The organism is Pseudoalteromonas sp. SR44-2 (assembly GCF_014163745.1).
GTDB lineage: Bacteria > Pseudomonadota > Gammaproteobacteria > Enterobacterales > Alteromonadaceae > Pseudoalteromonas > Pseudoalteromonas distincta.
The window spans coordinates 115,344-161,957 of sequence record NZ_JACJDW010000006.1; the positions used below are offsets into that span (position 1 = coordinate 115,344).

Genomic DNA, 46,614 nt, shown 5'->3' on the forward strand with positions numbered 1-46,614 from the left:
CATATTAAAACGTGTGCGCAGCATTATAAAACGTCCACATGGCATGGTTTTAGTTACCGGGCCAACAGGTTCGGGTAAAACAACCACACTATACGGTGCACTAAGTGAGCTGAATCAACAAGAAAGTAAAATTATTACAGTAGAGGATCCTGTTGAGTATCGTATCGGTCGTATTAACCAGGTACAAATAAATAATAAAATAGGGCTGAGCTTTGCCAGTATTCTACGAACCGCTTTAAGGCAAGATCCTGACATTATAATGGTTGGCGAAATGCGGGACCAAGAAACCGTAGATATCGGGTTAAGAGCCGCTTTAACAGGTCATCTTGTGTTATCAACGCTACATACTAATGATGCAATCACTAGTGCTATGCGGCTAATTGATATGGGGGCACCGGCTTACTTAGTGGCAAGTTCACTGCGCGCTATTATTGCCCAACGATTAGTAAGACGAATATGTAATGACTGTAGAGTACCGTACTTGCCAGATCATCAAGAAATAAGCTGGCTAAAATATTTAGGCGAAGATGTTACTGAAGCTCAATTCTCTAAAGGGCAAGGTTGCACAGCATGTAACCATAGTGGTTATAAAGGGCGTGTAGGTATTTTTGAGTTGCTCGAAATGGATGATGCAATGATGGATGCATTACGAGTTAACGACACGCAAGGTTTTGCAAAAGCCGCTAAAAATAGCGCGAATTTTTCGCCGCTCTCAACAATGGCATTAAACTATGCCAAGCAAGGTGTTACCTCTTTAGATGAAGTATTTAAAGTGGCTGAATATATCCCAGAAATAGTAGGGGATATTGATGCAACTATATAGCTACAAAGCTAAAGACAGCAAAGGTATGTTGGTTAAAGGCCAATTGGAAGCGAGTAACCAAGCTGGCGTAGCTGATAGTTTAATGAAGCGTCAATTTATACCAATATCAATCTCTTTAGTTGAAACAAAAAATAACATCAAAATTTTTGATAATTTATTTGTCGAAAAAATAACGCTAGACGACATGATTATGTTTTCTAGGCAAATGTATTCGCTATTAAAAGCAGGTATACCAATTATACGAGCAATGGTTGGGTTGGCAGATACAACACAAAATAAAAAATTTAAAAATGTACTAATAGAAGTTACCAAGCAGCTCGAACAAGGCCGCGACTTATCCAGTGCAATGGCGATACATAACGAGGTATTTAGCCGTTTAACAGTATCAATGGTAATGGTTGGTGAAGGCTCTGGACGATTAGAAGATGCGTTTTATCAACTCGCTATTTATTTTGAGAAAGAACAAGAAACCCGAAAGCGTATAAAAGCAGCTATGCGCTACCCTACTTTTGTTATTTTGGCTCTAGTAGCGGCTATGATTATTTTGAATATTTTTGTTATTCCTACCTTTGCCAGTATGTTCGAAAAATTTGATGCCGAATTGCCATTAATGACGCAAATATTAATTGGCACTAGCAGCTTTTTTGTTAACTACTGGTGGTTATTGTTGGTAATGGGTATTGGTTCTGTTTTTGCTTGGAGGCGTTATTTAAATACAGAGCCTGGACGCTTTAAGTGGGATCAATATAAATTAAAAATTCCATTTATTGGGGATATTTTAAAACGGACATTGCTTGCGCGCTACAGTCAAAGTTTAGCTATGGTATTGCGCTCCGGTGTGCCTATGACCACTGGTTTATCACTAACAGCGCATGCCGTAGATAACAGCTATATGGAAAAAGCGATTATTACTATGCGCCAAGATATAGAAAAGGGCGATAGTTTGCTTAGGGCCTCAAAAAGTTCTCAGCTGTTTTCTCAGCTTGTATTACAGATGGTAGCGGTAGGTGAAGAAACGGGCCGGGTTGATGAGCTACTTCAAGAAGCTGCTGATTATTATGAGCGTGAAGTTGATTATGACTTACGAAGTTTAACCGCAAAAATAGAACCTATTTTAACTGTGTTTGTTGCCATTATGGTGCTGATTTTAGCATTGGGTATTTTTATGCCTATGTGGAACATGATGTCGGCAATCAAAGGGAATTAAAGTGAACACAACAATAACTTTCTCAAAAGGTTTCTCATTATTTGAGTTAGTTATTGTTGTTATTTTACTGGCAGTCATTTTGAGCTTTGCTATACCTCAATATATAGGTATTAAAAATCAAGCGCATAATGCAAGCGTTGACGCTATAGCAGGTAGTTTTTCATCAGCTGTTGGCATGGTTAGAGGACAATGGGAGTTAGAAGGTAGGCCAAACAGCAGGTCAAACAAAACATTTGTTAACTATGCAGGGGTAATAGTTGGTGTTGATGGGACGTTAGGTACACCAACAAGCGATGAAACAGAAAAAAAAGATACTCGTGCAGAAGTTATAAATGCGAATAAATGCCGCCAAGTTTTAAATATAATTTTACAAGATGCACCCAGTAGTACGTTAAGTAATGAATTATCGATAATAAAAAGTGTAAGTTTTTTAGTTAGGTACAATGCAGAAAATACGCAATGCGTCTATTATTTAACTCACACCATTGATGTTAAAAGTATACCTACCAATACGGGGGAAATATCAGGTCTAACAGGTTTTTCATACTTTGCTAAAACAGGCAAAGTAAAAATATTTAAAAACTAAGTAATTAAAAAGAGGCTTATTTATGAAAACGCAATCGTTAAAAAGTTTACCAATAAATAAACAAGCAGGTTTTACACTTGTTGAATTGATCATCGTAATTGTTATTTTAGGCATTTTAGCTGTTACCGCAGCACCTCGATTTTTAAACTTGCAAGGTGATGCCAATGCTTCAACACTTGAAGGCCTACAGGGCTCTATTCGCAGTGGTATGAATATTGTGAATGGTAAATCTATTATTGCTAGTGATCACAAAAAGGCAACAGCTACAGTTGTTTTAGGTACTGATACTGACGCTAGTGGTGGTGAGATTGATGTTGGTGTGCCTACCGTTTATGGGTACCCTGCAGCAACCGAAGAAGCCTTTGAAGCATTTTTAGATGTTAGTTTCGCTACTGATGATTCTGCGGATTTTAATCTAGATGATTCAGCAGCCGATGGTACTTTAATCATTTACCCTAACAGTTATGTAAAAGGAGATGATTGCCGTATTGATTATAAGCAAGCTACTGCGACGACAGGCCCTGTAGTTGTAACTCCTCCAGTGATTACACTTGTTACTACGGGCTGTTAATTACATAAATGATAAGCAGTAGTAGGCAACGATTGCGTGGCTTCACACTCATTGAGTTAATTATTACTCTAGTGATATTGGGAATACTGTCGGTAACGGCAGTTCCCAAATTTCTGGGCAGCTCAACAGAAGACGCCTATTCGTATCGAGACCGTACTTTAAATGCACTTAGGACAGTGCAGCTACGTGCAATGCAAAATACAGCAACAACAAGTTGCCATACCCTTTATATAACCTCCACACTTATTGCTCCCCCCACACCTGATACATGTAACGGTGGCGCTGATGTAAACAACACCGATCATTTAGTGGTGCAAATAGACACACAAAGAAGTGATATAACATTTAGTGCTTTAGATAGTAACGCGAATATTTTTACCCAAATTAGTTTTGATCCTTTAGGCAAATCAAATCAAACCTGCACTACGCAATGCCGAATCGATGTTGGATTAGCTGGCGTATGCATAAGTGGAGAAGGGCTAATATATGCGTGCCCTTAAAGTAAAAGGTTTTACTTTAATTGAGCTTATTATTGGCATAGTCATGTTTGCGATTGCATTGAGTATTATTACAGCTTTAATTGCCCCACAAGCCAAAAAAAGTGCAGAGCCGATTGTGGCTTTAAGAGCCTCTGAATTTGGTCAATCACTAATGAACGAAATTCAAAGTAAATCATTTGATGAACACAGCGACAGAAGCTCTCCTTTTAAGCGGTGTGACGAAATATCTATAGGTGCTGAGGCTTGTACCGCACCTGCTGACTTAGGAGTAGATAACTCAGAAACCAGAACCAGTTATAACGATGTAGATGACTATATTGCACTGTCTAACCAGCCTATTACTAATAGCCTAGGTGAGGTGTTAAGCCAATACAGTGACTTTAACTTAGTTATTACAGTCCAGTACGATAGCGACTTTAACGAATTGACCATTAACGATGGCACAACCTTTAAGCGTATTACTATAGAAGTAACATCACCCTTAGGCGAAGTTTACGGATTTAGTGCATATAAAGGGAATTACTAATGCAAAGAGCCAAATATCAAAATGCATTTACCCTTATAGAGCTATTACTTGTTATGGTTATTATTGGTATTTTAGCCGTAAGTGCATTTTCGTTTATTGGTGCTGGAGTCAGTATTTATTCGCAAGGGGCTGAACGCCAAGAAGCTGTAGCCCAGGCCCGCTTTTTAATAACGCGACTTAGTAAAGAGTTACGCCACGCCACACCAAATTCATTAAGGCTTTCTTGCGATAACAGTACTAGCGGAGCATGTGGTGCTCAGCAGTGCTTAGAATTTACGCCGTTTTTATCGGCCACTCACTATACAAATTACTTACCAACCGTAGCACCTTTTAATGTTAGCGCTGTTGATTTTGAACTTAATAATTTAACGCAGCCGCAAGTTGGAGATTGGGCAACAACTTACCCGTTAAGCAGCGCTGATATATACGATGAGAATAATAATAAGCGTTTAAAACTATCAGCATTTAATAGCTCCACCACTAGTGCAATTGATGAGTGGCAATTTAGTAAAGCGTTTGCCCAAGAGTCGCCAAGTAAGCGCCTTTATTTACTCTCTCAACCTGTAAGTTTTTGCGTTGAAGGGCAGTATTTATATAGATATACCGATTACGGTTTTACAGTTAATCAATTAGATGCCGTGAGCTTACAAATAAGCAGTGGTGTTAAACGTGATTTATTAGGTATTTATATTGCTAACAATTTAGCGAGCGATTCATTTTTTACTCTTGATGCACTCTCCTTACAAAGAAACGCAGTGCTTAATGTGAATGCGCAAATGCAATTTAACAATACTGAAGTAATGAGCTTTAACCATGAGGTACATATTCCTAATGTACCTTAAAAAAAACCTTCACGGAAAAGCCTTACCCAGTAAGCAAAAAGGAAACTTAATAATAGTTTCTTTAGTCATTATTGTTGCTTTATTAGCACTAGGATTAGCATTAGTTAAAGTGCTTTCTGGTGCATCTCAACAAAATACCATTGAGTATTACGGCGCTCGCGCTTTTATGGCGGCGCAAAGTGGATTAGAAAGTAGCTTAACACAACTATTTCCAATAAATAGCTCAGTTAAAAGCTGTACATCAGTTACTACTGATTTAACCTTCCAAACTGCATATTTAGCTAATTGTAAAGTAGTGGTAAGTTGCAATGAATATATAGACCTACCAGATAGCAGTACAACAAACGGGCTTGTAAATATATATTACTTACAAAGCAGTGCAACGTGCGCCGCAATTGATTGCCCTGCAGGGAGTAGCTGCAGAAAAGATTATTGGCAAACACAAAGAACGCTCAGTGTGGAGGCTAAAACCTTACCATGATGAAAAATGTATTGGTCATTATATTTTTTAGCTGCGTGTTACTTTGTAATTACGCAAATGCAGTGCCTCCAAAAATCGAAGGGCGTTATATAGAGCTGCAAGATACATATACATCGCCTGTTTGGACAAAAGTTAATTTTCAACAGCAATACATAACGCCTCCTGCTGTTTTTATGCTCTCAACAAACCAAGGCGGAAACCCTGCAATAATAAGAATACGTAATATAACCACAACTAGCTTTGAGGCCTTACCGCTTGAACCTTCAGGAGAGGACGGCGGACATATTAGTATGGGTGCGCACTACTTAGCCGTTGAATATGGCGTGCATGAGTTTCCTGATGGAACAATTATGGAGGTTGGCAGTACAGACTTATTACTCGAATTACAGTACGGCTCTAAATCTGGCTTTGCTCCACTAACACCTAAGGGATATAAATCACTGACATTTGCTCAGCCATTTACTCAAAGGCCAAATTTCTTTCACTCCTTACAAACACTCAATAGCTTAGACAGCAATCCACCTTCGCAGGCGTTAATCCCGTTTTTAACCGTTGCAGTAGAAAGTGGTTCTCTATCTGCCAGCAGCGTTAATATTGCTTTAGAAGCATCTGAAACAGCACTTGGGCTAATAGAAACCGAAACTGTTGCTTATATGGCTGTAGAGCCTGGAAGTAATCGCATATTTTCTGACGATAATGGCGTTGAGGTATCGTGGGAAACTTTTTTCACAGGCTTTGAAGTCGACGGCTGGAGCAATGGCTGTAATTACTTTAGTTTTACTAATAATTTTAGTGTGGCTCCGCTAGTTGTAGCAAGTAAAAACTCACGCCAAGAAGATGATGGTGGGTGGTTACGCAGCTGTAATCTAAGGACCGACAGGCTAGGGCTTGTTGTTGACGAAGATCGTGATGGCGATAACGAGCGCCGTCACGTAAACGAGGAAGCATCAATACTCGCCATGACCAGTACCTTTGTATTTAATGGTGATATTTTAGATTGTGATACGTTATTCCCGGGCGCTATTTCTACTTATAACAATGGTGAAGTGCAGTTAGTTCAGGGGGTAGAAATAACCGATGGTAATGCGCAGTTTGTCACCACCACAAACTTAATTTCTACAGCGCTGACAAGCCCTCCTTTGTGTAATGGTCAGGCGTGTGTTGCTGGTGGCTATAACTCTTTAGAGCCAAATCAAGCGGCACAGGTGCCAACGGTTACAAACGATGGCAGCTCAATAGGGCCCGTACCTACTTCTTTAGCTGGCGACTATTATTACGATGAGTTGCAGTTAAGTATGCTGGAAACACAGTACAGAGTAACAGCGCCTACACGTATTTTTTTAAAAGACACAACCTCACTTCTATCAACTTCATTTTTGAATATAGGTAAAACAAATATAGTAGTAGAAACTGGCGCGTACTTGGCTATTTATGTGGATGGTGCGGTTGCTATTGCAGCTGATGCAAATATTGCGGGCTATATTGTTGCCACTGGTGAGGTAAGAATCGCTCAAAATGTAACGTATCAGGGATCAATTACATCGGCTACTCAAATTATTACCGAAGGGAGCTCAACGTTTGACGCTCTACCAGTACCCGAAAGTATCCCTGGTTTTTGTGGTATTTATACACCAGAAACACTGGATCATTATCGTTTAACAATCAGCGATAACAATGCTCTAACGTGTGAAGCTAAAGAGATGACACTCACAGCCTGCGCTAATGATGCCTGCGATTTATTATTTGCAGAGCCGTCTAGTTTAAATCTTTCTCCAGATAATAGTGGGCAACAAAGCTGGGTTACGGGGGAGAATATTAATTTTACAGGCTCAACAACTGTTGAGTTTGCGAAACGCACCACAGGCAGTGTTACATTTGGATATAACACTGCAGAGCCTTCCGCACCTCTTCGTTGTTATATCGGTGGTAACAATGTTGGTTTGAGTGGCTGTAAAGTTACGTTTTCTGATGCTGGATTTATTTTTAATAATGATACAGATGGAAATACTACAATTCCTACTCAGTTATCAGCAAAGCCTTCAAATACTGGATTTAATGCAAAAGCGCTATCTATTCAAGCGGTAAAAACAAATACCACTACGGGCGTATGCGAAGCTGCATTTCCTGCTGGTGGCGATGTAAGCTTAGATTTATCCTATACATGCAGTGCGGGTGCAAGTTGCTCTGATACGGTTTCACTTAGTAACAACAATAATACCTTTGCGGTCGAGCAAGCAGCTAAATCGTTCACGCTAAACTTTGATAGTGAGTCTAAAGCTCCGATTGTTATAAATTATCCCGATGCAGGAAAGTTGAGTTTAAATGTAAAAACCAACTTAATCTTAGACCCAATTACTAATTTATCAGTCAATTTAACGGGTAGTTCAAATGAATATGTTGTAAAGCCATTTGGATTAGCGATGGAAGTTGCAAGTGATGGTTATGCAGCAGACGCTGATGGAAGTTTATTTAGATTAACTGGCGAAGCATTTGATTTAAAAATGAATGCGGTGCAATGGCAAACAGGACAAGACACTAACAACGATGGTTACCCAGACAACTACAGCAATATAACAAATAACACCATTGCCAAGCACTTTATTGCAGAGCAACCTCTTTTAGAGGCATTACTTAAAGCGCCTACGCCAGGCGTTCAAGGTACGCTTGAAGCGATGAGCACTGTTGCCTTTAGTGATACAGGCAGTTTGAGTGAATCTATATCGCAGTATAATTACGACCAAGTTGGCATAATTGATTTAACAGCAGGTCTTCAAGATGCTGATTACTTTGGTGCGGGGGATGTTAAAGGTGAATTATATAACATTGGCCGTTTTGCACCTTCACAGTTTCAAATATTAGGTGTTCAAGCTGCCGCGCAATGCATGCAATACGGCAGTAATTTAACTTACCTCGATCAACCTTTTGAACTTGGCTTTACAGTACAGGCACAAAATCAAAATGGTGAGCTAATGGCTAATTATAAAAAGGGCTATGATAAGTCCAGTGTAGCCATTAATGCTGAAAATAATGAAGTAGGTAACTATGTACCCGCAACTAATTTTGCTAGCCGTTTAGTAAACCTAGGGAATAATAACTGGGGAGATATAAGCGACGGCCAATGGCAAATGAGTCAAATAAACACCACACTTCAAAGATTAGGTGTAGGGCAAGCAGACGGACCGTTCGCTATGGTCAGTTTAATGGCAACGCTTTCTAACATAGAAGGAGCAACGCTCATTGATGCAAATGATAAACCAAACACACAAACAGCATGTTCGGGTGGCTGTAATAGTGTACGACTAAATACATTGCCAATAGAGTTTAGGTTTGGACGTTTAGTACTTGGTAATAACGCAGGCTCCGATCTCGACCCTTTACTTATTCCTATGCAGGCTCAGTATTACAACGGCAGTGGATTTGTAAATAACGCTGAAGATAACTGTAGTGTATTTGATCATACCCAAATCACTCAAATATCACCTAGCAGCCCGCAATTAGCCTATGAATATGGAACGGGTGTATCTGGCCAGTTAGAGGCGGGAGTGTATCCTGCAAACAATGGTATTTATGCACAGCCAAATGGTTTGGGTGAATTTATCCTAGAATATAATACTTATGATTGGTTACAGTGGGATTGGCAGGGGGATGAAACACAGCTTGATCCTCGTACTATTTTACAATTTGGACGCTTTAGAGGAAATGATCGGGTTATTTACTGGCGTGAAACACGCGAATAGTTGTAAACTAAGATAATAATTGAACAAAGCTTGTGTTTTGTGCTGCAAGTACATAGCATAAGGCTTTAATTATAATAAATAATAACGACCAAATAATTGCCGCTTTTTGGGACTGGAATATATGCGAATTACTCCTTTATCTCTGTTAATTTCAGCTAGTTTGTTAGCTAGTAGTGCATTTGCACAAGACACAGCTACAGTAACTGGAATTGAGTCAGAGATTAGTGTTAAACAGACAGAATACGATAACTCGACAAGAATACTTGAAAAACATCTTAAAGAAGAAAGTCAGTTACAAAATCAACTAGAGCTACTTCGTTCTCGTTCTACAGAGCTAGATAAAGAAAAAAACCAAGCGCTCGATGCGATGAACGAAATGTACCGTCGTTTAATTGACGATCCCACTATTAATATTAGTGCGGCTCAATCACGCTATCAAAAAGCGGTGACTGATCATAAGCAAAACAAAGATGATATTTCTATGCAGTTGGCGGCAATTGCATCCCACCGTAAAGATATAGAGCAAATTCGTGTTGCTAAGCATACGCTCTTAAATACTTTAGAAAGTTTAAAAGAGCAGTTAACTACAGCCAGAGTAGAGCGTTTACGTAACGAGTTTACACGTGAAGGCACGCTTGAAGTTAACCATACTATTAACTGTAAGCGAACAGAAACGCTAGCAGCGTGTGAGCAACGCGGTCAACAAATGGGTCTACAAAAAGCAACTAAACGCTTTGTAGATCAAATATTTGCAAACTTAACAGAAGAGCGCATTGTTGAGCCAAAACGTAATTTGGCGGGCGCTCAAGTACAAATATTAAGTAGCCATGTAGTTAACAGTGCATTTAGCGGCCAAGGTAACTACAACGTCAACTTAAGCGTAACCATGCGCGGCGAAGTAAACAGTAGCCGTTTATGTAGCTTATTAAGCATTGATAACCGTTATTGTTCTGAGTACGGCACGCCACTTACGGCTGCTTATCAACCAGCGTATAACAATACATTTACTGATAGTCAGTTAACATTCAGTAATAGCGCGGATAATAGCAACACGGTGTCGGTTTCTCGTTTAGAAAAGCAGCCAGTACGTGATTATTCAGTTAAACCTGCATCGGTGAAAAAAGATTACCCTTCTATCCTTAATAAGAAGAAGGATCAATCAATAGAGCTAACATTACGATCAAACGTATACGACGATGAAGTGTTTATCGATGGTGTAAGCTTTGGCTCAACACGCTTGATCACACGTTTACCGCCGGGTATTCACAACATTGAAATACGTAAACTTGGCTATAAGCCTTATCAAGTTCGTGTTGATTTAAATAAAGCACAAACAATTAATGCAAATTTGGTAAAAAAGCCTAAGTCGATTGCTGCACCGACCTATACTCGAGAGCAACCAGAAGTAACAACACGCCAGGTTAGTGAAAACGTTAATGTATTAAATGCAAACGTTGAAACGCCGGTTGTCGTTATTCCTGCAGGCAAATTTAAAATGGGCGATATCAATGGCAATGGTTTAGCTAATGAACGTCCAGTAATTGAAAAAGTAATAGCAAATTCTTTCGCTATGCAAAGTAAAGAAGTAACCGTAGGTGCCTACGAAAAATTTGTAGCAAATACAGGTTATAAAACTCAAGCGGAAAAAAATAAAGGGTGTGCGTATTATTTAAATGGCGAACCAGTATGGGAAGCAAATTTAAATTGGCGTAATCCTGGTTTTGAGCAAGGCAGTGACTTTCCTGCTGTATGTTTAACTTATAACGATGCAAAAGCTTACGCTGAGTGGTTATCGGGTCAAACAGGGCAGCAATTTCGTTTACCTAACGAAGTTGAGTGGGAATACGCAGCACGTGCAGGAACCGAAACAGAATACCCTTGGGGTAACGAAATTGGTAAAAACCTAGCTAACTGTGGTTGGTGTGGTAGTGAATGGTCAAATAGACGTGCATCACCAGTAGGTTCTTTTTCTCCAAATGCATTTGGATTATACGATACCGTAGGCAATGTATGGGAATGGACCGATAAAGAATCAGGTGAGTCTGATGTAGCAGTAAGAGGCGGAGCGTGGAATTTTGCACCAAGCCTTGCTCGTGCATCTACGCGTTTAATTTTAGCGCCTGATTTTAGATCTAACTACATTGGTTTTCGCTTAGTTCGCGAACGATAAACTCAATTAAGGAAGCTTTGCTTCCTTTTTTCACAAATTCACAAAGGCGCTGCGCTTTATATTGCTCATATAGTTGAGCATGTTAAAGTGAGGCAGCTAATATAAGAACGTATTTCAAAGGTCATCCAGCCTCATGTTTAAAAAACTCCGTGGTATTTTTTCTAACGATCTATCGATCGACTTGGGTACAGCCAATACCCTAATTTATGTAAAAGAAGAAGGTATAGTATTAAACGAACCTTCTGTTGTTGCTATTCGCCAAGAACGCGCTGGTGGACCTAAAAGTGTTGCATCTGTAGGTACAGAAGCAAAACAAATGCTAGGTCGTACACCGGGAAATATTAAAGCAATCCGTCCAATGAAAGACGGTGTAATTGCTGATTTTTATGTAACTGAAAAAATGTTACAACACTTCATCAAGCAAGTGCATAACAATAACTTTATGCGCCCAAGCCCGCGTGTACTAATTTGTGTACCGTGTGGTGCTACTCAAGTAGAAAAACGTGCAATACGTGAATCTGCAATGGGTGCTGGTGCTCGTGAAGTATACTTAATTGAAGAACCAATGGCAGCAGCTATTGGCGCAGGTTTACCAGTATCAGAAGCAACAGGTTCTATGGTTGTTGATATTGGTGGTGGTACAACTGAAGTGGCTATTATTTCACTTAACGGTGTTGTTTACTCATCATCTGTTCGTATTGGTGGTGATAAGTTTGACGAAGCTATTATTAATTATGTACGCCGTAACTTTGGTAGCTTAATTGGTGAAGCGACAGCTGAAAATATTAAACATCAAATTGGCTCTGCGTTCAAAACTGATGAGCCAATCGAAATTGAAGTGCGCGGTCGTAACCTTGCCGAAGGTGTTCCGCGTTCATTCACGCTTAACTCACACGAAATCCTAGAAGCTCTACAAGAGCCGTTAATGGGTATTGTGAGTGCAGTAATGGTTGCACTTGAGCAATCACCACCAGAGCTGGCATCAGATATATCTGCGCACGGCATGGTACTTACTGGCGGTGGTGCATTGTTAAAAGATTTAGACCGTTTATTAATGGAAGAAACGGGTATTCCGGTTGTTGTAGCTGATGATCCACTTACGTGTGTTGCGCGTGGTGGTGGTAAAGCATTAGAAATGATCGATGTTCATGGTGGTGACGTTTTTAGCTACGACTAATGAAATTAATGTTTGGACGCACAGTCTCTTTGCAACTGCGACTTTTTGTCGCAGTGCTTTTGAGTATCGTACTCATAGTTGGAGACAGATATACGCAAGGTGGTACCGTTGTTCGTACCAGCCTTAATACTCTAGTTAGCCCACTAATCTATGTTGCTAATTTACCCTACGAATTATTTAGCTTAAGTGCTAAAAGCCTGCATACGCGGGATCAACTTCTTACTGAAAACGAAGCGCTGAAAAAAAAGCAAATGCTACAAAGCGAGCAACTTCAGCAGTATCAATTTCTAGCCAGAGAAAATCAAAAATTGCGCGCCTTATTAGGCTCATCTGCAAAGCAATCAAATCGTAAAATTATTGCTCAAGTACTTTCTGTACATTCAAACCCGTATAGTCATCAGGTTGTTATTAACCGTGGTACTACTGACGGGCTTAGTGAAGGCCAAGCTGTAATTGATGAAATGGGTGTAGTAGGGCAGCTTACAAAGGTTGGTTCAACAACTTCACGCGTGCTACTAATGACCGACACCACACATGCCACACCTGTGCGTATACTTCGTAACGATGTACGAACGGTTGTTGAAGGCATAGGTAAAATTAACGTCGTTAAGCTCTCTCACGTTCCACACAGTTTAGATGTGCGAATTGGCGATGTACTTGTTACATCGGGTTTAGGGGGCACATTCCCTGAAGGATACCCGGTGGCAGTAGTAACTGAAATAAATCGTGATGAAGGGCGACCGTTTGCACAAGTTTTTGCAGAACCTATTGCGCAATTAGATCGCATTCGCTTACTGGTTATTTTATGGCGTAATCAACAGGAGCAAATCAGCGATGATTAACCGTTATTCATTGTTAATTGCGCTAAGCATCTTTTTTGCGTTAATAATGGCACTAATGCCACTTCCATTTTCGTTTGAGCCATTTAGACCTGACTGGGTTTTACTTGTACTTATGTATTGGTCGCTAGCAGTACCGCATCGTTTAAATATTGGTACTGCTTGGGTTGTTGGTTTATTAATCGATTTAGCGTCTGGCTCACCGCTGGGCGTGAACTCGCTTACATTCTCGGTATGTATTTTTGTAACCGCGAGCAACTTTCAAAAAATTCGTAACTTTTCGCTTTGGCAACAAAGCCTACTAATTGGTTTATTTTTAACGCTGTATCACTTAATGCAGTTTTGGCTAAATCACTTTTTGTTAGGGGTTTATTTTAATCCACAGTACTTATGGCCAGTGGCAACCGGAATGGTTAGCTGGTTTTGGGTCTTTTTACTACTTCGTAAATATCGCAGACATTTTAGGATCAGGTAATGACTACCGCAGTATATTTGGCATCAGCCTCTCCCCGTCGTAAAGAGTTATTAAGCCAATTAGGTGTCGAATTTACACAGTTTAGTGTCGATGCAGATGAAAGCCCACTTCCAAACGAGCAACCTAGAGCACTTGTTGAGCGTTTAGCGCGCTTGAAAGCCCAAAGCGGTGTAGAGCTTGGATATACCGATCGCCCTGTACTTGGTAGTGATACCGTGGTTGTTATAGATAACGAGTCATTGGGTAAACCTCGCGATAAAAACGATTTTACACACACGTTAAAACGCCTATCGGGTAACACGCATCAAGTTCTTACCGCAGTTGCATTTGCGACGCAAAATGATGTGCTTAGCTGTGTTGTAAGCACAGATGTTACTTTTAAAACCTTAACAGATGAAGAAATTAATGCTTATTGGGAGTCAGGTGAGCCACAAGATAAAGCCGGTGGCTACGGTATCCAAGGTTTAGGCGGCCGCTTTGTAACTCACATTGCGGGTAGCTATTTTTCTGTTGTAGGCTTACCTTTATATGAAACCGAACAATTATTAAAAACATTCTTAAGAAGGTAACATGAGTACAGAATTACTGATCAATGTCACACCGAGCGAAAGTCGCGTTGCCCTAATAGAAAACGGTGTACTGCAAGAAATACAGCTAGAGCGAATCGGTAATCTAGGTATTGTAGGCAATATTTACTTAGGAAAAATAAGCCGTGTACTTCCGGGGATGCAGGCTGCTTTTGTTGATATCGGCCTTGAAAAGGCTGCATTTTTGCATGCATCCGATATTGTAAATAGTGCTTCTATTGTTGAAGGCGTAGACGACGTACCAATAAAAAAAGTACAAGATATTAGAGAGTTAGTTCGTCAAGGCCAATACATTATGGTGCAAGTGGTAAAAGATCCGCTAGGCACTAAAGGCGCAAGGCTCACCACTGATATAACTATCCCTTCTCGCTATTTAGTGTTTATGCCTGATGCGACCCATGTAGGGGTTAGTCAGCGTATAGAAACTGAAGAAGAGCGCTCACGTCTTAAAAAAATAGTCGCAGAATATGGCGATGAAAATGGCAGCTTTATTGTACGTACAGCAGCCGAAGGCGCTAGCGAAGCTGAATTACGACACGATGCCGGCTTTTTAAGAAAATTATGGGAAAAAATAACATCACGTCGTAGAAAAACGAGTAAAGCCAGTATCCTACACGAAGATTTAACGCTTGCCTTTAGAACCCTGCGTGACTACGTAGGCGAAGATATGGAGCGCATTCGCGTTGACTCTAAACTCAGCTATGAAGAACTAAAGTTATTTACTGAAGAGTTTGTTCCACAGCTTTCTCAAGTACTTGAATACTACCCAGGCGAGCGACCTATATTTGATTTGTTTGATGTTGAAAACGAAATTCAAAAAGCACTACATCGTAAAGTTACGCTAAAATCGGGTGGTTATATAATTATTGACCAAACAGAAGCAATGACGACTGTTGATGTTAATACTGGTGCATTTGTAGGGCATCGTAATTTAGAAGAAACAATTTTTAATACCAACGTAGAAGCAACTTCTGCAATTGCCCGCCAGCTTAGGTTGCGTAACTTAGGCGGTATTATCATTATCGACTTTATCGATATGGTAAGTGAGGATCATAAGCGCCGAGTATTACATTCACTTGAATCAGCCCTTGCAAAAGATCGCACTAAAATAAATATTAATGGGCTTTCAGCGCTTGGTCTTGTTGAAATGACGCGTAAACGGACACGCGAAAGCTTAGAGCATATTTTATGTGATGTATGCCCTGCATGTTCCGGTCGTGGTTCACAAAAAACAGTTGAAACGGTTTGCTACGAAATACTACGTGAAATAGTGCGTGTTAACCGAGCATACGCAGCGGACAAGTTTATGGTGTATGCAGCGCCTGCTGTAAGTGAGGCCCTACTAAACGATGAGTATCATAACCTTGCTGAGCTTGAACTATTTATTGGTAAGCAAGTCAATATTCAAACAGAGAGCTTATACAGCCAAGAACAGTTTGATGTGGTAATGATGTAATGAAAGCAAAAGCGGTCTGTTTTTTTTGTTTTAGAAAGTTATGGCAGACCTGCGCCATAATTTTGGTATTACTGGCCGTTATTGTTTCAATTTTAAAATATACCCTCCCGTATGCAAACGAATACAAAGGTGACATAGAAAGCTATTTACACGAAAAGTTTGAAATAAGCTTATCTATCGGCGAAATATCAGCTAGTTGGCAGGGCAGTGGTCCTGCATTAGTGCTAGAAAATTTATCGTTTAAAGATAACGAAACCGCACCAATATCACTCACCATTGCTAAAACCAGCTTAGAGCTAAACCTATGGGAAAGCTTAAAAGCACTGCAACTTAGATCTAATTATTTTGTTATTAATGGTTTTCATACCAGTGTAAATATCACCAACTTATTTAAAACCGGTGACAACGACGAAGTTTCTTTTGAGCAAAAAGAGCTAATTGAAGAACTGTTTTTGGGTAAAACGGGTCATTTTGCAATAGAAAATTCCAGTATTAACTTTATTTTAGAAGATGGTAAAGAACGTAAATTACTACTTCAAAACATTGTTTGGCAAAATGAAGATGAGCAGCACCTTGGTAGTGGAAGCCTGGCACTGCCGGGTATTTCGGTCGGAGACTTTGACGCGCGCATAGCACTTACCGGGGATACTCTAGAGCAGGTTGCGGGCGACATTTATGTGCAGGCTAATAAGGTCGATGTATCTAACTGGTTAGCGCAATATATAAATACGCAAAAACAACAACTGCATAGCGATATTAATTTACAAGCATGGCTAAAACTAGATAAAGGTTTTGTAAGCGATGTGAAAATGCAGTGGTTACCAAGCTTTGTACGCTGGCAGCGAGAAGAGCAAAGCCACCAAGTTAGTTTGAGTGAAGGTGGATTCCATCTATATCCAGAACAAAATAGCTGGCACTTAAAAAGCACCGGTTTAACATTTAATAGTAACGATAAAGCATGGCCAAGTTTAGAGTTTGAAGCCCAACTAGGGCTGCAAAATAAAGTGTGGCTGCATCAAGTTGATTTTGAATTACTGAGTAACCTAGCCGGGCTAAGTAATTTTAATGCACTTGAACCATTTTTAGAACGCCAACCTAGTGGGCAAATAGATCAAGCTTATTTAAGTTTTTCTAATGCACAGCAATGGCAATTATGGTTTGAGGCTAACAATATTGGCTGGCAAGAATTAAGATCTGTACCAGCAGCGCAAGGACTTAGAGTAAATGGTTTACTTACCCAAAGTAGTGGTCGAATAAATTTATTTGGTGAAAATGGCACATTAGTTACAGGCGAAAGCTTTAGTAACGACATAAATTATAATCAGCTAAATGTAGAGCTAGATTTAGCTAAGCGAGATGATGGCTGGCATATAAGTAGTGACAATATCTGGTTTGATAATGATGAAGTTACTCTTGCTGCAGAATTACAAATTAGTCTAACAGATGATCCTCGATTAGATCTTTACGCAGAAGCATTCGCTCCAGATGCCAATATTGCAGGCCATTACTTCCCATTAAAAGCGATGAGCCCTGAACTTGTTAGCTATTTAAATGGTGCAATTAAAGGCGGAGAAGTATCTAAAGCACAGGTCTTATTTGCAGGGCCCTTGTCTGGTTTCCCATTTACTGATGGTAGTGGTCAGTTTGATGTATTAGCACAAATAGACAATGCAACCTATGAGTTTGACCCTAGTTGGCCTGCGGTCACTAATGCTGATGTACAGCTACATTTTGCTAATGAGCGGATGGACATATATAGCCAGCAAGGCAAGTTGGTTAATTTAGATATTGGTAATAGTGTACAGGTGAGCATTGCAGATTTAATGAATGCTGATGAACTTATTGTGCAAATTGATAAAAAAGCAGAGATGGAAAAGTTACATGACTTTTTTGCAGCGACACCTATTGCCAAACCTCTTGCTGAAATTTTTAAAGTTGTACAGGGCAAAGGCGAAGCCGATGCCAGTATTGAGCTTTTAGTAGGCTCTAAGTTTAAAGGCGGAGCCAGTGTTAGCGGCAAAGTTAATTTAAATGACTTGCCAGTATTTATAGCAACGCCAGGTATTGAGCTTAAAAACTTAACTGGCGAGCTTAATTTTAAAAACGACAACATCACACTTAAAAATGCGACTGCGAAGTGGTTGGGCATGTCGCTAAATATTAATTACAGCAGCAAAAGTGATGCTAAAAATTACCAAGCAAACATAGATATAAACGCTAAAATTGACGCCGATACATTAATTGACAGTGGACAAGGTATATTAAAAAATTATTTAAGCGGGCAAAGCGATGTTGATATTGGTTTAGTACTTAATTTTACCGAACAAGGCTTTAATTACCGTGCACAGGTAAACTCAGAACTACTTGGCTTAACGAGTAACTTACCCGCACCTTATAATAAAAATAGCGAACAAATGTGGGCGCTTGATGCAGTAGTTCAAGGTGATGATATTTCTAATCTCATTACAGCAAACGCTAATCAACAGTTTTACTTTAATGCTATTTTAGAAAATGGAAAATCACAGTTTAGTAATGTCCATTTTGTGCTCGGAAAACAAGACTTAGGATTAAACCAAAAAGACTTAAGCGTAAATATAAATCTTGAGCAGAGTGAATTAGTGCCTTGGTTTGATCTGATAGATCAAATAATTAAAGCAGGTAAATCAAACCCAGATAAAAAATCAAAAGGGATTATGCCACCGCTTAATGAGGTGGTCGCAAATATAGGTATGCTTGATGCGAGTAACATCATCTTTAATGATTTTGAAATGCGTTTAGCACCATCAAAAGACGATTTATACCTAAAGCTAAATGCTAAAGAACTTAGAGCTGGGGTTTTTATTCCTACATCACAGCCTAGCCAGCCTATACGAATTAATGCCGATTACTTAAGGCTTAATTTTGCACAGCCTAGCGAGCAATTAATTGAAATAACAGATGTACTTCCTGAGGAAGACTTGAGCTGGCTTACTAAAATACCTGCCATTGAGTTTGAATGTAGTGACTGCAAAATTGATCGCTACCAGCTTGATAAAGTGAGTGCGTCATTATTAGGTGATGGCGAGCGCTTATCGATATCAGAACTTGTAATCGATAAAGGAGATCATGTACTGCGCACTAAAGGGCAGTGGCAAAATGGTTTAACAACGCTAAGTGGTGAGCTTAAAAGTGATGATATAGGCGCATTGTTTGGCGAGTTTGATATTACCTCTGCAATTAAAGATTCTAAAGCTGATCTAAATTATGATCTTACTTGGCAAGCAGCACCTTATGATTTTGATGTGAAAACTTTAAGTGGTGAGGTTACTTGGGATTTAGGGGAAGGTCACTTAACTGAAATAAGTGATGGTGGTGCACGCGTATTTTCGCTGTTGAGCCTTGATTCACTCGTACGCAAACTGAAACTTGATTTTAGAGATGTATTTTCAAAGGGCTTTTTTTATAACAGCATGCAAGGCTCTATGCAGTTAGAAAACGGTATCGCTTACACTAAAGATACTAAAATGGATGGTGTGCCTGCCGATTTAACTATTAAAGGCTACGCAAATTTAAATACGCTAGATATAGATTACGACCTTGCTGTAGCGCCACAAGTAACCTCAAGCATTCCGGTTATAGTGGCATGGATGGTTAATCCAGTAACAGGGCTTGCAGCGCTTGCACTTGATAAAGTTATTCATTCTGCGCGCGTCATCTCAGAGATCAATTTTAAAGTAACGGGTAAAATGAACGATCCTATTGTTCAAGAACTAGACAGAAAAAGTCGTGAAGTTACACTACCTCAAGCTGCGCAAAATCAGCCACAAGCATCAGTCGATTTAAAACTTAAAGATGCACAAGTAACAGTAACGCAATGAACAAAACAGCAAGCATAAGCACACCCACAATAGTTGCCCTACAAATGTGTTCAGGGCTAAACCCTGATGACAATATAGCAAGCTTAAAGCGCGCACTTAAAACTCTGCCAGCCACAAGGCCATTACTTGTTTGCTTGCCTGAGGCTTTTTTAGTGTTTAGTAAAACTGGTAACGATACGTTACGTGTTGCTAAGCAAGTTGAGCAATACAAATTACAACTTAGTGAATTGTGCCAACACCATAATATTTGGTTAAATGCAGGCACAATGCCTGAGCCATTTAACGAACATAAGTATTACGCAGCATCGCACTTATATAATAATCAAGGCGAGCTGGTTGCAACGTATAACAAAATACATTTATTTGATGTAACCGTAGATGATAAAACAGGTAGCTATCGAGAGTCAGATTTTACCCAAGCAGGTCGCGATGTAGTGGTTGTTGATTCTCCCTTTGGTAAAATTGGTTTAACAGTATGTTATGATCTGCGCTTTAGTGGCTTATTTAACGAACTAGTACGCCAAGGCGCCGATATTATTTTAGTACCCAGTGCTTTTACAGTCGTCACAGGGCAAGCGCATTGGCAACCACTATTAGCAGCTCGCGCAATAGAAACACAATGTTATGTAGTTGCAGCAGCTCAGTACGGTACACATGAAAATGGCCGACAAACATATGGCCACAGTATTATTATTTCGCCTTGGGGCAATACCCTGAGTGAATTGCCAACAGGCACCGGTTTTATAAGCTGCAACGCAGATTTAGACCAATTACAAAAAATTAGACGAGATATGCCCGTGCAATCTCATCAACGATTTAGAGAGCATTTATTATGAATTCGGTTGAAGAGCATTTACTACAAGACAGCCAGCTAAATAGAGAAGAGCTCGAAAAAACGCTCGCTTACATACATCAGCATAAAGTGGATTACGCCGATTTATATTTTCAATCAAGCCACCACGAATCATGGGTGCTTGAAGACGGCTTAGTTAAAGAAGGCTCTTATAACGTTGAACGTGGCGTTGGTGTACGTGCTGTAAGCGGCGAAAAAACAGGTTTTTCTTACTCTGATGCAATAAATCTTGAAGCACTTAATAAAGCGGCTACAGCGGCTCGTAGTATCGCAGATGCTGGCGAAGATAGAGCGATTAAAGTATTTAGTGATGTTAAAGCTAAAGAGCAGTTTGCACCGCACCAGCCAATTTCGAGTATGAGTGATACCGACAAGGTGAGCTTATTACGCGAACTTGAAAACTATATTCGTGAGCTAGCACCCGATGCAGAGCAAGTAATTAGTTCAATGTCAGCGGTTTACGAAGAAGTATTAATCGCAGCAAGTGATGGTACGTTTGCCACCGATATTCGCCCGCTTATTCGTTTAAACTGCTCAGTACTGCTTGAAAAAAATGGTCGCCGTGAACGCGGTGGCGCAGGTGGTGGTGCACGTTTAGATTATGGTTACTTTAAAGAGCTTGTTGATGGTAAACCACGTTGGATGGAATTTGCAGAAGAAGCGGTACGCCAAGCTAAAGTAAATCTTGAGGCTATTGATGCACCTGCAGGCACGATGGAAGTGGTACTTGGTAATGGTTGGCCTGGCGTGCTTTTACACGAAGCGGTAGGGCACGGACTTGAAGGCGACTTTAACCGCAAAGGCGCGTCTGCGTTTAGTGGTAAAGTGGGCCAAAAAGTAGCATCTGAGCTGTGTACTGTTGTTGATGATGGCACCATGGCTGATCGCCGTGGGTCACTTAATGTTGATGATGAAGGCACACCAGCCGCTTACAACGTACTTATCGAAAACGGTATTTTAAAAGGCTATATGCAAGATAAGCTAAACGCGCGTTTAATGGGTGTAAATCCTACCGGAAACGCACGTCGTGAGTCTTACGCACATTTACCAATGCCTCGCATGACTAATACCTACATGTTAGGTGGTGAGCACAGCCAAGCCGATATTATCAGTAGTGTTAAAAAAGGGGTATTCGCGCCTAACTTTGGCGGCGGGCAAGTTGATATAACCTCAGGTAAGTTTGTATTTAGCGCATCAGAAGCGTATTTAATCGAAAACGGTAAAATTACCCAACCAATTAAAGGCGCAACGCTTATTGGTAATGGACCAGAAGTAATGCAGCAAATATCTATGGTTGGTAACGACTTAGCACTTGATAAAGGTGTTGGTGTTTGTGGTAAAAATGGTCAAAGCGTACCGGTAGGCGTAGGCCAACCAAGCCTTAAAATTGATCAGTTAACGGTCGGTGGTACAGCTTAAATATTACTCAAGCGCGAAGTGAATTCGCACCTACGTGCTTGATGTTTATTGTAGGTGAGGTTTTATACCTCGCTTTTTAAATATAGGCTCAGAAATAGAGCGCGAAATAAATTCGCACCTACGATTTGTATTTTTACTTTGTGTAGGCGAGGTTTATGCCTCTCCTTCACCTTCTTTATTTTTTTCAGCCTCTTTGTACCATAACGCAAAAAAGCACTCTGTTAATTTGTGCTCTATCTCAAGCGCTTTTTCTGTCGGGCAAAACAAGGTAAAGCTTGCTTTAAATTCACCTAAATCGGTTGTACCAAAGTGAATTACTGGTTCTGGGCCAGATATTTTTGCATCAAGTTTACGCTCAATCATCGAATTATAACGGCTTGCTACTTCTTGAAACTCTTCGCAGTATAGCTTAGCTTGCTCAGTAAGTGTGTCGTGAATAGGGTACGGGTTAAAGCTCTCTCTTCGGACAATAATAAAATGATGTGTAACAAAGCGTTTTACAAAGTTTAAGTTTTTAATAGAGCTGGTAATCAGCTTATTATTAGGTATGTATATGGTTTTTCTAGAAAATTGATAAGTATGTATATCAATTTCATGCATGGTTGTTTTTATCCAATCCGTTTCAGCTACTTCACCAAAGTAATCACCTACTTGTATCCAATCACCCACTCTAAACGGGCGAGTTGTTACGAGGTAAAAAAAGCCTATTACACACTGAATAAACTCACGCGTTGCAAGTACAATCGCCACGGCAAAAGCAGCAATAGAAAGTGCAAAGTTTTGAATTTCAGTAGACCACACAAATAGCAGCGATATCATCATTACAAAATTAACAAAGTGCTTAATATTGTGTGCGATGTAACGGATGTCTTTTTCTTTTTTTTCTGCGCGACTTTTAGCAAGCTTATCAACAAGCACTTTTAGTACAAATGCAATTGTGATCATTACAATTGAAAGAAGAAACGGATGCAGCAATATATCTTTAGTCATGGTATCCAATTAAATGTGAGTTGATAAAAACAGGCTCAGTATATTGATTTATTAAACCAATTAGCAAATTTAGTGTAAAAAAGTAACCAATAAAAAATGTAGCTACGTTATTGAGTTACTTGATCAGTGCAATGCTTGTGATTTTTAGCCATTCTTTTTCGGCATATGAGTACAAGCTCAATGGCTGAAATAAAAATCAAAGTATAGCCAAGCGTTTCTATACCTTCTTCAACAATGTTTTTTACCGCACGTACATAGTCATTACCCATTACTGAATGCCAAAATGCGCCTTTGCCCATCATTCGCGAAAATGCGAGTAAAGTAACCATGCCTGATAAGCAAATTCCATAACTAGGAGTGAAGCTATAGGCTTTTAAAGCGTTAAAAATACTTCCTCTGTTTGTTATTAAATAAACAAACACGCCAGCTAAAATTGAATAGACGATACTTTGCCAAGCGCCATCAAAAAAGTATAAGTCGAGGTAGGTATCAAACTCTCTCACAAACATCATTGCCGATAACGCAGCTAGTAATACAGCCGGTATTTTGAGTTGAAAGTTAATTCGCGAAGCGTAAAAAAATAAAATACAGCTTAAAAAAGTTAAAACATCTTGCATATGTTCGGTAAGAGTTTCTTCACTGTAAAGTGCATCCTGTTTTAATTCAAACCCTTCAAGTTGAATTAAATGAGCAACACCCGCTAGGCATAATAAATAAATAAAAGATCGCAGTAAAAACATAACTAACCAAGAGAAACTATAAATGCGCGGGATTCTAATCGTTAAAATGCTTTAAAGCCAAAACAAAATTTAAACTTTTAACCTTTTTTTCGGTCTAAAATTTTTGCTGTTAAAATAATGGCTTAGTTGTTTTTTTAATGTTGAATGGATGTTTTTAATGTGACGTTTTAAGTGGTTTATTGTGCAAAATATAACAAGCATTAAAAAGCCCTTACTAATTACTTAACAAGGGCTTTTTATAATTGAGCGCTTAGAGTTTAGCGCCTAGCGCATAGTAACAAACTCTTCAGAACCTGTTGGGTGAATCGCAACAACGGCATCAAAATCAGCTTTAGTAGCGCCCATTTTCATGGCAACTGCAAAACCTTGAATCATTTCATCAACCGCAAAACCAATACCATGTAGGCCAACTACTTTTTCGTCTGGGCCGGCACATACAAGCTTCATTTTACAAGGCTGGCGATGTTTAGTTACCGCTGTGTACATAGCCGTAAAGCCAGATTGGTAAATCTTAACGTTTTCTTCGCCATATTGAGAAATAGCTTCTTGTTCAGTAAGGCCAATAGTACCAATTGGTGGGTGACTAAATACAACAGTAGGAACTAGGCTGTAATCCATTTTTAAATCATCAGGTAGTTCTTTATTAAATAAACGCTCTGATAAAGTACGCCCTGCTTTCACTGCTACAGGCGTAAGTTCAATACCGTTTTCGATAATATCGCCAACCGCGTATACATTTTTAGCTGTGGTATTTTGAAACTCATCAACTTTAACAAAACCATCGCTGTTAACTTCTACGCCGGCAGCGGCAACATTAATTGCATCTGTTGTTGGCTGGCGGCCAATGGCCCAAATTACTTGGTCAACGTTATGAGTTTTGCCATTATCTAAATGTAGCGTTACAGAGCCATCATCTTCTTTAACTAATTTATGAGGTACAGATTCTGTATGAAGAGTAGGGCCTTCAGCAGCCATAACATCAACAAGTGTTTCAACTATGTATGGGTCAAAGTTACGAAGTGGAGAATGCTTACGAACAAATAAATGTGTTTCAGTACCTAAACCATGTAATACACCAGCAAGCTCAACGGCTATGTAGCCTGCGCCTATTACTGCAACGCGTTTAGGTTGCTCTTTTAATTCAAAAAAGCCATTTGAATCGATACCGTGTTCAGCACCTTCAATATGCGGAATGCTTGGGCGTCCACCTACTGCAATTAATATATGATCGGCTGTGTAGTGCTCGCCGTTTACTTCAACTGTTTTATTATCTACAAATTTAGCAAAGCCTTTAATTACAGTAACGCCATTGCTAGCAAGGCCACTGTCGTAACCTTTATGAATTCGACCTATGTAGGCTTCACGGCTTTCTACTAACTTGCTCCAATCAAAGCCTTTAACTTCAACATTAAAGCCGTAATCTGGGGCATATAAATTAATTGCTTCAGCAACCTGAGCACCGTGCCACATTACTTTTTTAGGTACGCAGCCCACGTTTACACACGTGCCGCCCATGTGTTTTGCTTCTATAAGTGCTACTTTAGCGCCACGCATTGCCGCTCTATTTGCAGAGGCAATACCACCACTGCCACCACCGATTGCAATATAATCAAAGTGTTGTGTCATTTTATGTCCTTAGGCGTTGAGTTTTATGCGCATTAGCATAACATTAAGTTTTAAAAATAAAGAGTGTTTAGGTGACCTATGTTTAGTAAAAAAACATTCGAATTTCTTGCTCAGCTTGATCAAAACAATAATAGAGACTGGTTTAACGACCATAAATCACAGTATGAGGAATACGTAAGAGAGCCCGCTTTAGATTTCATTAGGCAAATGCAAGCACCACTTGCTGAGGTTTCTAGCCATTTTGTCGCATCAGATAAAAAAGTCGGCGGTAGTTTAATGAGAATCCATAAAGACGCGCGTTTTAGTAAAGATAAAACCCCATATAAAATTAATGTAGGGATTCAATTTCGCCATTTTATGGGAAAAGACGTACACGCCCCTGGTTTTTATTTTCACTTAGCAAATGACGAATGTTTTGTAGGTGCTGGTATTTGGCGACCAGAATCAAAGGCGCTTAATGCAATTAGAACCTGCATAGACGAAAACCCAAATAGCTATAAAAAAGCAATTTATGATGAGCAATTTAAATCTATTTTTGAAATGTCAGGAGAGTCGCTAAAACGCCCACCAAGGGGTTTTGAAAAAGAGCATCCCTTAATAGATGAGCTCAAGCGAAAAGACTTTATAGCCATTAGCTCGCTTACTCAAAAACAAGTATGTAGCAATAATTTAGTTGATACGGTGTTAGAACGTTATAAAGTGGCCGACTCATTAATGGGTTATTTGTGTTTTGCTTTAGAGCAACCTTATTAAAATTAAACAACTTAGAAGCGGCTGAGTTGTTTTTTTACTTTTAGACCCAATTTAAAACGTAATGCATTAACGCAAAGAGAGTATTTATGAGCAACCCACTAATTGGCCTTGAAGGCTTACCACCATTTTCAAAAATAAAGCCTGAGTACATAGTACCAGCACTAAAAGACGGTATTGAGCTTTGTCGTAAAGCCATTGATGACGTGCTAGCGAAAGGCTCGTACACGTGGGATGACTTAGTATTACCCCTTGAAGAAGCGGACGACAAATTATCGCGTATGTTCTCCCCTGTATCGCATTTAAATTCAGTAATGAATAACGACGAATTACGTGAAGCTTACGAGCAGTGCTTACCGTTAATATCTGAATATTCAACATTCGTAGGTCAACACCAAGGTTTATACAACGCGTATAATACGCTTTATAACAGCGACGAATTTAAAACGCTGACTACAGCACAGCAAAAAACAATTACTAATGCGCTTCGTGACTTTAAATTATCGGGTATTGCATTAGCACCGAAGCAGCAAAAACGCTACGGCGAAATTAGCGCGCGTTTATCAGAACTTGCCTCAAAATTTGGCAACAACGTAATGGATGCCACACTTGCTTGGCACAAACATATTACTGATAAAAGCGACTTAGCTGGCTTGCCAGAATCGGCTCTTGCACTTGCAGCCGATACGGCAAAAAGTAAAGAGTTAGACGGTTGGGTATTTACCCTTGATTTCCCATCGTATTTACCAATTATGACTTATGCAGATAACCGCGAACTCCGCAGAGAAACTTACACCGCGTTTTCTACGCGCGCGTCAGATCAGGGCCCTAACGCTGGTGAATTTGATAACTCTGGTATTATGAGCGAGGAGCTTGCGCTTCGCCATGAACTTGCACAGTTACTAGGATTTAACAGCTACGCTGAAAAATCACTGGCAACTAAAATGGCCGAAACACCGGCGCAAGTATTCTCGTTTTTAGAAGACCTAGCGGCTAAATCAAAACCACAAGCAGAGCAAGAAGTGGCCGAGCTAAAAGCGTATGCTGAGCAAAAACACGGTATTTCTGAATTACAGGCATGGGATTTTGGTTACTACAGCGAAAAACTTAAGCAAGAAAAGTACGCTATTTCAGATGAAGTACTACGTCCTTACTTCCCAGCAAATAAAGTATTAAGTGGCTTATTCGAAACCGTTAACCGCTTATTTGGTATCAACGTAAAAGAAGTTACTGACTTTGATACTTATCACAAAGATGTACGTTTTTTTGAAATTGTAGATAGTAGCAATACTCTACGCGGACGTTTTTATCTCGATTTATATGCACGCGACCGTAAACGCGGCGGGGCGTGGATGGACGACTGTATGGGTCGTAAAGTACGTGCTAACGGCGAACTACAAACTCCAGTGGCTTATTTAGTGTGTAATTTTAATAAAGCGGTTGGCGATAAACCTGCATTATTTACTCATGACGAGGTGACAACCTTATTCCACGAGTTTGGTCATGGTATTCACCATATGCTTACACAAGTTGATGCTGCTCCTGTTGCGGGTATTAATGGTGTAGCGTGGGATGCGGTAGAGCTTCCTAGTCAGTTTTTAGAAAACTGGTGTTATGAAGAAGAAGCATTGAGCTTTATTTCAGGCCATTATGAAACGGGCGAGCCGTTACCTAAAGAGCTACTTGATAAGCTACTAGCGGCTAAAAACTATAACTCAGGCATGCAAATGCTACGTCAAATTGAGTTCTCGTTATTCGACTTTAAAATCCACAATGATTATAAAGCGGGTGAAGAGTGTCAAATTCAAGCCGTACTAAACGACGTGCGCAGCCGCACCTCAGTCGTTAATCCACCTGAATTTAACCGTTTTCAGCATGGCTTTAGCCACATTTTTGCAGGCGGTTACAGCGCTGGTTATTACTCATATAAATGGGCTGAAGTTCTCTCTGCTGATGCTTATTCTAAATTTGAAGAAGAAGGTATTTTTAACCCGCAAACCGGTCAATCCTTCATGCAAAATATTTTAGAAAAAGGCGGCAGTGAAGAGCCAATGGAATTATTTAAAAAGTTCCGTGGTCGTGAGCCTAACGTTGACGCGTTATTACGCCACAGCGGTATTGCAGCTTAAAAAGCTAATATTTAGCACAAACCAAATTAAAGCGCCTAAATGGCGCTTTTTTATTGTTTGTAAATTATTATCTAATAATTTTTAGTAATTTCATCCTACCGTACTATGCTTTTAGCACACCTATTAAAATGGATTAAGGCATGGCAAAGTTGGTATTGGCAATTGATGACGACAAGTATGTTCATCATATAATTGAAGAGTCTTTAGCAGGGTTTTGTAAAATAATTCATGCAAAAGATGGCGATGAAGGATTAAGGCTAACCAATAAATATAACCCTGATATTATTTTACTCGATATTGAAATGCCAGGTATGTCAGGCTATGACGTGTGTAAAACGATAAAGCACAGTGAAAGCACTCAAGATATTCCCGTTATGTTTCTCTCATCTAAAATAGAGCTAAGCGATCGTGTAAAAGGTTATAGCGTTGGCGCATCTGATTACATTACAAAACCTTTTAATGCAGAAGAGTTAATAGCGCGAATAAAGGTACTTTACGAATATAGGCAAAAATGCACAAAACTAAAACTGGATATAGCAAAAGCGAATAAAACAGCGGAAATAGCGATGACAGAGTCGGGCGATATGGGCCGTATAATGCGCTACGTTGGACAAAGTTATCATGCTAATAACTTTCAATCGTTGAGTGAACACTTTTTTACCTTTTTTGCTCCTTTAAATTTAGATGTTGTGGTCGTGTTTTGGTATCAAGGAACAGGTGTTTTTTACAGCCAGCAAAGCGGTGTTTGCCCGTTAGAGCAAGAGCTGCTGGAGCAACACAGACAAGCTCAACGATTTGTTGATATTGGTAGTAGTACTATAATTAATTACCCCAAAGTATCCCTTTTAATAAAAAATATGCCAGTTGATAACGATGCTTTGTACGGGCGCTATAAAGATCTGTTCCCGCATATATTAGAAGTAACTAACGAGAAGGTTATTACCATGGAAAGAAGCGAAAGCAGTTATGAGCAGGCAGCTCAAATAAGTACAGCCCTTCAAGATATTGTTAAGCAGTTAACTACACAAAATATAGAGCAAAACAAAAGTACTAAAGTGTTTATAGAGCAGCTACATGAGCTGGACTGCGCTATTAAGCTACAACAAACACAAGCAAATCCTGCCGATCTCACCTTATATATATCTCAATTAGATCAAACAATGCAGTTATTTGTATCGGCTAATAGCGATTTAGCCTTTATCAAATATCAGCTAAAACAAGTTGCCGAAAGCCGCAATGAACTTATATCTAATTTACGCACTAAAGCGGAAGCCGCAAATGTCAATACGAATCATCACAGTGATATAGAGCTATTTTAGTGCTTTAAAGTAAAGCGGTTGATATACTACAGGCGTATTTTATCGTCGGAGTTTATTGTGGTTATTCAGTGTGCTTTTAAAGAGTTACGTCCTTATTTAAATGAATTAGAAACACGCTTTGGTTTAGCCCAATGGGCGCAAAATTGCAGTGGCTTTAGCTTACATTATGACGATAAAGGGTTAAGCCTATTTAAAACCGACGAGCCTAAACTAGGTGCAATTAATGTTGATTTTGTAACCGGTGCTGCTGCCCATAGGCGTAAGTTTGGCGGTGGTAAAGGGCAAGCAATTGCCAAAGCAGTTGGCTTAAATAAAGGTGCAACGCCTGTTGTGCTTGATGCTACCGCAGGCCTTGGGCGAGACGGCTTTGTACTTGCCTCGCTAGGGTGCAAAGTCATATTACATGAACGTCATCCGGTTGTTGCAGCCCTTTTATACGATGGGTTAAAGCGAGCCTATAGCGATATTGAAATTGGTGTGTGGATGAAAGAAAACATGAGCCTAATATTTGGCTCAAGCCATACCTTGCTCTCTCAGTGCGAAAGCATGCCCGATGTTGTTTATTTAGATCCTATGTTTCCGCATCGCGAAAAATCAGCATTAGTTAAAAAAGAAATGCGCGTATTTCAAGAGCTAGTTGGTGCAGACAACGACGCAGACGACCTACTTGATTTTGCCTATCCACTTGCCAGTAAGCGTGTCGTTGTAAAACGCCCCGATTATGCGCCATTCTTAAACGAAAAAACCCCAAGTATGCAAATTAAAACCAAAAAGAACCGTTTTGATGTTTATGTAAAGGCGGCAATGGTTTAAACATCAAAACAAATTGGTGGTATAGATATATACTATGATTTCAGCGACATTTGATTTCAGCGACAATTTACCCATGTAAGAATCGTTATATTGGCTTGGATCTTAGGATCTAGCCTTTTGAATCTAGGATCTTATTACATTTTCATGTTAGAATTTGCGCAATTTTTTGGCATAGCAAAGTAGCACAGTAATGATCTTAGATGATATTCGCATTGTTTTAGTTAACACGTCACATTCGGGCAATATTGGTTCGGCGGCTCGCGCCATGAAAACCATGGGTTTATCAAAGCTTTATTTAGTTGATCCTGCTTGTGAAATAGACAGCCAAGCAAGTGCTTTAGCTGCAGGCGCAACTGATGTTTTAGGCAATGCAGTTATTGTAGGTACTGTTGAAGAAGCTATCGCTGACTGTACATTAACAATTGGCACAAGTGCGCGTTCTCGTACGCTTTCGTGGCCAATGGTTGAACCACGTGAATGTGGTGAAAAACTCGTTGCTGAAGCTGTAAATGGTCCTGTAGCGCTAGTATTTGGTCGTGAAAACAGCGGCTTAACTAATGAAGAATTACAGCTTTGTAATTACCACGTATGTATTCCTGCTAATCCAGAGTACAGCTCGCTTAATTTAGCTATGGCCGTACAAACACTTAGTTACGAAACACGTATGGCATTTTTAAATCAACAACCTAAAAAGGTTGAAGAAGACGATGCTGTTTACCCAAGCTCAAAACAAACAGAGCTGTTCTATGAGCACCTTGAAGAGACGCTTTTCAAAACAGGCTTTATTATCAAACAGCACCCTGGTTTAGTTATGACTAAATTACGTCGTTTATTTAACCGAGCTCACCCAGAAGATGCCGAAATGAATATTTTACGCGGTATTCTCACCTCAATTAATAAGTCTATCCCTAAGTAACTTAGGTATAGCTATTAGTTATAAAAACCAATGGGTAAATAACTAGCTAATACTTGACTAAAATACTCAGGTAATTACAATGGCTGTAATACTTGACCAAAGAGGTCAAGTATTGAAAGTTTGTTAACTCTACAATTTAAAAAGTAAGAGTTTATAAATCAAATTTTTATCAAGTGATAATACTTGACTAATTTACTCTGGTAATTAAAATTTGCACTCTTTTGTGCAGGGGGCGTTATGAAGTTAACATCAAAAGGCAGATATGCCGTTACAGCTATGCTGGATGTTGCACTACACACAGGTGTAGGTCCTGTAGCCCTTGCTGATATTTCACAAAGACAAGAAATTTCTTTGTCTTACCTTGAACAATTATTTGCTCGTTTACGTAAAAATGGCCTAGTAAGTTCTGTTCGTGGACCTGGTGGTGGTTATTTACTAGGACGTGAAGCGGGCGTTATCTCTGTTGGCGATATTATTAGCGCCGTAGACGAATCGGTCGATGCAACACGTTGCCAAGGTGCCGATACCGGCTGTCAGAGTGGTATGCGTTGTTTAACACATAATTTGTGGTCAGACTTAAGCGCACGCATAGAAGAATTTTTGAATAATATTACCCTTGCTGAATTGGTGGAAAAATCAGATGTGAAAGAAATAGCATCGCGCCAAGATAACAGTATCAATAATGCAATTAAGCAGTTGGAAAACATTCAAGTAAGCTGTCAACTTTAAGGTTGACCTGCAGCGGAGAGAGAAATGAAGTTACCGATTTATTTAGATTACGCAGCGACCACGCCTGTTGATGAACGTGTTGCTAAAGAAATGATGCAGTGCCTGACAATGGACGGTAAGTTTGGTAATCCTGCGTCACGCTCACACCGTTTTGGTTGGCAAGCAGAAGAAGCTGTTGACCAAGCGCGTACAGATATTGCTGATTTAATTAATGCAGACCCACGTGAAATTGTTTTCACATCGGGTGCAACAGAATCAAATAACCTTGCTATTAAAGGTGCAGCACAGTTTTACAAGAAAAAAGGTAAGCACGTTATTACCGCTAAAACTGAGCATAAAGCTGTAATCGACACATGTCGTGAGCTTGAGCGCCAAGGTTTTGAAGTAACTTACATGGACGTTGAAGAAAACGGCCTACTTGATTTACAAAAACTTGCCGACACAATGCGTGACGACACAGTACTTGTAAGCATCATGCACGTTAATAACGAGCTAGGTGTAATTCAAGATATCGCGACTATTGGCGAAATGTGTCGCGAACGTAAAATTATGTTCCACGTAGATGCAGCGCAAAGCGCGGGCAAAGTATTAATCGACGTGCAACAGCTTAAAGTTGATTTTATGTCGTTCTCTGCACATAAAGTGTATGGCCCTAAAGGTATTGGTGCACTTTACGTTCGTCGTAAACCACGCGCTCGCCTTGAAGCGCAAATGCACGGTGGCGGACATGAACGCGGTATGCGCTCTGGTACACTAGCAACTCACCAATTAGTGGGTATGGGTACTGCGTTTAAAATTGCTAAGCAAGATTTCGAAAAAGATCACGCACACATCAGCGCCTTACGTAATCGTTTAATCGACGGCATTATGGCTGATATGGACGAAGTATACTTTAACGGCACACAAGACCAATCAGTACCGGGTATTGTAAACATCAGCTTTAACTTTGTTGAAGGTGAGTCGTTACTTATGGCAGTAAAAGACATTGCAGTATCGTCAGGTTCAGCCTGTACATCTGCAAGCTTAGAGCCTTCTTATGTATTACGTGCACTTGGCCGTAACGACGAATTAGCACATAGCTCAATTCGTTTTAGTATTGGTCGCTTTACTACCGAAGAAGAGATTGATTATACCGTCGAATTAATGAAAAACTCTATCGGTCGCCTACGTGAGATGTCTCCACTTTGGGAGATGCATCAAGAAGGTATTGATTTAGATTCAGTTGAATGGGCTCACCACTAATAGTGTGAGCACATACCCTAGCAGGTAATGAGGATAGAATAATGGCTTATAGTGATAAAGTAATCGACCACGTAGAAAACCCACGTAACGTAGGTACTCTAGATAAGAACGATCCGTCAGTGGCAACGGGTATGGTAGGCGCACCAGCATGTGGTGACGTAATGAAACTGCAAATTAAAGTATCTGCCACTGGCGTTATTGAAGATGCAAAATTCAAAACCTACGGTTGTGGTAGCGCAATTGCTTCATCTTCACTTGTAACAGAGTGGGTTAAAGGCAAAACGCTAGACGAAGCAGCGACAATTAAAAACACTGATATCAGTGCAGAGCTTGAGTTGCCACCAGTGAAAATTCACTGTTCAATTTTAGCCGAAGACGCAATTCAAGCAGCAATTGCAGACTACAAAAGCAAACAAGCGAAGTAAGAAGAGAAACTCATGGCAGTGACATTGACAGATGCGGCAGCAAACCGCGTACAATCATTTTTAGCAAACCGCGGTAAAGGTTTAGGCCTGCGCGTTGGCATTAAAACGACGGGCTGTTCAGGTCTTGCTTATGTACTTGAGTTTGTTGACGATTTAAACGAAGACGATGAAACTTTTGCGGCTAAAGGTGTTACATTAATTGTTGACGCTAAAAGCTTAGTTTACATTGACGGCACAGAGCTCGACTACACTAAAGAAGGCTTAAATGAAGGGTTTAAATTTAATAACCCGAATCAAGCAGATGAGTGTGGTTGTGGCGAAAGCTTTACCGTTTAAGCTTTAAATATCTTTGTAGTATAAATAAGCCCTGCCAGTTAATGTAGGGCTTTGTTATATCTGAATATTATTGGTTGAAGTTATGCGTTACTTTGAATTATTTGCAGTCCCCGTTGATTACAATATTGATTTAGCAACGGTTAACAAGCACTACTTGGAATTACAGCGTACTGTACATCCCGATCGCCACGCGAATGCGAGCAGCCGCGATAAGTTAATGGCTGTGCAAAGCACTGCCGAAATTAACGATGCGCTACAAACATTAAAGCACCCAGTAAAACGTGCTGAATATATGTTGAGCGAGCTAGGCGTTGATATTCGTGCAGAGCAGCAAACTTTGCAAGATCCAATGTTTTTAATGCAGCAAATGGAACTTCGCGAAGAACTTGAAGAGCTAACATCAGCTAGCGATCCTGATACCGCCATTGCAAATTTTGAAAAACAAATTAAGCAATTAAACGCGCAATACAGTGCACAACTTGCTGAGCAATTAGCAAGTAATGATGAGCAGCAATATCAACTTGCCGCAGATAATATTCGTAAACTGAAGTTTGTTTATAAGTTACGTGAAGAACTAGAGCGTATCGAAGACAGTTTATTTGACGATTAATTACTTGCTGCAAAGCGAGCAACACGAGTTTAAAGAGCATTATGGCATTATTGCAAATTGCTGAGCCGGGGCAAAGCGCGGCACCACACGAACATAAACTAGCAATTGGTATTGACCTTGGTACAACTAATTCATTAGTTGCAACAGTGCAAAGCGGCGAAGCCCGCACGTTAACTGATGATCTTGGCGCGGCTATGTTACCGTCGGTTGTTCGTTATCAAGCAGGCGGTATTACTGTTGGCGCAGAAGCTGCACAAGCAGCAACGCAAGACCCTGCTAACACACTTATTTCGGTTAAGCGTTTTTTAGGTAAAACTCAGGCAGAAATAGAGCAAAGTTATGGGCAACTACCGTATGAATTTTGTGAGCACAATGGTGCGCTAGCAATAGAAACTGCGGCAGGTAAAATTAGTCCAATTAAAGCATCAAGCCATATTTTAGCTGCATTAAAAGCACGAGCTGAGCAAAGTTTTGGCAACCAAGAAATTTTAGGGGCTGTAATCACAGTACCAGCGTACTTTGATGACGCACAGCGCCAAAGTACTAAAGATGCCGCAGAGCTTGCTGGTATTAACGTACTACGTTTATTAAATGAACCAACAGCAGCAGCAGTCGCTTATGGTTTAGACTCTGGCCAAGAAGGTATTATTGCTGTTTATGATTTAGGCGGTGGTACGTTTGATATATCAGTACTTAGATTACACCAAGGTGTGTTTGAAGTAATGGCAACCGGTGGCGACTCTAGCCTCGGCGGCGATGACTTTGATTCGCTCCTTGTTGATTACTTTAAGCAGCAAACAGGTGTGTCAGCATTATCACCTTCAGTTTTACGTTTATTTATCAATAAAGCAAAAGCGTGTAAAGAAGCATTAAGCCAATACGCTAAAGTAAACGTGGGCCTTGAGTTTGACGATCAAAAATACACCGTTGAAGTAACGCGCGAAACGTTTGATGAAATGGCTATGCCACTAATTAAAAAAACGCTGCGCTCGTGTCGTCGTGCTGTAAAAGATGCTGGCATTGAAAATGAAGAAGTGCTGCAAGTTATTATGGTAGGCGGTTCAACCCGTATGCCATTGGTACGTAGCCAAGTACAAAGCTTTTTTGATAAAGAGCCGCTAACTTCAATCGATCCTGATCGTGTTGTAGCCTTAGGTGCCGCGCTTCAAGCCGACGTGTTAATTGGCAATAAGCCCGATTCTGACATGTTATTGCTTGATGTATTACCGTTATCGCTAGGCCTTGAAACGATGGGTGGTTTGGTTGAAAAAATCATTCCGCGTAATACAACGATTCCGGTAGCACGCGCACAAGAATTTACAACGTTTAAAGACGGTCAAACAGCCATGTCATTACATGTGCTGCAAGGTGAGCGTGAGCTTGTTGATGATTGTCGACCGCTTGCTAAGTTTAGCTTAAAAGGTATTCCACCAATGGCGGCAGGCGCTGCGCATATTCGTGTAACCTTTAAAGTTGATGCTGATGGCCTATTAAGTGTTTCAGCTATGGAAAAATCAACAGGTGTACAAGCTGAGATTCAAGTTAAGCCTTCGTTTGGTTTATCTGATGACCAAGTAGCTAACATGCTAAAAGAGTCGATGAGCAACGCTAAAGGCGACATGCAAGCGCGTATGCTTAAAGAGCAACAAGTAGAAGCGTTGCGCGTAATAGAAGCGCTTAACGCATCACTTGAAGCCGATGGTGCATTACTTGACGATATGCAACTAGCTAACTTACGCGCTGAAATTGCAGAACTGGTAAAAGTGCGCGAAAATGCACAAGAGCCTGGCGAAATTAAAGCAGCTATCGAAAAAGTCGATAATGCGAGTAGCGACTTTGCATCGCGTAGAATGGATGCATCAATTAAAAAGGCCCTTACAGGGCAGTCAGTAGACAACATTTAAGAGAGATTAGAATGCCACAAATTGTTTTTCTTCCACATCCTGAATTATGTCCTGACGGCGCTGCAATTGAAGCTCCTACAGGTCAAACGGTACTCGACGCTGCGCTTAAAAATGGTATTAGCATTGCGCATGCTTGTGAAAAGTCTTGTGCATGTACTACGTGTCACTTAGTGATTCGTGAAGGATTTGACTCACTTGAAGAAAGTGATGAGCTAGAAGACGACATGCTAGATAAAGCATGGGGCTTAGAGCCTGAGTCACGCCTTGGTTGCCAAGCAATTATAAGAGATGAAGACCTAGTGGTTGAAATACCTAAGTACAATCTCAATATCGTTAATGAAGAGCACTAGTTTTTAACGATGTATATATTAAAAGCCGCTGTTTGATACAGCGGCTTTTTTGTTTGTGAATTGTAGGCGTGACAAGCAAAGCTCGTAAGTTATTTTGCAGGCAAGCAAAGCTTGCTGGCGTTATGTGTTTTAACTCTAGGTTATAAATATAGAAGCTGCGCTTCTCACGTGAGCAAAGATCCTAAAATGTTAGCCTTGGCTCTATGCCACGCATTAAAAGCTAACACCTGAAAACGTAATTTTGGAGGTTTATTTTGAGTAATCTTATTTTTTCTGACTCATTTATTAACGGCGAATTTTATAAAACCGATACGCGCTTTAGTGTTAACGATCCCGCTACCGAAAAAAGTATTGTTGAAGTAAGTGATATTGACGAGCAGGGTGTAAATAGCGCAATAAACGCAGCTCAAGGGGCTTTTGTTAAGTTAAAAACGACAAATGCCACTGAGCGAAGCGAAACCTTGATGCGCTGGTATGAGCTAGTAATAAAACACAAGCAAACACTTGCAGAGCTAATGACCAAAGAGCAAGGCAAGCCACTCAAAGAATCTCTTGGTGAGATTGATTACGGTGCAGGTTTTATCAAATGGTTTGCAGAAGAAGCCAAACGTAGTTACGGAGATGTAATTCCGCCAACAGATGACTCGCATCGTTTAACTAGCTTTAAGCAGCCTGTCGGTGTTGTAGCTGGTATAACGCCGTGGAACTTTCCTATTGCTATGGTTACTCGTAAAGTAGCGCCAGCTTACGCTGCGGGCTGTAGCTTTATACTTAAACCTTCTGAACACACGCCACTTTGTGCTATCGCACTTGCTTACTTAGCTGATCAAGCCGGTTTTGTTAAAGGTGCATTTAATGTACTGGTTTCTCAAGATGCCAAAACAGTAGGTAAAATGCTGACTGACTCAGAAGTCGTGCGTAAGTTTACATTTACCGGTTCTACCGGTGTTGGTAAGCAGTTGCTATCGCAATGTGCTGACACAATTAAACGCACCTCGATGGAGCTTGGCGGTAATGCACCTTTTGTTATTTTTGATAATGCCGACTTAGATGAAGCTGTTGAAGGGCTAATGGCGGCTAAATTTAGAAACAGTGGGCAGGCATGTGTTGCTGCAAACCGTATTTTTATACAGCGTAATATTCTCGACAAAGTACTGTCAAAAATCACGCCTAAGGTTGCAGCGTTAAAAGTGGCAAATGGTTTTGAAGACGATGTTGATATTGGTCCGCTTATTTACCCTAAAGCCAAAGAGAAAGTACAGCAGTTAGTACAAGACGCACTCGATAAGGGCGCGACGCTGATTGGCGATAATAGTGACTTAGGTGGCAGTTTTCAAAATCCATTAATAGTAAACAACGTAACTACAGACATGGATATTTACCACGAAGAGGTATTTGGTCCGGTATTGACGGTTATTCCTTTTGATGAAGAAAGTGAAGTGCTTGCGCTTGCTAACGATGTACCATTTGGCCTAGCAGCCTATTTTTACAGCCAAAATATTAAGCAAATTTACCGAGTTAGTGAAGGGCTTGAATTTGGTATGGTCGGCGTTAATGAAGGTGTTATATCAAACCCAGTAGCGCCATTTGGTGGTGTTAAGCAATCTGGTTTAGGCCGAGAAGGCGGTCATCAAGGGCTTGATGAGTACTTAGAAGAAAAGTACGTGTGTATTAAAATATAACGCCCGTTAAGTTTATGAGCGCGAATTTACTTCGCGCTTTTTTATGACGTTAATATGGCAGATATATGAACTTTATCTTTTACTGTTGCTACACAGAGCACTAAATGCTACCTTTGGAGCCATATTTTTTGTTAATAAAACAACATAAAAAAACAAATAAAAAGTAAAAGGATTTCTATAAGTAGAAATAACCCCGTGTGTAAATGCCACCGTATGGTGGCATTTTTTTGTTTCAATAGTTATAGACTGTAATAAGCGCATTTTGAATAAAGGCATGGCTTATAGGTGCTAACTTATAGGTGTGTAACCGGGTAAATTATCAAAATCTATCTCATCTAACTGCTCTGGATCTGCATACTCGTTGATATAATTTTTATAAACCTCTGACTCAATAAAAATAGCAAAAATATCACCATCAAGATGGTTTTTAGCAACCATTGACCCTAAAATAAATAAACACTCACTGACCGGTTTTGCTTTTTTGTAGGGTCTGTCTACTGCAGATAGCGCTTCAAAAATATCCGTAATAGCCATTAACCTTGCAGGCACCGACATTTGCTCTTTGGTTAAACCTCTTGGGTAACCAGTACCATCAAGTTTTTCATGATGACCTAAAGCATATTCAGTAACATTGCTTAAGTGTTTAGGAAACGGCAGGGCATCTAAAATATTTTTAGTTACATCCATATGACGCTTCATTACTTCACGTTCGGCTTCGGTTAGCGTGCCTCTTCGTATTGTTAAGTTTTCAACTTCATCAGCTGAGAGCAATGGTGTATTAATATCATTAATAACGAGTTGGTATTTGTTTGCAATGCGTTCAATGTGCTCAAGTTCTGCATCACCTAAAAACTCGCCCCCTACATTAACACGCTGTAATAATGCACGGTCTAATGCCAACTGTTTAAGCTCGGTATCAAGTAGGCGTTCAAATTGTTGAACTTCGATAGGCTTTTGCAGCTTCATCGCACAGATGATCTTTTGCTGATACGCTATTTTTAAATCTCGGCTAATTATTTCAAATTTAGCATCTACATATTTTATTCGATCAAAAATAGTTTCTAGTTTTGTCGACTTTTCCATGATGTGATCGGGAGTCGCTATTTTCCCACAGTCATGTAACCAGCCAGCTATATCAAGCTCATGTCGGTCAGCTTCAGTCATCGAAAATGAAGCCAAAGGACCTATATTTATATCATTAACGGCATCAGCTAGCATTAACGTGAGTGCTGGCACTCGTTTACAATGGCCACCGGTATGAGGAGACTTTTCATCTATTGCCATCGCAATTGTTTCAGCAAAGGTCGAAAAGAGATCTTCCATTCCCTTAATTAGTGTTGAGTTAGTTAGCGAAATAGCGCCTAAAGAGGCAAAAGATCGAATTAGAGTGACGAGCTCTTCACTAAAAGGAATGTTTTTATTTTGCGCATCTTTTACATTTATAAGCTGGATTACGCCAATAATGTCATCTTCATGATCTTTTAAAGGAATTGTTAGCATGGACTCAGAACGATAACCCGTGCGAGCATCCATTTTGCGTGCAGCGCTCATATCAAAAGGCAAGGCATCATACACGTCAGGAATGTTAATCACTTCCCCTGTATTAACAGAATGCGCAACAATAGCAGTGTCATTTGGTTTGCCATCAATAAAAAGATCTATATTAGGAAAATCAACAGGACCACCTAACGTGCCACCTAAATAAAGATTTAATGACTTGTTTATTACCGTTTCAAACTTGAGTTGTCTGTTTGGGGTAATAGAGTAAATGCTGCCAGCATCAGAATGTGCTATCGACATTACAACTTGCAGTATTTCATCAAGTAACTTAGACGAGTTTTTTTCGGTTGTTAGTCTAATGCTAATATCGATAAAGTGCTGAAGATTTGTTTTGTCTTTAATGTGCTGTCGCATATGTTTACTACTTTTGAGTATGTTTGAAGGCACCATTCCAATCCTTAGCTAGTGTTTGCAAATCAGTGCCCTTAATACGTTCAATAAAAATGGCATAAATGTTGGGGCTAAATACGGTTGTACTGCGTAGTTCTTTAAATAAGCTAAGTGCTTGTGGCCAGTTTTTATTATAAAAAAGCGTCATGGCCTGCTGCGACTTTTTAACTTCATTTAACTGCTCTTCATCGAGCTTATCTGTAAAGTTTATAGGTTCAAACAACTGTACAGCGGCTGTTTTACCAACAACTTGCACTTTATCTATTAAACGAAATGAAATATGAGGGCATTTTTTCATCGTCTCTTCTGTAACAAGAATAGCTACGCCATAAAATTTGGTCAAGCTTTCTACTCTAGCACCTAAATTAACAGTATCACCAAGAACTGTATAGGCTTTACGGTAAACCGAACCCATATCACCTACATTCATGTCGCCAGTACTTAAACCGATACCTATTTTTATTGCAGGCTGGTTGTTTTCTGCAAATAACTGATTTATTTTCGTTAACCCGTTGATCATAGACATCGCGGCTTCAACACCATGGCGAGCGTGGTTTTCATCTTTTAGTGGGGCATTCCAAAATGCCATCACCATATCGCCTACGTACTTATCAATAGTTCCGTGATGATCAAATATGATTTTGGTAATAGCTGTAAGATATTCGTTTAAATATTCACTTAACTGATGAGGCGACATACTTTCTGATAGTGAAGTGAAACTACGAATGTCGGCAAACAACACCGTCATATTTTTTCGCTCACTTTTTTGAGATAAACTTTTACCTTGCAGTATCATTTGGTTTATACGCTCAGGAGGAACATATTGGTCAAACATAGATTTTATTTTTCGGCTGTGTTTCATTTCAGCGATAGAGCCTACAATGATGTAATAACCGGCTAATATAATGATGAGTAAAAGAGGCATTAATAAAGGTAAACTAATTTTTTGTACTGACCATAAATAAACGTTTAAAAATATAACGACACTTGTGACTGTAAGAGACAAAACAATAATAAAACGTGCGCTCTTAGCGTGGCTAAAAAACGACAGTACGCAACCCGTCAATGCAATGATGAGTAAGCTTGCTCCCTGTGACCAATTAGGTTTAGATGGCAGTAGCTCTGGGTGCATTAACCCTTCAAATATATTGGCATGAACCTCCACACCAGGGTATTGCAGACCAACAGGTGTTGATCTTAAATCAGCAAGCCCTACGGCGGAAGTACCAATAAAGGCTACTGTGCCTTCTAATTCATCTAAACCAATTTTTTTGGTCAAAATATCGGTAGCCGAATAATAGGGGAAGCTATGCGCACGCCCTTTGTAAGGAATTAATATTTGCCCATACTCATCAGTTTGAATCCACTTATCTTGAAACTTTATACCTTCGAATAAGGTTATACCATCTAACCTATTGGAACGGGTTTCTATGTTTTCAGCAAGGGTATAAAGTCGAGCAACTTCAAGTGCTAAAGAAGGATAAAGCTTATCGCCAACTCGATTTATAAGAGCTGCTTTACGTATAAAGCCATCTTCGTCAATATGTGCATTAATAAAGCCGGTGCCCGTTGCAGCATTTTGTAACTGTGGAATATTTACAATAGCACCAGGAAACTGGTTTATTTGTGAATTAGTGTGCTCTTCGCTTGTCCATACAACACTGTTTTTAGCTGGCAAGTTTTGATTAGTCAGTTGTTCATCAATTAGTAAAAAACCAAGAACAGTATCATTTTTAGATAATGCGCTTGCTAGTTTTGTGTCTGCATCGACTTGTTTAGTAATTTCAGCAAAGGGGATGGTGTACTTTTTTGATAAATCAGGAATTTCAGACATAATTTTTGTAACAGGGTTTTCTTCCTGTTCAGAAAAAAATATATCGAATGCAATAACAATAACACCTGCATCGCTAAGCTTTGTAACAAGGTCTGCTAATTTTGAGCGACTCCAAGGAAAGCGTCCTTGTTCTTGCATGCTCTTTTCATCGATATCAATTATTACAACGGTTTCATCTATGCGCCTAGGCGTCTCTGAAAGCGTCAGTAATAACCGAGAGTCGTATATTATACCTTCTACACGGTTAACTAACTTTGCAAGCGACCCAGTTGAAAATAACTCTATTGATGCAATTAATAATGTAATAACAGCGCCAATAAAAAAATGCTTTGAGGTAATGGGTTTTAAGAAGCTAATGAGTAACGCTCCTTGATAGACTAAAAATCAAAAACTCGTCCTTCTCGGCCGCATTCTATTTTTACCTGTTGAGCGTACTGCGTGTGTAAATACTTTTCTATAGCGACTAACTGTTCATCGGTTCTTGATGGATCGTGGCTAATAATAATCACATTTTTAATACTCGCTTTTATAGCAAGCTCAGCAACCTGATCTATGGTGCTATGACCCCAACCATGCTTAAGAGGCAAGTCTGCATCTATAAATTGAGCATCGTGAATTAGTAAATCAGCGCCTTCAATAAAATTGCTCCATTCGCAAATACTTGTGTTTACCTTGTCCGGTGGGTTTAGCTCATTGTCGGTAACGTAGGCTATCTTTTTTTCATCTGCTTTAATGCAATAAGCAGTACCGCCACCAGGGTGATTCAGTGGAGCAGTCGAAACCAAAAAACCGTTAAGTGTAAATTGCTTTTGAGACGATAAATCAGTATTTAGCGTAATGCTGGCAGGTAAATCCTGATAACACACAGGAAAGTACGAACCACTCATTTGCTTTAATATGGCATCTTGGCTTTTTTTATCATCAACGTTGCCAGCTACAATGGTTATATTGCGGTTGGGTTGGTAGATAGGTTTAAAAAAAGGAAACCCTTGAATATGATCCCAATGATTATGCGTTAGTAAAATATTGATAGGACTTTGTGTTTCTAGTAAACGTGCACCGAGTTCTACAATACCGGTACCAGAGTCTAAAATAAGATCTTTACCGTTGTTTTGTTCAATGTACACACATGAGGTATTTCCCCCAAAAATGTGTGTATTACTTCCAGCTGAAGGCATCGAGCCTCTAACACCAAAAAATTCAACTTTCATAATTTAAGGCTAAGCTCCATCTGCTTCAAAATTGAATTTAGAAATACTAACATTGTTAGAGTTAGTGTCATTACAAGTGCTACTTACAACAACTTGGGTATCATTTTGCAGGATGATTGAAGTAAATACATGCGTACTGACACATTGACTTGCTTCATAAAATCCGACACCACTGGCTCCAAACGTATTATCTAAAGTACCGTCAGTTAAAATGCGCGCTAACATTCCTTTATTGTTAGCCTTGCCTGCTAAAATAAGTTGATTGCTGCTATCTAGCGCTGCACCACTTAGCTCAGTGTTACCGGTTGAGGCCAAAGTATATTCACCGACACCGTTTACGGCAAAGCTAGTATCAAGCGTACCCGTAACAAGCAACCTAATAACATTGGCTTTATTTGGCGAATCAATAAGGTTTGCTATTAAATATAACTTACCCGTTGTGTCAGTTAAAATCTGCACTATTTTATTGTCGGTATCTGTAGTTTCCTCACCTACATATTTAAAGATTTCAGTACCGTTTGAGCTCAACTTCAATGCGATTAGCTTTGAAGTGCCACTTAATACTGATTTACCACCAATGAAAATATCTGCATTGTCGGTATGTACGCGGTTATAGTACTCAAAAGCTGAGCCTATGATACTTCCGCCAGTGCCAAAGTTAGGCTCTAGAGTCCCTTCTGGCGTCAACATTATAACGATTGGGTTAGGAGTACCACTTGTTACTATTGACCCAACAGTAATAATGTTACCGCTGTTATCAAGTGCAATATCTGTCAGGTCTACCAATTCTGCGCCGCTGACAGAAGTTGTATATACACCATCTGTTGCAAATGAAGTGTCTAAATTACCAGACTGTTCAACTTTAGCTATAAAGCCCGCTTCACCATTTTCACTATTTTTAGAGCCTGTAATAACTAAATTGCCGTCGTTTTGCTCGGTTAAAGCAACACGCGTCTTACTCAAATCTATGGCGATTTCTTTATGGCCACTTTCGCTAAAGCTAGTATCGATATCACCCGCACTCGTAAAGCGTGTTAATACTAACTTAGTAATTGAGTCCAATTTAGCCGTTGATGCAAGAATGTATTTACCAGCATTAGGGCCATTGCTAAGTTGTAAAACGTGCATTGATTCATCGTTAGTCGCATCTACTAAATTATTAAAGGTAGAGTAACCATTGGTTTCAAAGTTACTAAATAATGTGGCTTGACTGTCTATTGCTGCAATAAACGGTTTTGTACTTGAATCATCATTAACACCAGCTACCCAAATAGTGTCATTAGGGTCGATAGCTAAACTGTTGGCAAATTGCTTACCACTTATACCATCAATTATATTAATGCCGGAGGTGCCATAGGCATCATCTAAAGTACCTTCACTATTAATCCGTGCTGAAAATAATTTTTCTGAGACCGATACGCCAGTAGTCCCCGACAAACTAATACCATTGTTGATGGGCTCGTGTTTAATTCCCGTAATCTTAGCGCCGCCATCACCATTTCCACTATCATTATCAATATCATAAATTGCAATGCCTGCATTACCAAAGGTGGTGATTAGTTCCCCATCTTTATTAATAGCTAATACCACTGCTTCTTTTTCACCGCTGGTTCTTGTTACATACCCACCTGCGAAGGCAGTAAATTCAGAATCAGCAACTCCGCCTACAGCAAAAAGTTCGTCGTCTTTATTATTATCTGATATATCAATTATTAGTGCTGAGCCACCATTAAAGTTATTGTCATTATCGCCATCAGATTTTAAATAACGAATTAGAGAGTCTTTTGTTCCCTCTGCACTGGTAACAGTCCCTACAACTAAGTAGTCGGATTTATCAAAGTTCTTAATTGCAAAGCCTTCATCATCTCGATTAGCGCCGCTAACATCGACAATAGCTGGAGTAGAATTCTCAAAATCTAGATCTGATTTTTTGTAATGTATCCATAGGCTATCGTTTTGAGTCCCATCAAAGTGTTTACCTACAGCCAGTATTTTATCGTCATCAATTTCAAGGTCATTAATAACGGTAGTACTATTAAGCGTTGTACACTGAATACCTGCGCCACTTTCACCGTCGTCATCATCATCGTCATCATCCGAACCAGTGCTTAACGTTCCAGCGAGATCCATTTTAAGTATACAAGCTTCATTATGGGTGCCATCAAAACTCGAATAGGCAATGAAAAGATCTGTACCGTCAGAAATAATAGCTGTGGCTTCCTCATCTTGATCTAAATCGAGTATTTTAGTGCCGGTGTTATTAAAGGCAGTATTTATATCACCATTATTTGAGTAAGAGACAATAAGAAGGTCTTTATCAGCATTGTTGGTAAAACCAACAAAATATAGGTTGCCATTAAGCTCAATACTGTCTTTAAACTCACCACCAGAAAAAATGTTCGAAAGATCAAGCTCTCCTGTAATTGGGCGGCCAAATGTCACATCTTCAGTTGGAATAAGAAGTTCAACTTCATCAGTAATATTAACGGTTATGTTAACGTTTGAACTTTCATTAGGTGTGCCATCATCAGTTATAGTCACATTTAAGATATATTGATTAGTTGTTTCAAAATCAAATGGGCTTTCACCTACGGTTGATAAAACACCAGAGCTACTATTAATTTCAAATGAAGCAGTGTCACCGCCAGTTAAACTATAAGTTAAGGTCTGGTTCTCAATATCTGACGCGCTAACAGTCCCAATGATGTCGCCATCTGTAGCATTTTCACTAATACTAAAACTTTGAACCGATGCTACAGGTGCATCGTTAACCTCAGTTATGGTAATAGCGACTGTGGCTGTATTGGTTCCACCATTATTATCACTTACAGTATAAGTTACCGTGGCGAGTCCATTGGTATTCGCAGCTGGGGTATATTGAATTTGATTGCCAACTACTGAGGCTGAGCCAATATCAGCTGATGCTGCGCTTATGACAAGGCTATCGCCATC

General features: G+C 39.8%; 38 protein-coding genes (1 of these 38 cut by a window edge). 31 read left to right on the plus strand and 7 right to left on the minus strand.

Annotation, left to right across the window (positions count from 1 at the left end; translation table 11 throughout):
- The 18 genes from H5115_RS05545 to tldD form a co-directional block, all read left to right on the plus strand.
- On the plus strand, positions 1–823 hold the 3' end of the coding sequence (locus H5115_RS05545) for a GspE/PulE family protein (protein ID WP_182754081.1). Its footprint begins 905 nt before the window's first position; only the last 823 of its 1,728 coding nucleotides appear in the window; its start codon lies beyond the left edge, outside the window; it ends in the stop codon at positions 821–823.
- Positions 810–2,030 (plus strand): type II secretion system F family protein, encoded by a 1,221-nt coding sequence (locus tag H5115_RS05550; RefSeq protein ID WP_182754083.1) that lies wholly within the window; start codon positions 810–812, stop codon positions 2,028–2,030. Before H5115_RS05545 ends, H5115_RS05550 begins: the two co-directional genes overlap by 14 nt.
- 1 nt (position 2,031) lies before the next feature.
- Positions 2,032–2,616 carry a Tfp pilus assembly protein FimT/FimU gene (locus H5115_RS05555; protein WP_039485772.1) on the plus strand — a complete coding sequence of 195 codons (585 nt, stop codon included), beginning with the start codon at positions 2,032–2,034 and terminating at the stop codon, positions 2,614–2,616.
- A 22-nt stretch (positions 2,617–2,638) separates the two neighbouring features.
- Complete coding sequence (locus H5115_RS05560; protein WP_182754085.1) at positions 2,639–3,187, plus strand: prepilin-type N-terminal cleavage/methylation domain-containing protein; 549 nt, start codon at positions 2,639–2,641, stop codon at positions 3,185–3,187.
- Between the two features lie 32 nt (positions 3,188–3,219).
- Positions 3,220–3,687, plus strand: coding sequence for a type II secretion system protein (locus H5115_RS05565; protein WP_234047865.1), 468 nt, complete (start codon positions 3,220–3,222; stop codon positions 3,685–3,687).
- The gene (locus H5115_RS05570; protein ID WP_182754087.1) at positions 3,674–4,213 is read left to right on the plus strand and encodes a prepilin-type N-terminal cleavage/methylation domain-containing protein; all 540 of its coding nucleotides are present in this window, start codon (positions 3,674–3,676) and stop codon (positions 4,211–4,213) included. The genes H5115_RS05565 and H5115_RS05570 overlap by 14 nt, the downstream gene beginning before the upstream one ends.
- Positions 4,213–5,055 carry a type II secretion system protein gene (locus H5115_RS05575; RefSeq protein WP_182754089.1) on the plus strand — a complete coding sequence of 281 codons (843 nt, stop codon included), beginning with the start codon at positions 4,213–4,215 and terminating at the stop codon, positions 5,053–5,055. Before H5115_RS05570 ends, H5115_RS05575 begins: the two co-directional genes overlap by 1 nt.
- Complete coding sequence (locus tag H5115_RS05580) at positions 5,045–5,536, plus strand: agglutinin biogenesis protein MshP (RefSeq protein ID WP_182754091.1); 492 nt, start codon at positions 5,045–5,047, stop codon at positions 5,534–5,536. The genes H5115_RS05575 and H5115_RS05580 overlap by 11 nt, the downstream gene beginning before the upstream one ends.
- Positions 5,533–9,273, plus strand: coding sequence for an H-type lectin domain-containing protein (locus tag H5115_RS05585; RefSeq protein WP_182754093.1), 3,741 nt, complete (start codon positions 5,533–5,535; stop codon positions 9,271–9,273). The genes H5115_RS05580 and H5115_RS05585 overlap by 4 nt, the downstream gene beginning before the upstream one ends.
- A gap of 121 nt (positions 9,274–9,394) precedes the next feature.
- The gene (locus H5115_RS05590) at positions 9,395–11,443 is read left to right on the plus strand and encodes a formylglycine-generating enzyme family protein (protein WP_182754095.1); all 2,049 of its coding nucleotides are present in this window, start codon (positions 9,395–9,397) and stop codon (positions 11,441–11,443) included.
- Between the two features lie 133 nt (positions 11,444–11,576).
- Positions 11,577–12,620 carry a rod shape-determining protein gene (locus H5115_RS05595; RefSeq protein WP_002958401.1) on the plus strand — a complete coding sequence of 348 codons (1,044 nt, stop codon included), beginning with the start codon at positions 11,577–11,579 and terminating at the stop codon, positions 12,618–12,620.
- Complete coding sequence (gene mreC / locus H5115_RS05600) at positions 12,620–13,462, plus strand: rod shape-determining protein MreC (protein ID WP_173400216.1); 843 nt, start codon at positions 12,620–12,622, stop codon at positions 13,460–13,462. The genes H5115_RS05595 and mreC overlap by 1 nt, the downstream gene beginning before the upstream one ends.
- Positions 13,455–13,934: a rod shape-determining protein MreD gene (gene mreD / locus H5115_RS05605; RefSeq protein ID WP_002958403.1), complete on the plus strand. Its 480-nt coding sequence runs from the start codon at positions 13,455–13,457 to the stop codon at positions 13,932–13,934. The genes mreC and mreD overlap by 8 nt, the downstream gene beginning before the upstream one ends.
- The gene (locus tag H5115_RS05610) at positions 13,934–14,503 is read left to right on the plus strand and encodes a nucleoside triphosphate pyrophosphatase (protein WP_002958404.1); all 570 of its coding nucleotides are present in this window, start codon (positions 13,934–13,936) and stop codon (positions 14,501–14,503) included. Before mreD ends, H5115_RS05610 begins: the two co-directional genes overlap by 1 nt.
- A gap of 1 nt (position 14,504) precedes the next feature.
- Positions 14,505–15,977 (plus strand): ribonuclease G, encoded by a 1,473-nt coding sequence (gene rng, locus H5115_RS05615; RefSeq protein WP_182754097.1) that lies wholly within the window; start codon positions 14,505–14,507, stop codon positions 15,975–15,977.
- The gene (locus tag H5115_RS05620; protein ID WP_182754099.1) at positions 15,977–19,834 is read left to right on the plus strand and encodes a YhdP family protein; all 3,858 of its coding nucleotides are present in this window, start codon (positions 15,977–15,979) and stop codon (positions 19,832–19,834) included. The genes rng and H5115_RS05620 overlap by 1 nt, the downstream gene beginning before the upstream one ends.
- On the plus strand, positions 19,831–20,670 hold the full coding sequence (locus tag H5115_RS05625; RefSeq protein ID WP_182754101.1) for a carbon-nitrogen hydrolase family protein: 840 nt from the start codon (positions 19,831–19,833) through the stop codon (positions 20,668–20,670). The genes H5115_RS05620 and H5115_RS05625 overlap by 4 nt, the downstream gene beginning before the upstream one ends.
- Entirely contained in the window at positions 20,667–22,106 is a 1,440-nt protein-coding gene (gene tldD / locus H5115_RS05630; RefSeq protein ID WP_182754103.1) for a metalloprotease TldD, read from the plus strand. Before H5115_RS05625 ends, tldD begins: the two co-directional genes overlap by 4 nt.
- Positions 22,107–22,259: 153 nt before the next feature.
- Here the strand turns inward: tldD and H5115_RS05635 are convergent, their stop codons facing one another.
- The 3 genes from H5115_RS05635 to gorA all read right to left on the minus strand — a co-directional run bounded on the left by H5115_RS05635 (position 22,260) and on the right by gorA (position 25,462).
- A complete protein-coding gene (locus tag H5115_RS05635) occupies positions 22,260–23,096 on the minus strand; it encodes a mechanosensitive ion channel family protein (RefSeq protein ID WP_182671027.1) in 837 nt (278 codons plus the stop codon).
- 107 nt (positions 23,097–23,203) lie between these two features.
- Positions 23,204–23,836 carry a hypothetical protein gene (locus tag H5115_RS05640; protein ID WP_182754105.1) on the minus strand — a complete coding sequence of 211 codons (633 nt, stop codon included), beginning with the start codon at positions 23,834–23,836 and terminating at the stop codon, positions 23,204–23,206.
- 264 nt (positions 23,837–24,100) lie between these two features.
- Entirely contained in the window at positions 24,101–25,462 is a 1,362-nt protein-coding gene (gene gorA / locus H5115_RS05645; RefSeq protein ID WP_039485720.1) for a glutathione-disulfide reductase, read from the minus strand.
- Positions 25,463–25,540: 78 nt separating this feature from the next.
- On the opposite strand from gorA, the gene H5115_RS05650 reads away from it, so the two are divergent.
- From H5115_RS05650 to H5115_RS05710, 13 genes are all read left to right on the plus strand, one after another.
- Positions 25,541–26,215 (plus strand): DUF2461 domain-containing protein, encoded by a 675-nt coding sequence (locus H5115_RS05650; RefSeq protein ID WP_182754107.1) that lies wholly within the window; start codon positions 25,541–25,543, stop codon positions 26,213–26,215.
- A gap of 86 nt (positions 26,216–26,301) precedes the next feature.
- Complete coding sequence (gene prlC / locus H5115_RS05655) at positions 26,302–28,341, plus strand: oligopeptidase A (RefSeq protein ID WP_182754109.1); 2,040 nt, start codon at positions 26,302–26,304, stop codon at positions 28,339–28,341.
- 140 nt (positions 28,342–28,481) lie between these two features.
- The gene (locus H5115_RS05660) at positions 28,482–29,660 is read left to right on the plus strand and encodes a response regulator transcription factor (protein WP_182754112.1); all 1,179 of its coding nucleotides are present in this window, start codon (positions 28,482–28,484) and stop codon (positions 29,658–29,660) included.
- Between the two features lie 57 nt (positions 29,661–29,717).
- Entirely contained in the window at positions 29,718–30,473 is a 756-nt protein-coding gene (locus H5115_RS05665) for a class I SAM-dependent methyltransferase (protein ID WP_182671023.1), read from the plus strand.
- 190 nt (positions 30,474–30,663) lie between these two features.
- Positions 30,664–31,389: a tRNA (cytosine(32)/uridine(32)-2'-O)-methyltransferase TrmJ gene (gene trmJ, locus H5115_RS05670; protein ID WP_002958423.1), complete on the plus strand. Its 726-nt coding sequence runs from the start codon at positions 30,664–30,666 to the stop codon at positions 31,387–31,389.
- A gap of 237 nt (positions 31,390–31,626) precedes the next feature.
- Positions 31,627–32,118, plus strand: coding sequence for a Fe-S cluster assembly transcriptional regulator IscR (gene iscR, locus H5115_RS05675; protein ID WP_002958424.1), 492 nt, complete (start codon positions 31,627–31,629; stop codon positions 32,116–32,118).
- Positions 32,119–32,142: 24 nt separating this feature from the next.
- Positions 32,143–33,360: an IscS subfamily cysteine desulfurase gene (locus tag H5115_RS05680; protein ID WP_182720558.1), complete on the plus strand. Its 1,218-nt coding sequence runs from the start codon at positions 32,143–32,145 to the stop codon at positions 33,358–33,360.
- A 41-nt stretch (positions 33,361–33,401) separates the two neighbouring features.
- On the plus strand, positions 33,402–33,785 hold the full coding sequence (gene iscU / locus H5115_RS05685) for a Fe-S cluster assembly scaffold IscU (RefSeq protein ID WP_002958426.1): 384 nt from the start codon (positions 33,402–33,404) through the stop codon (positions 33,783–33,785).
- 12 nt (positions 33,786–33,797) lie between these two features.
- Positions 33,798–34,121: an iron-sulfur cluster assembly protein IscA gene (gene iscA, locus H5115_RS05690; protein ID WP_002958427.1), complete on the plus strand. Its 324-nt coding sequence runs from the start codon at positions 33,798–33,800 to the stop codon at positions 34,119–34,121.
- Positions 34,122–34,203: 82 nt separating this feature from the next.
- On the plus strand, positions 34,204–34,731 hold the full coding sequence (hscB, locus tag H5115_RS05695) for a co-chaperone HscB (protein WP_002958428.1): 528 nt from the start codon (positions 34,204–34,206) through the stop codon (positions 34,729–34,731).
- Between the two features lie 41 nt (positions 34,732–34,772).
- Positions 34,773–36,635 (plus strand): Fe-S protein assembly chaperone HscA, encoded by a 1,863-nt coding sequence (gene hscA / locus H5115_RS05700; protein WP_182754115.1) that lies wholly within the window; start codon positions 34,773–34,775, stop codon positions 36,633–36,635.
- 11 nt (positions 36,636–36,646) lie between these two features.
- Positions 36,647–36,985, plus strand: a complete 339-nt coding sequence (gene fdx / locus H5115_RS05705) for an ISC system 2Fe-2S type ferredoxin (protein ID WP_002958430.1) — start codon at positions 36,647–36,649, stop codon at positions 36,983–36,985.
- Positions 36,986–37,239: 254 nt separating this feature from the next.
- Entirely contained in the window at positions 37,240–38,667 is a 1,428-nt protein-coding gene (locus H5115_RS05710; protein ID WP_182682494.1) for an NAD-dependent succinate-semialdehyde dehydrogenase, read from the plus strand.
- A gap of 288 nt (positions 38,668–38,955) precedes the next feature.
- Here H5115_RS05710 and H5115_RS05715 read toward each other — a convergent pair whose 3' ends face one another.
- The 4 genes from H5115_RS05715 to H5115_RS20210 form a co-directional block, all read right to left on the minus strand.
- A complete protein-coding gene (locus tag H5115_RS05715) occupies positions 38,956–40,617 on the minus strand; it encodes an HD family phosphohydrolase (protein WP_182754118.1) in 1,662 nt (553 codons plus the stop codon).
- Entirely contained in the window at positions 40,589–42,808 is a 2,220-nt protein-coding gene (locus H5115_RS20320; protein WP_310736282.1) for an adenylate/guanylate cyclase domain-containing protein, read from the minus strand. The genes H5115_RS05715 and H5115_RS20320 overlap by 29 nt, the downstream gene beginning before the upstream one ends.
- Before the next feature lie 20 nt (positions 42,809–42,828).
- On the minus strand, positions 42,829–43,662 hold the full coding sequence (locus H5115_RS05725) for an MBL fold metallo-hydrolase (protein WP_182754121.1): 834 nt from the start codon (positions 43,660–43,662) through the stop codon (positions 42,829–42,831).
- Positions 43,663–43,671: 9 nt separating this feature from the next.
- Positions 43,672–46,614, minus strand: a 2,943-nt coding sequence (locus tag H5115_RS20210; RefSeq protein WP_259396332.1) for a cadherin domain-containing protein, incomplete at its 5' end; no start/stop codon positions are given.

Coding starts and splice junctions, on each gene's coding strand:
- prlC (WP_182754109.1), top strand. CDS start 26,302: ATGAGCAACCCACTAATTGGCCTTGAAGGCTTACCACCATTTTCAAAA.
- H5115_RS05635 (WP_182671027.1), bottom strand. CDS start 23,096: ATGACTAAAGATATATTGCTGCATCCGTTTCTTCTTTCAATTGTAATG.
- H5115_RS05570 (WP_182754087.1), top strand. CDS start 3,674: ATGCGTGCCCTTAAAGTAAAAGGTTTTACTTTAATTGAGCTTATTATT.
- H5115_RS05680 (WP_182720558.1), top strand. CDS start 32,143: ATGAAGTTACCGATTTATTTAGATTACGCAGCGACCACGCCTGTTGAT.
- H5115_RS05725 (WP_182754121.1), bottom strand. CDS start 43,662: ATGAAAGTTGAATTTTTTGGTGTTAGAGGCTCGATGCCTTCAGCTGGA.
- mreD (WP_002958403.1), top strand. CDS start 13,455: ATGATTAACCGTTATTCATTGTTAATTGCGCTAAGCATCTTTTTTGCG.
- rng (WP_182754097.1), top strand. CDS start 14,505: ATGAGTACAGAATTACTGATCAATGTCACACCGAGCGAAAGTCGCGTT.
- mreC (WP_173400216.1), top strand. CDS start 12,620: ATGAAATTAATGTTTGGACGCACAGTCTCTTTGCAACTGCGACTTTTT.
- fdx (WP_002958430.1), top strand. CDS start 36,647: ATGCCACAAATTGTTTTTCTTCCACATCCTGAATTATGTCCTGACGGC.
- hscB (WP_002958428.1), top strand. CDS start 34,204: ATGCGTTACTTTGAATTATTTGCAGTCCCCGTTGATTACAATATTGAT.
- H5115_RS05660 (WP_182754112.1), top strand. CDS start 28,482: ATGGCAAAGTTGGTATTGGCAATTGATGACGACAAGTATGTTCATCAT.
- trmJ (WP_002958423.1), top strand. CDS start 30,664: ATGATCTTAGATGATATTCGCATTGTTTTAGTTAACACGTCACATTCG.
- H5115_RS05575 (WP_182754089.1), top strand. CDS start 4,213: ATGCAAAGAGCCAAATATCAAAATGCATTTACCCTTATAGAGCTATTA.
- tldD (WP_182754103.1), top strand. CDS start 20,667: ATGAATTCGGTTGAAGAGCATTTACTACAAGACAGCCAGCTAAATAGA.
- H5115_RS05610 (WP_002958404.1), top strand. CDS start 13,934: ATGACTACCGCAGTATATTTGGCATCAGCCTCTCCCCGTCGTAAAGAG.
- H5115_RS05620 (WP_182754099.1), top strand. CDS start 15,977: ATGAAAGCAAAAGCGGTCTGTTTTTTTTGTTTTAGAAAGTTATGGCAG.
- H5115_RS05650 (WP_182754107.1), top strand. CDS start 25,541: ATGTTTAGTAAAAAAACATTCGAATTTCTTGCTCAGCTTGATCAAAAC.
- H5115_RS05640 (WP_182754105.1), bottom strand. CDS start 23,836: ATGTTTTTACTGCGATCTTTTATTTATTTATTATGCCTAGCGGGTGTT.
- H5115_RS05595 (WP_002958401.1), top strand. CDS start 11,577: ATGTTTAAAAAACTCCGTGGTATTTTTTCTAACGATCTATCGATCGAC.
- hscA (WP_182754115.1), top strand. CDS start 34,773: ATGGCATTATTGCAAATTGCTGAGCCGGGGCAAAGCGCGGCACCACAC.
- H5115_RS05550 (WP_182754083.1), top strand. CDS start 810: ATGCAACTATATAGCTACAAAGCTAAAGACAGCAAAGGTATGTTGGTT.
- H5115_RS05715 (WP_182754118.1), bottom strand. CDS start 40,617: ATGGTGCCTTCAAACATACTCAAAAGTAGTAAACATATGCGACAGCAC.
- iscA (WP_002958427.1), top strand. CDS start 33,798: ATGGCAGTGACATTGACAGATGCGGCAGCAAACCGCGTACAATCATTT.
- H5115_RS05585 (WP_182754093.1), top strand. CDS start 5,533: ATGATGAAAAATGTATTGGTCATTATATTTTTTAGCTGCGTGTTACTT.
- H5115_RS05590 (WP_182754095.1), top strand. CDS start 9,395: ATGCGAATTACTCCTTTATCTCTGTTAATTTCAGCTAGTTTGTTAGCT.
- iscU (WP_002958426.1), top strand. CDS start 33,402: ATGGCTTATAGTGATAAAGTAATCGACCACGTAGAAAACCCACGTAAC.
- H5115_RS05560 (WP_182754085.1), top strand. CDS start 2,639: ATGAAAACGCAATCGTTAAAAAGTTTACCAATAAATAAACAAGCAGGT.
- gorA (WP_039485720.1), bottom strand. CDS start 25,462: ATGACACAACACTTTGATTATATTGCAATCGGTGGTGGCAGTGGTGGT.
- H5115_RS05625 (WP_182754101.1), top strand. CDS start 19,831: ATGAACAAAACAGCAAGCATAAGCACACCCACAATAGTTGCCCTACAA.
- iscR (WP_002958424.1), top strand. CDS start 31,627: ATGAAGTTAACATCAAAAGGCAGATATGCCGTTACAGCTATGCTGGAT.
- H5115_RS05580 (WP_182754091.1), top strand. CDS start 5,045: ATGTACCTTAAAAAAAACCTTCACGGAAAAGCCTTACCCAGTAAGCAA.